Below are 54,265 nucleotides of genomic sequence, written 5' to 3' on the forward strand. Positions count from 1 at the left end.
AAGATGTAGATCGAGCCGGGTAATCACTTGCCCCGGTATATAGCCAAAGGTCTCGATCAGGCGGAAATCGGCATCGCCCTTGATGGCGTCAGCTGGGCAAAACGGGCTTTCCATAGGGCTTCCTCATATTCCGACTGCGCGGTGCTGTCCCAGACAACGCCGCCGCCAACATTCAATCTGGCGCGCCCTTCCTGGACCATCAAGGTGCGAATGGCCACGTTGAACTCAGACGCGCCATCCGGCGCCATCCAGCCGATGCTGCCACAATAGATGTCGCGCGCCCAGGGTTCCAACTCTGACAGGATCTCCATCGCGCGGATTTTTGGCGCCCCGGTGATGGACCCGCAGGGAAACAGCGCCTGCAGGATCTGTCCCAGCCCCACACCCGGGCGCAGCTGCGCCTGTACCGTCGAGACCATCTGATGCACCGTAGCGTAGCTCTCTACCGCAAAGAGCTCTGGCACCTTGACCGAGCCAAGTTCGGCGATGCGTGAGATGTCATTGCGCAGCAGGTCGACGATCATCAGGTTCTCGGCGCGGTTCTTTTCATCCTGACGCAGGAAATCCCGCGCTTTGGCATCCGCAACCGGATCGGCACTGCGCGGCTGCGTACCCTTCATCGGCCGCGTCTCAATCCGCCCCCCCGCATCGGTGCGGAAAAACAGCTCGGGCGAGCGTGACAACAGATCCGGCAGATCCTCCTGCAGGACTAAGGCGCCATGACCGACCTGCTGGCGCGCCATCAGAGCGGCATAGAGCTCCTCTGAGCTCCCAGTGACCTGCGTATCAATCGGGAAGGTCAGATTGGCCTGGTAGATATCTCCGGCGCCGATACCCCTGTTCACCTCGGCAAAGGCCTCAGCGTAGCGTTCAAAACTCCAGCGCGGCTGTAGAGGACCCAAGCCACCACAGGCTGCGGGGTCCGGCCCATGTTTCGCGTGCGAAACAGTGAGAGGATGCGCATAGACACCAAAACACAGGAGCGGCAGATCGCGCTTGCCGGGCATACGCGCCGCAAGACTGGGCTCCAGCGCATATCCGAGCTCATAGCTGGCATAGCCGGCCAGCCAGTGACCCTCTTGCTGGACGGTCTCCAGATCCTCCAGCGCTCCCGGCACCTGCGCAGCAGTATCCGCACGGATCACACGCAGGGGATTGGCAAATTGCATCCCCTGCCCCGCCTGTCCCCACTGACCTGGCCCCTGATCAAAACGGATCTGCACGCAGCACCTCAAAACTTCTGCCATTTCCCTGCCCATGCTTATATCTGTACGCTATGCGAACAAAAGCCATAAAAGCGGCAATTCGAAGCGCGAGCCCGATCCCCCTTGCACCTTTTTGCGCTACCCCTATAACGCAGGACAATTTGGGCACTTGGGGGTGCCCGACTCGCCACTAGACCTAGACCGACCTGCCAACCTGCCCTGGCCTTGCCGCTCGCACAAATCGAAGGAAGCACACCCATGCCCAAAAGAACCGACATCCAGTCGATCATGATCATCGGTGCGGGGCCCATCATCATTGGGCAGGCCTGCGAATTCGACTACTCCGGTGCACAGGCTTGTAAGGCACTCAAGGAAGAGGGCTACCGGGTCATCCTGGTGAACTCGAACCCGGCCACCATCATGACCGACCCCGGTCTGGCCGATGCCACCTATATCGAGCCGATCACCCCAGAAGTGGTTGCCAAAATCATCGAGAAAGAGCGCCCCGACGCGCTACTGCCCACCATGGGCGGCCAGACTGGCCTGAACACCTCGCTCGCGCTGGAAGAGATGGGTGTACTGGAAGAATTTGGCGTCGAGATGATTGGCGCCACCCGCGACGCCATCGAGATGGCCGAAGATCGCAAACTGTTCCGCGATGCCATGGACCGTTTGGGCATTGAAAACCCCCGCGCCACCATCGTCACAGCGCCGACCTTTGACGACGGCAAGGCCGACCTCAACGAGGGTGTGCGTATCGCGCTGGAATCCCTGGAAGATATCGGCTTGCCCGCGATCATCCGCCCGGCCTTTACCATGGGTGGCACAGGTGGTGGTGTTGCCTATAACCGGGAAGACTACGAACACTTCTGCCGCACTGGCATGGATGCCTCGCCAGTAAACCAGATTCTGGTCGACGAGAGCCTGTTGGGTTGGAAAGAGTTCGAGATGGAAGTGGTCCGCGACAAAGCGGATAACGCCATCATCGTCTGCGCCATTGAAAACATCGACCCCATGGGCGTGCACACAGGCGATTCCATCACCGTGGCCCCGGCGCTGACGCTGACCGACAAAGAATACCAGATCATGCGGACCCATTCGATCAACGTCCTGCGTGAGATCGGTGTTGAGACCGGCGGCTCCAACGTTCAATGGGCGGTGAACCCCGCTGATGGCCGTATGGTGGTCATCGAGATGAACCCACGAGTGTCGCGCTCTTCGGCGCTGGCCTCCAAGGCCACCGGTTTCCCAATTGCCAAGATCGCCGCCAAGCTGGCGATCGGCTACACATTGGACGAGCTGGACAATGACATCACCAAGGTAACGCCTGCCTCCTTTGAACCCTCGATCGACTATGTTGTCACCAAGATCCCAAAATTCGCCTTTGAGAAATTCCCCGGCTCCGAGCCCTATCTGACCACCGCGATGAAATCCGTGGGCGAAGCCATGTCGATTGGCCGCACTATCCACGAATCGATGCAAAAGGCGCTGGCCTCGATGGAATCGGGCCTCACCGGTTTTGACGAAATCGAGATCCCCGGTCTGACCATCGGCACCTGGGAACTCGCCACCGACAAGGCCGCCGTGATCAAAGCGATTAGCAAACAGACCCCCGACCGTTTGCGCACCATCGCCCAAGCCATGCGCCACGGGCTCAGCAATGATGAGATCTTTGGTGTCTCCAAATTTGACCCCTGGTTCCTTGATCGTATCCGCGAAATCATCGATGCCGAAGCAGAGGTCCGCGCCAATGGCCTGCCAACGGATGAAAAGGCGCTACGCCACCTCAAGATGCTCGGCTTTACCGATGCGCGTCTGGCCAATCTGACCCAGGCTTCGGAAAAATCCGTGCGCGACGCGCGGATCGCCAAAGGCGTCACCGCCGTGTTCAAACGCATCGACACCTGTGCGGCTGAATTTGAAGCCCAGACCCCCTATATGTATTCCACCTATGAGGCCCCAATGATGGGAGACGTGGAATGCGAAGCGCGGCCTTCGGATCGCAAAAAGGTCGTCATCCTGGGCGGTGGTCCAAACCGGATCGGCCAGGGGATCGAGTTTGACTACTGCTGCTGCCACGCCTGCTATGCGCTGACAGATGCGGGTTATGAGACCATCATGGTCAACTGCAACCCCGAGACCGTGTCCACCGACTATGACACCTCGGATCGTCTGTATTTTGAGCCACTGACCTTTGAGCACGTGATGGAAATCCTGCGGGTTGAGCAGGAAAACGGCACCCTGCACGGCGTGATCGTACAGTTTGGCGGTCAGACTCCGCTGAAACTGGCCAATGCGCTGGAAGAGGAAGGCATTCCAATCCTCGGCACCTCGCCCGACGCCATTGATCTGGCCGAAGACCGCGAGCGTTTCCAGGAGCTGGTCAACAACCTTGGCCTCAAGCAGCCGCACAACGGCATTGCCTCCACTGACGAACAAGCGCTGGAAATCGCCGAGGAAATCGGCTTCCCACTGGTCATTCGCCCCTCCTACGTGTTGGGTGGTCGGGCGATGGAAATCGTCCGCGACATGGATCAGCTGCGCCGCTACATCGCCGAGGCTGTGGTGGTCTCTGGTGACAGCCCGGTACTGCTGGACAGCTACCTATCCGGCGCCGTTGAGCTGGACGTGGATGCGATCTGCGACGGCACTGATGTGCATGTGGCAGGTATCATGCAGCATATCGAGGAAGCCGGCGTTCACTCGGGCGACTCTGCCTGCTCATTGCCGCCCTACTCACTGTCTGATGAGGTGATCGAAGAGATCAAGACCCAGACCTTTGCCCTGGCCAAGGCGCTGAATGTGGTGGGCCTGATGAACATCCAGTTCGCCATCAAGGACGGGGTGATCTTCCTCATTGAGGTCAACCCCCGCGCCAGCCGTACCGTGCCCTTTGTCGCCAAGGCGACTGACAGTGCGATTGCCTCGATTGCCGCCCGTGTCATGGCGGGCGAAAAGCTCGCGGCCTTCCCGCATCGCGGCGCCTACAAGCCTGATGCAGGCTATGACGTGGACACGCCGATGGCGGATCCGATGACACTGGCCGACCCCAACATGCCCTGGTTCTCGGTCAAAGAAGCGGTGATGCCCTTTGCCCGCTTCCCTGGCGTTGACACCCTGCTGGGGCCAGAAATGCGCTCCACCGGTGAAGTCATGGGCTGGGACCGCGACTTCCCGCGCGCCTTCCTCAAGGCGCAGATGGGGGCGGGCATGGTGCTGCCTTCTGAGGGCCGTGCCTTTATGTCGATCAAGGATGCCGACAAGGGCGCGCCGATGCTGGAAGCGGCCAAGGTGCTGATCGAGCAAGGCTTTACCCTGGTGGCCACCGGTGGCACCCAGAGCTGGCTGGACGGCCACGGCGTTGCCTGTGAGCTGGTCAACAAGGTCTATGAAGGCCGCCCCCATGTGGTCGACCTGCTGAAAGACGGCCATGTGCAACTGTTGATGAACACCACCGAAGGCGCCCAGGCTGTGGAAGACAGCAAGGACATGCGCTCGGTGGCGCTCTATGACAAGATCCCCTATTTCACCACCGCCGCCGCCTCCAACGCGGCCGCCCTGGCGATCAAGGCCCAGGCCGAGGGTGATGTCGAGGTGAAAAGCCTGCAGGGGTAATCGGCACCAAAACCAAGCAGTACTCTAAAACCCCGGCTCTTTGAGCCGGGGTTTTGCTTTAGGAAATTGCCTGATCTGGGGCGTCATAGCTTCGTGTAAACCTCTTGCCGTTGAATGTATGTGTACAACAGGGGCACAAGGGCTTCATCTGTTCAACTGTCAGCTCTGGATCAACCACTGCGAGGCAATTGTCGTCACCCACATAAAGGCCGCTGAAATAGGTGCTTTCACCCGTGCGTACATAGGGTTTGCCCTCTTCCTGGCGGAGCGCAACGAGATTGAAAATCGGCTCCTTAGTATCGAGGCGCGCCAGTGCCGCGCTATAGACGGCATCCCAATCCTGCCCCACCTTTGACAACAGGAATTTGTACAACGGCGTATAGTCCAATCCGTGGCGATGTCTCTTATGCATTGCCCCCTGCGAAGAGCCATTGTTCTTGGCCTTTTTAGTATTGCGTTCCCAACGAGATTTGCCGCCATCACCGTGCCCAACCCCGTGGGTTTTGGTGTTCACCCGGCGATACAATGGCCTTTGTTGTGGCCTCATGGAGATGCTCCAGTCTTCCTGTGCAGTTCGGCCAAGGATACTAGCCCCCTAAAGTTGAGAAACAACAAGCCATTTCCCTGCCCTTGCAAATCAGAGCCCTGCGCCACCAAGGCGAAGGGGTTCAGCCCTCAAAAAAGGGGCCGCAGTCTGAACTGCGGCCCCCATGGAACGAATTGATTGAGCCAGCTGCCCTATGCCGCCAATGCCGCCTTCTGTTCCCGCCGCTCATCGCGGCCAAAGAAGATCAGGTAGAAGACCGGTGCCGCCACCAGGGTCAGCACGGTGGCAAAGGCCAGACCGCCCATGATGGTCACCGCCATGGAGACAAAGAAGGCGTCCCAGAGCAACGGGATCATCCCCAGAATGGTGGTCACTGCCGCCAGCATCACCGGGCGCAGACGCGACACGGATGCCTCGACGATGGCCTCGCGCAGGGGCTTGCCCGTCTCACGCACCAGGTCGATCTCTTCCACCAGAACAATGCCGTTTTTGATCAGCATACCCGAGAGGCTGAGCAGACCCAGAAGCGCGGTGAAGGTGAATGGCAAACCCGTGCCTAGCAGCCCCATGGCAACCCCATTCACCGACATCGGCACCAGCAGCCAGATGATGATCGGCTGACGCAGGGCGTTGAACAGGAAGACCGAGATCATCACCATGATCAGGATCGTCACTGGCAACTGCTTGCCCAGACTTGCATTGGCATCGCCTGCGCTCTCGTGATCACCGCCCCATTCCATCGTATAGCCAGGTGGCAGCTGCATCTCCTCAATCGTGGACTGGATTTCGGAAAACACAGAGGCCGGTGTCAAATCCACTGGGATATCAGCCCCGACGGTGAGCGTTGGAACCCGGTCACGGCGATGCAGCAGAGTGTCTTCCAGCTCCAGATCCACCCCGTCGATCATCTGCTCCATCGGCAGGAACTTTTGCGCTGTGCTGGAATAGACCACCTGGTCCATGATGTTGTAGCCATCCTCCTGTGAGCGTCGAATGACGATCGGGATCAGACGATCCTGTTCGCGGAAAACCCCAGCCTGCAGACCATCTGTCGAGAACAACAGCGTATCGGCAATGTCTTCACGCGCGATACCAGCGGTCTGCGCCCGGTCGGTGGCATAGCGCGGGGTCAGAACAAATTCGCGCTCTCGCCAGTCGTGCCGGGTGTTGAGGATGTTTGGCGATGCGGCCTCAAGGCGAGTCATCGCTTCTTCGCCCAGCTGTCGCAGCACGGTCGAATCCGGACCAGAGAAGCGCACCTGGATCGGGTCGCCGCCGCCTGGACCAAAGACCAGCCGTTTGGTGCGGAACTCACCCTCAGGCAGTACCTCATGACCAAAGGCTTCGAGTTCGGCCTGAAGCGGCGGGATAGCCGCCAGATCTGCGGTGCGAATGATCATGTGACCATAGCTGGGGTTCGGCTTTTGCGCATCATAGGTCAGCAGGAACCGCGAGGCGCCCTGCCCGACATAGGTGGAAAATTCTACGACGTCGTCACGCTGGGCAAGCCAGTCCTCAATCTGTTCCAGATGGGCCGAGGTTGTCTCGATCTTGGTACCCTGTGGCAGTTTGTAGTGCACAAAGAACAACGGCGTATTGGAGTCCGGAAAGAACTGCTGTTTGACGGTACCAAAGGCTGCAAAACAGGCCACCGTAAGGCCGATGAGCCCGGCCACAACCAACCAGCGCAGCTTGAGCGAGATCCGCAACAGGCCACCATAGGCGCGGAACAACAAGCTGCCATAGGCATCCGCCCCATCCGCATGGCCCTGCTTAAAGAAGTAGTGACCCAGGATCGGTGTCGCGGTCAGCGCCAGAACCCAGCTCAGCAACAGCGAGATCGCAATAACCGCGAAGAGCGAGAACAGGAATTCACCAGCGGAATCCGGGCTAAGGCCAATACCGGCAAAGGCCATGATACCAATCACGGTCGCCCCCAGCAGTGGGATCTGGGTCTTGGAGGCCGCATCATGCGCCGCCTCCCGCGAGGTTCGCCCACGTTGCATAGAGATTTGCATGCCTTCGGCGACAACAATGGCATTATCCACCAGCATCCCCATGGCAATGATCAGCGCGCCCAGCGAAATCCGTTCCATTTCAATGGAAAACAGGTTCATGAACAAGAGCGTGCCAACCACCGTCAGCAACAGCGTGGCACCAACAACGACAGCGGCGCGCCAGCCCATGAACAGGGCCAGAACCGCCACCACAATGGCAACCGAGGTTGCCAGATTGACCAGAAAGTCATTGGAGGCCTGATCCACCACCAGATGCTGCTGATAGATCGGCAAAAGTTCCACCCCAAACGGGATCTGCGTGTCCAGTTCAGCCAGACGGGCATCAACCCGTGCGCCAACCTCAACGATGTTTTCGCTGGCCAGCCCCGCAATGCCCATGGTGAAGGCTTCAACACCGTTGAAACGGATCATCAGATCAGGGTTGCTGGTGCGCCCACGATAAACCTCTGCCATGTCAACGACATTGATCACCTCACCCTGGGCACCAATCGACAGCCCGGCGATCTCGGACACGGTATCCGAGCCTTCCGGAGCGCTGATGCGGGTTTCTGCCGTGGTGTCATCCAGATAACCACCAGAGCGCACGGTGTTGGAGGTCGCGATCGAGTTTGCAATCGCTGCAATCGAGATGTTCTGGTTGACCGAAACCGCCATGTCGGGCTCGACAAAGACCGCCTCATCCGGCAGGCCGGAAATCTCGACATCCGCGACCCCGTCCACAGCCAGCAATTCACGGCGCAGGAAGGTGGCAAGCTCATGCTTCTCGGCATCGGTGTAACCCTCGGAAGTGACGGCATAAAACAGACCAAAAACATCGCCAAAGCTGTCATTCACAAAGGGCGACGAGACACCATCGGGCAGCCCCCGTGCGGCGTCGCGGATCTTGGCCCGCAGATCGGTCCAGATGGCGGGCAGCTCAGTGCCGTCATAGGTGTCATGCATCTCAACTTCGATCAAAGAACTGCCGGGGCGGTTGATCGAGGTAATGGTTTTGACCTCTCCCATCTTCTGAATGGCGGATTCCAGCGGCTCGGTCACCTCGCGGGCAACCTGTTCGGCGCTGGCGCCGGGATAGCCGGTGACGATCACCGCCTGTTTGATGGTAAAGGCCGGGTCTTCCAGACGTCCGAGGTTCAAAAACCCCCAGATGCCACCCAGAAGAGCCACCAGCATGATGATCCAAGTGTATAGCGGCCGGTCAATCGAGGCGCGTGCAATATCCATGCTCTCAGCCTCAGTTCGTGAAGCCGGCGAACCGGCGGACCTTTTGTCCGTCGATCAAGGCACTGCCACCAGTGGAGACAATCTCTTCACCACCTTGCAGCCCGGAAGAGATCGCAAAACCACCATGTTGGGTTGCTGCCAGCTCGACCTCGACCCAGGTTACCTCTCCGGTTTCGCCACCTTTGGGGGTAAAGACCATCACCCCAGTGGACCCTTCCGGTGTGGTCACGACTGCGGTGTTGGGCACGATAATACCATGCTCACCGGTATCGACCTTAACCCGCACAGTGGCCGAGGCTCCTGGCAGGACCTGGCGGCCTTCGGGCGGCAGCATGCTAAAGGTTACCCGGAAGGTCTGACCAATATTACTGGCTTCCGCGGTGAATTCGAGAATTTCCAACGGAAAACTCTCATCACTGCCCGGGAAGATTGCGAGGGTCGAAACATTGTCACCGTGACTGGCGCGTTGGAACAGAACCTCTGGAATATCGACTTCGATATGCAGCACCGACATGTCGTGCAGACGCACAATTGGGGCGCCCGCCGCCACGGTGGTGAAATTCTCCACTTCACGGGTTGAAACCAGGGCCTCAAACGGCGCGTTCAAGGTGGCATGGCGCAGCTCATATTCCGCATTGCGCAGCGCCACCCGGGTCAGCCCGGCCTGAGTTACCGCATCCTCAATGGAGACCGCGCTTACGGTTCCTTTGAGCCGCTCCAGTCGAGTCACCGTTCTGTCAGCCTGTTCCTTTTGCAGCCGTGCCTGTTCAAGCTTGAGCTCAAATGGCTCCAGGTCCAGCTCCGCAATCAGCTGTCCTTCGGGCACGATATAGCCTTCGGAAACCGGGAACCGCATCACCTGACCGGGAACCTGAAAGGCCAGGTCAACCGTTTGCTTGGCCGCCACTTGTCCGAAAAACTGACGTTCTAACAACAGGTTACCAGATTGTGTTGTCATCAGTTTCACCGGCTTGAGCGCGTCCTCAGCCTGGGCAGGCCCGGTTACGGCCACCCCTGCGGCCAGCAGCGCCGGTCCAGCCCATACCGGCATCATTGCCACGGCGATCTTTTGCAATAGGTGCATCTCTTACTTCTCCTTGCCGGGGCAGCGGTTGGCGAACCCTAGAAACTTCTTTTGTAGCTTATCGGACAGAACAGCAAATTGCTGAATATCATCTTCATTCAGACCGCAAATCTCGCGAAAAGCATGTTCTGCCCGTTTTTCCAGGGCGTCTCGCAGAACGCGCCCTTTTTCCGTCAGTTGCAACTGAAAGGCACGACGGTCCCCTGCGTCACGGACCCGTTGCGCCAGACCGTCCTGTTCCAACCTGTCAGCGGCCATGGTCACGCTCGAGGGAACCAGCAACAACCTCTTTGCCAACTCACCCATCCGGCGTGGGCAATCCAGCTGCAGCAAGAGATTGCACTCCACCCGCCCCAAGCCGGTAATGATATCCTGTTTGCACAGGGCTTCATCCATGCGCCAATACAGCGCAAACATTCCCAGCAGTACCCGCATTTCCGGGCTGGCCTGGTTTGGGTCCGTCATGGGGGGCGAGGTCTGTGGCATCTGAACCTGATCAATTCCTTGTGATTCCCCCGCTATACTTCACCTTACGAACCTTTCATGTGATGAACTTCACAGTTCAGTCGATGAATTCTCTCTGGCGTACCCGCCGTAAACCTTGACCTTTGGGCAACAAAAGCGTCACAAATACGGGGTTTCTTCCCCATAGGGTCTCTGACATGTACACAGCCGCAATCACCGGCACCGGGGTTTTTACCCCCACCCAAACCATCACCAATGCTGAGCTGGTCGTGGCCTATAACGCCTATGCCGACAAGATCAACGCCGAGAACGCCGAGGCCATTGCTGCAGGCAGTTTTGAAGCTTTGCCCCATTCCTCGGAAGAGTTCATCTTCAAGGCCTCCGGCATTGAGCAACGCTATGTGATGGATAAGGCCGGGGTTCTGAACCCGGACATCATGTATCCCCAGCTGCGCCAGCGCGACGATTCCGAGCCGGGCATCATGGCTGAAATGGCCCTGGATGCGGCCAAAAAGGCACTGGCCCAGGCCGGCAAGACAGCCAAAGACGTTGATCTGGTGATCTGTGCTGCCTCCAATATGGAACGCGCCTACCCCGCTGTCGCGATCGAAATTCAGGACCTTCTAGGCATCAAGGGCTTTGCCTTTGACATGAATGTCGCCTGCTCTTCCGCCACCTTCGGCATTCAGGCCGCCGCTGATATGATCCGCTCGGGCAGCATCCGCTCGGCGCTGGTTGTGAATCCTGAAATCTGCTCCGGCCACCTGGAGTGGCGCGATCGCGACTGCCATTTCATCTTTGGCGATGTGGCCACAGCGACCCTCTTGGAACGTATTGAGGACGCCAAGGGCGATCATTTTGAGGTGATTTCCACCCGCTGTGCCACCGATTTTTCCAACAATATCCGCAACAACAACGGCTACCTTCGGCGCTCACGCCCAGATGGGGTCGAAGATCGTCGCGATATGCAATTCATGCAGAACGGCCGCAAGGTGTTCAAAGAAGTGCTGCCCATGGTCAGCCAGCATATTGCCAATCATATGGCCGACGAGGGGATCCAGAGCGACGATATGAAACGGCTCTGGTTGCACCAGGCCAACAAGTCGATGAATGACTTTATCGGCAAAAAGGCCTTGGGGCGCACCCCGGCTGAAGGTGAACAGCCCAATATCCTGCAGGACTATGCCAATACCTCTTCGGCCGGCTCGATTATTGCCTTTTCAAAATATTCCGAAGACCTGAGCGACGGTGATCTGGGGCTCATCTGTTCTTTTGGTGCGGGCTATTCCGTAGGCTCGGTCATTTTGCGGCACCACAGGGCCTAAGAACCGGCCCAAATGCAGCCATATAAAACAAAACTGCGCGCCGGTGGCGCGCAGGATGGGCTTCAATCGGTGCTTTTCTTTGACACCCGCTCATGCACCGCTTCTACGCCCTCTACGCGTTCGGAATAGCGGTCCACCAAATAGTCTTTGCGCCCGCGTGTGAGCCAGGTGAACTTTACCAGTTCCTCCATCACATCATAGACCCGGCGGAAAAACGGACCGTCCGGCAGCCGCTCGCCTTCTGCAAATTCAAGCCAGGCTTTGGGGATCGAACTTTGGTTGGGGATGGTGATCATCCGCATCCAACGCCCCAGAATGCGCATCTGATTGACCGCATTAAAGCTCTGCGAGCCGCCCGAGACCTGCATCACAGCCAGCGTTTTGCCCTGAGTAGTCCGAATGCCGCCCTTCAACGACAGCGGCAGCCAATCGATCTGCAGCTTCATGACGGCCGTCATCGCACCGTGGCGTTCCGGGCTGGACCAGACCATGCCTTCGGACCAGACCACCAGATCGCGCAGCTCTTGGACCTTGGGGTGATCCGCAGCGGCACCATCATCAGGCAGTGGCAGCCCGGCGGGGTCAAAGATCCGTGTCTCGCAGCCCAAGGCCTGCAAGATACGTGCGCCTTCTTCGGCGACTTTGCGCGAATAGCTCACATCGCGCAGACTGCCATATAGCAACAGAATCCGTGGGGCGTGACGCGGATCACCGGGTTGCACCAGGCTCTCCACATCAATGGCAGCAGCAGCCCCCGCAGAGACCTGCGGCAGATCGTTCAGATCCATGGATTCAGGCGCTTTCTTCTTCGAGATGCAGCTTCATATCGAGCAACACATGCTGCAGCATAACGGTTTCACGCAGCAGCCGTTTGGCCTCATTCACCGTGATAATCCCATCCTCAATGGCGGTTTGATACTCGCTCATCAAAAAGGCAAATCGCTGGCTCAGCGCGATAACATCGGCGTTCACCCCGCCGCTGCGTGCGGTGGTGCTGGTGCCATCGCTGTTGCTGGCGTTTTTGGTGTCATAGGACAGCGTAATATTCTTCAGATCAGCCAGTGCCGATGTCACATGCGGATAGGAGGCTTCTTGCTCCAGCTTGGCGACCGCATCAACCGGCATGAACCGGTCGGTATGCTCTGAATTGTCGGAATAATATCGACCCAATGTCGCCTTGGACTTGCCAGTGATCTGGCAGGCTGCCTCGATCCCGACATCCTTTACCAAGGCCTCAGTATGCTTTTTTAGATAGGTACCGATCTCTGCCATAAACTCTCACCAGCCATGCCGTGCCAAAAGGGGAAGCTCGGGAATAATTTCCCATGCTGCCGTTGTAAAGTATTTGCTAATATTTCACCATCCCTAAGGTTTTCAGGGATTTAGCGAGTGACGGAGGGTATATTCTGGCTCTCCTTGGTGTTTCAGAACCTGCTTAGTGAGTGGGCGAGGTTTTGACACGGGGTCCATTTTCCCGTGCTTTTAGAGTGGGCAAAGGTTTTAGCCTAAGTACCTCTCCTGATGTGCCGGCAATATTCTCCGGACAGCCCTAGCAACGTTAGTTCTTGGGAGTCAGGGGGGGTATTATCGTGCCGCCCCACAGTGTTGCGATTCAAAAACCGCAACCGAAGCACCCCTTAAGCCCCTAAAATCACACTGATTTTCAACCTACCCCCTGATTGGTTCAGTTGCTGTTCCAAACATTGCTTCAGCCTACCAAAGCCTGCCCTTTCTACGCCTGCCTGCTGGCAGCAGCACTCTTTAGGTGACCTCCTTCCAGCCTCTTGCTCCCCCAGGCAGAGACAGGATAAAGGGAGGCCATGGCAAAGCTCTATTTCAACTACTCGACCATGAACGCCGGCAAGTCGGCTGTTCTTTTGCAGGCCTCGCACAACTACCGCGAAAACAACATGGATACCTATCTGCTGACCGCGCAGATCGACACCCGCGTCGGAGAGGGGAGAATCGCTTCGCGCATTGGCATCAGCGAGGCCGCCGATACCTTTGCTCCCGGCGAAGATCTCTTTGCCAAGATCCAGGCCCGGCTCGCCCAAGGAGAGGTCGCCAGCATCTTTGTCGATGAAGCCCAGTTTCTGACCGCAGACCAGGTCTGGCAGCTGGCCACAGTGGTGGATGACCTCAAGGTCCCGGTGCTGTGCTATGGGCTGCGGGTGGATTTCCAGGGGCAGCTGTTTCCGGGCTCTGCGGCGCTACTGGCGCTGGCAGATGAAATGCGTGAGGTGCGCACGATTTGCCATTGCGGCAAGAAGGCCACCATGGTGATCCGTCAGGACGCAGAGGGCCGCACCATCATCAAGGGCGATCAGGTGCAGATTGGTGGCAATGAGAGTTATGTCTCTCTGTGCCGCCGCCACTGGCGCGAGGCCATGGCAAGGGGCAGTTGATCTGCCTCTCCTGAGAGGGGTTCAGCCCGCTTGAGGCGGCCGGTTTGGGGGCTCTGCCCCCTCGCGCCGCGGGCGCTCTCCCCCGGAATATTTGTGGAAACGTGAAAACAGGGCAAAGCCCACAAGGCCGCGCTGTTTGTCACAAAGCCCAAGTCTTGGCACCGCCTCGCGTCGTTTCAGACCTGGTTTGGCAGCGGCTGCCCGGCAACAAAGGCCGCGATATTGTCCAGGGCCATATGTCCCATGGCGCTGCGCACCTCTTCGGTTGCGGTGCCCAGATGCGGCAGCAGTGTCACATTGGACAGCTCTCGCAGGGCCTGCGGCACCTCTGGCTCAAACTCATAGACATCCAGGCCCGCTCCGGCGATACGCTGGGCTTGCAAGGCGGTGATCAAAGCCTGCTGCTGTACCACTTCGCCCCGCGCGATATTGATCAAATGAGCATGTGGCTGCATTGCGGCCAAAACATCTGCATTCACCAGATGCCGCGTCTCTGTGCTGCCCGGAACCGCCACGACCAGGAAATCCACCTCGGCAGCCAAGTGTTGCAGATCAGGCAGACGAGTGGCGTCGAACCCGGGAGATTTGTCGCTGCGCGCAGTGTAGAACACCTGCATGCCAAAACCAAAATGGCAGCGCCGGGCAATGGCCGCACCGATGCGGCCCATGCCAATAACCCCCAGTTTCTTGCCGGTCACATGCTGACCCAGCATCTGGGTTGGGTGCCAACCCGGCCAATCCCCGCTGCGCACCAGGCGTTCGCCTTCGCCTGCGCGGCGCGCGGACATCAAAATAAGTGTCAGGGCAATATCCGCCGTCGCATCTGTGACCGCCCCCGGGGTATTGCTGACAGCCACCCCAGCGGCGGTTGCTGCGCCGACGTCAATATGATTGAACCCAACGCCAAAGTTGGCCAGGAGCTTGCAGCGCGGCTCTGCCACTTCGGCAAAAATTCCGGCGTCAAAACCATCCCCCAGCGTTGGCATCACCAAATCGAACCCCTGCAGCGCAGAAAGCATTTCCTGCCGGCTGAGCACGGAAGGCTGAGAGCGGATAACCACATCAAACTCGGCGCGTGCCCGGGCCTCAACCACTGCGGTCATGGGACGGGTGATCAGAAGTTTCATTGCCAATCCCTCCTCAGTGCAATCGACCACCAAGAGGCACTGGCCCGTCGGGACCAATAAGGCGGATTTCACCTGCCTCATCCGGCAGGCCCAGCACCAGAACCTCGGACATGAATTTACCGATCTGGCGCGGCGGAAAATTCACCACTGCCATGACCTGTTTGCCAACCAACATCTCGGGCGAGTAATGCGCCGTCACCTGGGCGGAGGTCTTTTTCTCGCCAATCTCAGAGCCAAAATCGATCCAGATCTTGATCGCCGGCCTGCGCGCTTCCGGGTAGGCTTCGGCCCGAATGACCTCGCCGACGCGAATATCCACCTTCATGAAGTCGTCAAATGTGATCTCACCCACGCGAAAGCTCCTTGGATCGATTGGTTGCCGCAGCCACGGCGCGGTTCAGCAGATCGGGAAAACCTGTGTCCTCCTGCATCAAGACCTCAAGCGCCGCCTGTGTGGTGCCATTGGGGCTGGTCACATTGACGCGCAATTGACTGGGGTTTTCTTCGGCCACATTTGCCAATGCCCCGGCGCCGGCAACCGTCGCCTTGGCCAGTTTCATCGCCAGATCCTCCGGCAGCCCCTGGGCCTCACCGGCGGCTGCCAGGGTTTCGATCAGGTGAAACACATAGGCCGGGCCAGAACCACTGACCCCGGTGACCGCGTCAATTTGCGCCTCATTCTCCAAACGCACCGTCTGGCCGATGGCCTTCAACAGCTCTTCCGCCATATCGAGATCAGCACCAGATGCATGGGCATTGCCAATCATCGCTGTGATCCCTTGGCCAATCGCGGCTGGCGTGTTGGGCATGGCCCGCACAATGGGGGTTTGAGCCCCAAGGATCGCTTCAAAACTGGCAATCGAGGTTCCCGCCGCAACCGAGACAAACAACGTCTCGCCATTGCCCAGCGCCTGGAGTTTCGGCAGGGCCGCTCCCATCATCTGTGGTTTGACCGCAATCAGTACCAAGGCAGGCGCGGCTGGCAGATCGACATTGATATGCACACCAGTGGCCCGCAGCCACTCTGATGGATGGGGATCCAACACCCAGACCGAAGAGGCAGGCAGCCCCCCCTCCAACCAGCCTGCCAGCATGGCGGATCCCATCTTTCCACAGCCCAACAGCACCAGCCCGCGTGTCTCAATACCGGTTGTCATCGTCCGATCGCCTCATATCAGGTAATTACTATTTCTTTGCAAAGACTTACGCTCGGCCATAGGCCTCTGCAATGGCGACCTGGATCGCCTCGTTCGGGGATTTGCCCGCCCAGGTGGTGAGCTGGATCGCCGGGTAATAGCGCTCACAGTTAGAAACCGCGGCATGGATCATGGCGTCAATCTGTTCCGGGCTGGCGAACTGCCCTCCCGCCAGAACCAAACCATAGCGATAGAGCATCACCTTGTGATCGGCCCAATAAGTAAAGCCCCCCGCCCAGCATTGGTCATTCATCAGATTGATCAACTCATAGAGCTGAGGGATCTTGGGCTCTGGTGGCTCCATCTCATAGCTGCAGACCAAGCGCAGCGTCTCTTCATAGGCCGACCAGGCCAGGGTCAACGAATAGGTCCGCCACTGGCCTTCGACAGCCATGGCAATCTGATCGTCGCCGATGCGGTCAAAATCCCAGTCATGATGGGCCGCCAGGGTTTCGACAATATCGATAGGGTGAATATCGTCATCCAGATGAAATTCGGAAAGGGCCATGTCTCACCTCTCAGGTCTCTAGCCATCAGGACCGGTACAGCCCCCTATAGCTAGGTTTCTGGTCAATGAACCGGGGAGCATCCCCGCCTCCATACTAGATATGGTGGCAAGGGGGGTAGACTCTGGCAACCCTTTATTTGGGGATATCTTCAATAAGTTGTGGATGAATAGCCATTCACCGCAAGATATCGGCATATTTCCGCGACATCTTGTCTATTTGGAAAAGCGCGCTGATCAAGCACCTGTACGCTGTCGCGACCACGAATGAAAAAGCGACCCGCAGCAACTGAGGGCTCTGCATCATCTTTCTACAAATATTCCCGCCGGAGGCTTCCTCATTCTCTGCACCCGCTAGCCGATGTACAGTCACCACGCGCCCCCAAAGGGGCCGCGCAGCAGATCACCAACGCGATGAGGTTGGGAACACTGCAGGTCCTTCAGTCCTTGGCGTCAAGCGCATCCAGACGAGCCTTCAGCGCCTCATTTTCTTCCCGCGCCTTTTGCGCCATGGCGCGCACCGCATCAAATTCTTCGCGGGTGACAAAATCGCGGTCCGCCAACCAGCGGTCCATCAGGCCCTTCATTGCGGTATCCGCCTCATCCTTTGCGCCCTGGGCCACGCCCATCGCATTGGTCATCAGCTGCGAAATGTCGTCCATGATCTTGTTTCGGCTCTGCATCATCTTCTCCGTATCACTCTTACCCCCTATATGGGGCCGCAAAGGGTCGCGGGCAAGCCGTTGACTTCCATTCGAGAGCAAAGGCATTCAGGACCACATGCGAGCCATGATCCCCTTCCCCGATATTTCGCCCGAGATTTTCTCGATTTCCCTGTTTGGCATGGAGTTTGCCCTGCGATGGTACGCTCTGGCCTATATTATCGGCATTGTCATCGCCTGGCGACTGGCTGTTGCCGCGTTGAAATCACCGGCGCTCTGGCCGGGCCAAAAGGCGCCGATGCACCCCGAACAGGTGGAAGATCTGCTCACCTGGATCATTTTGGGGGTGATTCTCGGTGGGCGGCTCGGCTTTGTGCTGTTCTACCAGCCCGGCTATTACCTGTCGCATCCCAGCGAGATCCTGCGGATCTGGCAGGGCGGCATGGCCTTTCACGGTGGATTGATCGGGGTGATCGTCGCCTCCTGGGCCTATGCCAGCCGCCACGGCATTTCCAAACTGCAGATGGCTGATCTGGTGGCCTATACGGTGCCCGCAGGGCTGATGCTGGGGCGCCTGGCCAATTACATCAACGCCGAGCTTTGGGGGCGCCCAACCGACCTGCCCTGGGGCGTAGCCTTTCCGGGGGCTGCGGCGCAGGACTGCGGACAGGCCCTGGGAGAGATCTGCGCCCGCCACCCCTCGCAGCTCTATGAGGCTGCCATGGAAGGTCTGATTCTAGGGCTTTTGCTGATCTGGCTGACCTGGCGCCGCCAAAGCTTCCAACGGCCGGGCCTAAACCTTGGGATTTTTCTGGGGGGATATGGGTTGGCACGGTTCACGGTCGAATTCTTCCGCCAACCCGACTCGCAATTTGTCACGCCGGGCAACCCGCTGGGCCTTGCCTGGGAGATTGCGGGATATGGGCTCACCATGGGGCAGATCCTGTCCCTGCCGATGATCGCGCTGGGGCTCTATTTTGCCCTGCGCCTCAAACCCCAACTGGATCCGGTGCCATGACCACATTGCAGGACCAGTTGATCGCCCGGATCACCGCTGAAGGCCCGATCAGCCTGGCGGATTACATGGCCGAATGCCTGCTGCATCCCGAATACGGCTATTACACCACGGCCACTCCCTTTGGTGCCCAGGGGGATTTCACCACTGCGCCGGAAATCAGCCAGATGTTTGGCGAACTTATAGGCCTGTCACTGGCCCAGTGCTGGCTGGATCAGGGCGCCCCTGCCCCCTTCACCCTTGCGGAGCTTGGTCCGGGACGCGGCACCCTGATGGCCGACCTGTTGCGCGCCACCCGCGGCGTTCCTGGCTTTCACGCCGCCCTGCAACTGCATCTGGTCGAGGCCTCTGCCAATCTGCAAAAACAACAGGCCGAGGCCCTGGCAGGCTATGATGTCACCTGGGTCGATAGCGTCGATGAGCTGCCCCGGCAGCCCCTGTTTCTGGTCGCAAACGAATTCTTTGACGCCCTGCCCATTCGCCAGTTTGTCAGAGACGGCGAAGGCTGGAGAGAAAAACGCCTGGGGCTGGCCGAGGGCGCGCTCTGTTTCGGTCTCGGCCCCGAGGCACCGCAGCCCGCGCTGGAACATCGGCTGCTGGACACCAAAGACGATGACCTGGTCGAGCTGAGCCCGGCGGCGGCCCCAATCAGTGCCAGCCTGGCCCAGTGCATAGCGCGCCATGGTGGGGCAGCACTGATCATCGACTACGGCGATTGGCGCTCTTTGGGCGACACCCTGCAGGCGCTCAAATCACACGAACCCGTAGATCCACTGACATCTCCCGGCAGTGCTGACCTGACAGCCCATGTGGATTTTGAAGTGCTCTGCTCGGTGGCAAAGGGCGCGGGCTGCGCCCATAGCAAGGTGACCCCCCAGGGCGTGTTTCTGGAACGGCTTGGCATTACCGATCGCGCCCGCACGCTGGCCGCCGGATTGGACGGCGAAGCCTTGGAAAATCTGATCGCCGCACATCGGCGGTTGACGCATCCAGAGGAAATGGGAAACCTGTTCAAAGTACTGGGTCTCACCCCGAGCACCATCGCCCCACCACCAGGATTGAATGAATGACGCTGGAAATACTCACCTCTGAGCTTTTGGACCCCGTGCATCACGGGTTTTTCACCCGCCGCGGCGGCGCCTCATCGGGGATTTTTCAGGGGCTGAACTGCGGTGTTGGTTCCAGCGACCAAAGAGAGGCGGTGACGCTCAACCGGGCCCGTGTAGCCGAGGCGATGAATGTTGCCCCCACAGCCCTTGTTGGGGTGCATCAGATCCATTCGCCAGATGTGGCGGTGATCACCGGCCCCACGGCTGAGCGGCCCCGCGCCGATGCCATGGTCACAAACACGCCGGGTGTGGCCCTCGGTATTCTGACTGCCGATTGCCAGCCGGTGCTTTTTGCCGATGTCGAGGCTGGCGTCATCGGCGCGGCCCATGCGGGCTGGCGCGGCGCGCTGGATGGCGTGCTGGAGGCCACCCTAAAAGCGATGGAAGATCTCGGCGCAGACCGTAGAAACATATCAGCAGTTATCGGTCCCTCCATCTCCCAACCAGCCTATGAGGTTGGCCCTGAGTTTTTTGACGACTTCCTGAGTAAGGACCCCGATCACAGTCGTTTTTTCACCAAGGGCCGCGAGGGGCGCTATCAGTTCGACCTGCCAGGCCTGGGGTTGCACCTTTTGCGACAAGCGGGCGTAGGTCAGGCCGAATGGACACGCCACTGCACCTATAGCGATGAAGAGCTGTTTTACTCCTACCGCCGCACCACCCACGCTGGGGAAGCGGATTACGGAAGGTTAATTTCCTGCATCGCCCTGTGAGGTACGGAACGGGGCAATGCCGTGCCCTTTTTGCCCAATTTCGCCTTCTTCATCGGCGAGCCGACCTCAAAAGTACCTAGTTTTTTACTAAAATACAGGCATTTAACACCTTCACAGCACGCCCTTAGCCCTACTCTCCCCTGGATTGATAACACTTAACTATTCCACCTACCGGTCACATTCAGGGCGCAATGATTACCGATAAAAGGGACCAACAGAGCTATGGGAACATCGCTCGCCCCAGGTAGGAGAGACATCATGAAAGCCAGAAATCGCTTTTTGAAATCGGTCATTTCGACTGCAAAATCAGAGGCAACGCAGATGCCCTGGAGCCGGGGCGTGGTCCGAGAGGCACATCTGGCCCAGCGCCGCGCACCTCAATCAACCCAGCCAGCCTCTGGGCATTTGACGGTGCGTTTGAAACGCGCCTAGCCCCGACTTCCTTTGGCCAAACAGCCGCGCCCCCCAGGCCGAACTGCCTCTGACAATTTGGCCAGAGCCCCCTGGATCAGCCGGTTCTCACTATGGCCGCCCATTTGCGGTGACCCTTTTTTAGTCAATGACCGCCACAGTCTTTACGGAAACAACCTCCAGATCGCCGCCGTGCTGTTTTTTCTGGGCCGTTGAGAGATAACAAGCAAAGCACCATTGTGCACATATTTACGATGCAAAACACTGATCTATCCCCTGGCCACTCAAAGGCCCATCTGCCTCCCGTTTTCTGCCAATGGGAGCGCGTACCGGTGACGCGTTTTGTAAGAAAGGTCTCGAGCCAATGACACTTCCGCACTCCCTCCAACAGGCCGCTGCCAAGGCTTCGGAAACCAGCGCGCTCCTGCAAGATCCGGCTGCGCTGCGCCAGGTTAACAAACCGCAACTGCGCCGCTATGAGGTGAGCAGCCTGCTGCCCAATGGCGGCATCGCAGAGACCCGGCACATCGCCCCTGCCCTGCCAATATTTGAGGATGCCTTCTGCGCCTTCACGCGGGGATCGCTGGTGGAAACCACCACAGGGCCAATTGCCGTCGAAGACCTGCTGCCCGGCGATGAGATCATGACCCAGGACGGCGGCAGTCAGCCACTGATCTGGAAAGGCTCTACCAGTCTGGTACCCTCACGCAGTGATGCCAAGGGGCGCGCCCATCGATTGACCAGCTTTATGCCCGACAGCCTGGGCCTGCAGAAACCGGCCTCCTGCGTTGTCGCCGGACCGGCAGCGCGCCTGTTGCGACTGCCACCGCATATGCGGGTTTCGGCTGACGCCTCGCAGTTGCTGACACTGGTTGAAGAATTTCAGGACGGGATGAATATTTTTGAAACCGCCCCCCCCACAGTCGTGGACTTGTTCCACCTCTGCCTGCCAGAACATGCGGTGATCAATGTTGGCGGCTTGGAGTTTGAAACCTACCACCCCGGACCAGAGGCGTTAAAGCTGGTGAGCTATGCTATCAAAACGCTCTACTTCAATCTCTTTAGTCACGTAGAATCGCTCAGCGGATTTGGCCCCCTGGCCTATGAGCGCGCCACGCCAATGGTGGACAGGTCGCTGCACGACTAGCAAAAACCCGCCAGAGCCCGAATCATCGGCTTTCATGGGAAAAAACAAAGGCGCATAGACCCACTGCGGTCTATCGCCCTCAGGCCTCGCGTTGCAGGCGCTCTTCCAGAACATCAAAGGGAACACCTGGCTCATCCTTGGCACCGCGAATGACCAGCGATGTCTTGACGCTGGCCACATTGGGGGTGGTCAGCAGCTCTGAGGTCAGAAAGCTCTGGAAGGTGCTGAGATCGGGCGAGACACATTTCAGAATGAAATCCACCTCCCCGTTCAACATGTGGCACTCGCGCACCAAAGGCCAGCTGCGGCACTGCTCTTCAAAGGCAGACAGCTCAGCCTCGGCCTGGCTTTCCAGCCCGACCATGGCAAAGACCTGCACCTCAAAGCCCAGCTCACGGGCGTTGACCTCGGCGTGGTAGCCGCCAATCAGACCCGCCTCTTCCAGCGCTCGCACCCGGCGCAGACAGGGCGGCGCCGAAATGCCGACCCGCTTGGCCAGCTCGACATTGGTCATGCGCCCATCGGCCTGCAACTCCGACAGTATCTTGCGATCAATCGGATCAAGTCGGGTTGTGACCATGGTTTAAGCTCCTGTCGATTTTCGTTTCTTATAGCACCGCCGCCGGGCCGCGCAATATTATTTCACGGATGCGAAATAATCTTTGCCACAGGCAGATACAAGCGCCAAAACAGACTGGCCTATTATCGCAAAAGTGTGACCCATCCCCCGCGCTTTCCCCTGACCCGGCTTCCTATCAGGGGTTTAAGAGGCGTAGCCCTAACGCTATATGCAGGGACTGACGGTGGCCACAGCCGCCATGTGCAACAAAATTTGCAGATTTGGGGATACGAGATGAGCGACACGCGCCACACCAAGGTTCTGATCATAGGCTCCGGCCCGGCTGGCTATACCGCCGGAGTCTATGCCGCCCGCGCCATGCTGGAACCGGTCCTGGTTCAGGGTATCGAGCCCGGCGGCCAGTTGACCACCACCACCGAAGTCGAAAACTACCCCGGCTTTACCGAGGTCCAGGGCCCCGATCTGATGATCAAGATGCAGGAACATGCCTCTGCCATGGGCTGTGATATCGTCGGCGACATCATCACCTCGCTTGACACCTCTAAACGCCCTTTTGTGGCCAAAGGCGACAGCGGCACCACCTATACGGCGGATGCGGTGATCCTGGCGACAGGCGCGCGGGCCAAATGGCTGGGGCTGGAGTCTGAAGAGAAATTCAAGGGCTTTGGCGTCTCGGCCTGCGCCACCTGCGACGGGTTCTTCTACCGGGGCCAGGAAATTGTGGTCATCGGCGGCGGCAACACCGCTGTGGAAGAAGCCCTGTTCCTGACCAATTTTGCCTCCAAGGTCACCCTGGTGCACCGCCGCGACGAGCTGCGCTCGGAGAAAATCCTGCAGGATCGCCTGTTCAAGAACCCCAAGATTGAAACTCTGTGGTTCCACGAATTGGAAGAGGTCTATGGCACCGACAGCCCGCTGGGCGTTGAAGGCATCAAGGTCAAACATGTAAAAACCGGTGAAATCACCGACATTCCCGCCAAGGGCGTTTTTGTTGCCATCGGCCACGCGCCCGCCAATGAGCTGGTCAAAGACACTCTGGAGCTACACAACGGCGGCTATGTCTCGGTCAAACCCGGCACCACCGAGACCTCAATCCCCGGTGTGTTTGCGGCAGGGGATCTGACCGATCACAAATATCGTCAAGCCGTGACGTCGGCAGGCATGGGCTGCATGGCTGCACTGGACGCAGAGCGCTTCCTGGCCGAACAGGACGACTAATTCGCATCTACCTTGCGCCGCGATCAGCGCCACAAAAACAGCGGTCGACCAGGGTCATTCTGGTCGACCAAAGCCATAGATCCTTACCTTTCCCCTCCTTTGACATTGCGAAACACTCTTGACCCGCATGGTCACATCCAACACCCTGATGCAGCGCAACCGGAGGGGACATTCGCGTGACCAATGCACTCTGGCGAGGGGACTTAATCCAACGCAGCCGCACGGTCAGTGGTGTCTTTCTGCTCACCTATGCCTTCCTGCATTTTCTGAACATCGCCGCCGGCCTTGTCTCCCCTGACTTCATGTTTCAGGTGCAAGAGTTCCGCCGTCTGCTCACCGGCCATCTGCCCGGTCAAATCCTGCTGTTCTCAGCGCTCTTGGTGCATATGGCCCTGGCCCTGTGGCAGGTGGCCAGTCGCCGGACGCTGCGGATGAGCCTGGCGCAGGCCCTGCAACTGGTGCTGGGGCTTCTGATCCCCCTTCAACTGATCCAACATCTCATCTTCACCAGCTATGCCTCCAACGCCTATGGGCTCGACGATGAGATGACCTCGATCATCTTGCTGATGTGGAATTCCCCCGAGGTCTGGCAGCAATATATTTTGCTGTTGGTTGTCTGGGTGCATGGCTGCATTGGGCTGCATATGTGGCTGCGGATCACCAGATGGTGGCCCTTGGTACTGCCCTATATGACTGGGCTGGCTGCCCTGGTGCCGACGCTTGCCCTGGCTGGGCTGCTGACCGAAGGGCGCCGCATCTGGTCGATCTATATCCGCCCCGGCAACGCACAGGTCATTCGCGATAACTTCAATTGGCCCAATAGCACTGGCTTTGCCCGGCTTTACGAGATCTACGACATCGGCTTTTGGATCTTTCTGTTCCTGCTCGGCGGCGCAGTTGCCACTTTCTATCTGCGCCGTTTCATCCGCAAAAGAAAATCTCTGCAGATCCGCTATGAGAATGGGACTCAGATCACCATCGAGCACGGGCTGACCTTGCTGGAAATCTCCCAGCTCAACGGTATCCCCCATACCTCACTTTGTGGCGGCAAGGGCCGCTGTACCACCTGCCGTATCGAAGTCACTAAGGGGTTGGAAAACCTACCGCCCCCAAGCAGTGCAGAGGCGCGCACTCTCAAAGCGATCAAAGCCCGCGACAACGTACGTCTGGCTTGTCAAATCCGGCCAACTGCCTCGCTGTCCATTCAACGGGTCTACCAACCAAAAGGGCGCCGCCAGGTCCATTCAGCACAAGGAGTGGAAAAGACCATTGCCGTGCTTTTTTTGGACATTCGCGGCTTCACTTCTCGCTCTGCCGGGCTGCTGCCCTATGATATCGTCTTTCTGCTGAACCGGTTCTTTGACGCCATCGTCCCCGAGATCACCAAGGCCGGCGGCAGCGTGGACAAGTATTTGGGCGATGGATTGCTGGCCCTTTTTGAAATGGACGACCCGGAGCATTCAGCCCTGGCCGGGATCACAGCTGCCAGCAATATTGGGGTCGCATTGGCGCGCTTTAACATGATGCTTGCCTCGGAAGGCGAAGACCCGGTGCGGATTGGCATGGGGCTGCATACTGGCACTGTTGTACTGGGTGAAATTGGCACCACAGACAATGCACCCCGTACCCTGATCGGCTCTGCGGTGAATGCCGCCAGTCGCCTTGAGGCCAAGACCAAGGAGCTGGGTGTCGAGCTGTTGATCTCTGAACATGTCGTCAAGGCGGCAGGCCTGGCAGCACCAGCAGATATGCTGCAGGATTTTGCCCTGCGCGGCGTTGATCATCCGGTGCGCGCCCTGCCGGTGCCCCAGGCCTCGACCCTAGAAAACCTGCTCACTTCCCAGGCAGATCCAGAAACAACCACCTTTGCGCCAGCAGCAAAAGGCTCGGTGAGCTGAGAGCACCACTGTCAAAGCGCACTGTTCCTAAATTTTACCGGGTTCTGGTCCATAGTTCTGCGCCATTGGGACAGGCTGGAACCCGATCACCACACGGCAGCCCAAATTGGACCAACCAGCGTTGCAGCCCGGCAACGCCACTCTGTCACAGGCTTTTGAGACGTTTTTGGACTTTGCCCCTGTATCATTTTGTGAGATGTGTTCATGCGTGAACATACATCAACTGAATCACCATGACCCTGCCCGAGACCAAGCCCAACCCAGACGAGGAAGATCTACTCTTCCGCCTCCTGCGTCAGTTCGATCTGGCACCGGAAGCCTCGCAGCGTGCTACCGCCGCTGCTCTGGGCATCTCTTTGGGCGGGCTCAACACCCAACTGCGCGCCGCCACCGATGCCGGGCTAATCACAATTAGCGACCGCCCCGGCCCGGACAAACGGCAACGCTACACCTACACTTTGACCCGCCGTGGCGCCTCCGAGAAACGACGCCTCGCCGATCAATTCCTTTCCCGCAAGCTCGCGGAATATAATGCGCTCCATGCGGAACTTACCGGCACAGCCAGCGGCTTGCCCCACATTAAACACAGGACTCATCCAATGCAGAACAATCTGGCTCCCATCCCTGAGCTCTATGTCTCCTATGACTCCGCTCAAAAGCTGAAAGTCGACGCAGGCGAGCTGAAAAGCCACGATCTGACCCCTCGCCAGATCTGCGACCTTGAGCTCCTGATGAACGGTGGCTTCAACCCGCTCAAAGGCTTCCTGACCGAAGAAGACTATAACGGTGTTGTGGAAAACATGCGCCTGGCCGATGGCGCACTCTGGCCCATGCCAATCAACCTGGACGTCTCGGAAGAATTCGCCGCAACCCTGGAAGTGGGCGAAGACATTGCCCTGCGTGACCAGGAAGGCGTGATCCTGGCCACCATGACCGTGACCGATAGCTGGACCCCCAACAAGTCCCGCGAGGCCGAAATGGTCTTTGGCGCCGACGACGACGCACATCCTGCCGTAAACTACCTGCACAATCAGGCCGGCAAGATCTATCTGGGCGGCCCTGTGACCGGCATTCAGCAGCCGGTGCATTATGATTTCCGTGGCCGTCGCGACACCCCCAACGAGCTGCGCGCCTATTTCCGCAAGCTGGGCTGGCGCAAGGTTGTGGCCTTCCAGACCCGTAACCCGCTGCACCGTGCCCACCAGGAGCTGACCTTCCGCGCCGCCCGTGAAGCCCAGGCCAACCTGCTGATCCATCCGGTTGTTGGCATGACCAAGCCCGGTGACGTGGATCACTTCACCCGCGTGCGCTGCTACGAGGCGGTTCTGGACAAATACCCGGCCTCCACCACCGCGATGAGCCTGCTGAACCTGGCCATGCGTATGGCTGGCCCGCGTGAGGCCGTTTGGCACGGTCTGATCCGCAAAAACCACGGCTGCACCCATTTCATCGTTGGTCGTGACCACGCCGGCCCCGGCAAGAACTCCGCCGGTGACGATTTCTACGGCCCCTATGATGCGCAGGATCTGTTCCGCACCCATCAGGAAGAAATGGGCATCGAAATGGTCGACTTCAAACATATGGTTTGGGTGTCGGAGCGCGCACAGTACGAGGCCATCGACGAGATCGAAGACAAAGATAACGTCACCATCCTCAACATCTCGGGCACCGAGCTGCGCCGCCGCCTGTCCGAAGGTCTGGAAATCCCCGAGTGGTTCTCCTTCCCCGAGGTGGTCAAAGAGCTGCGCCGCACCAAGCCGCCACGTTCAAAGCAGGGTTTCACCGTGTTCCTGACCGGCCTTTCCGGGTCTGGCAAATCCACCATCGCCAACGCGTTGATGGTCAAGCTGATGGAAATGGGCGGCCGCCCCGTGACCCTGCTGGATGGTGACATTGTGCGTAAGAACCTCAGCTCCGAGCTGGGATTCAGCAAAGAGCACCGCGACCTCAACATCCGCCGCATCGGCTATGTGGCCTCTGAGATCACCAAAAACGGCGGCATCGCCATCTGTGCCCCAATCGCGCCATATGCCACCACCCGTCGCGCCGTGCGTGAAGACGTGGAAGCCTTTGGCGCCTTTGTCGAAGTGCATGTCGCCACCTCGCTGGAAGAGTGTGAACGCCGCGATCGCAAGGGGCTGTATAAACTGGCCCGTGAAGGCAAGATCAAAGAGTTCACCGGGATTTCTGACCCCTACGACGTCCCGGCCTCCCCAGAGCTGTCAGTCGAGACTGAAAACGTCGAAGTCGACAACTGCGCCCATCAGGTGCTGCTCAAGCTGGAAAACATGGGTTTGATCGCAGGCTAATCTGCTCACGGTGGCACATGCCCCAGAAAACCAATGGCCCGCTCCTTTCAACGGGCGGGCCATTTTGATTTCCTGCTAGATTTGCAAATCAAGCTGGCCCAGATCTTGTCGCTGCTTAGAATCCTCCAACCGGGTAAGCCTAAAGACTGTCGCGCAGCGCCTGTGCCGCACGCAAAGACAGATCCCCAAATTCCGCAGCCGCCTGTTTCAACTTTCGCAGAGCCGGCAATCGACGAGCATAGTCCTCTGGACCGATATTTTGGACTGCCGCCTCAAATTCCTCCTGATTGCGGCACAGGATCAGCCCCTCACCTTCAAAGAAATCGGTGATATTCGGGCAACCCCAATACAGCGGCACGGTTTCACACAGGATCGCATCAATCAGCTTTTCGGTGAAATAATTTGGCTCGCGCACATTTTCGATCACCACGGAATAGCGGTAAGGGGCCAGCCCCTCCGATTTCTCCTCAAAGGGCTTGTAGCCGCGCCCCAAAATATCCGCCTCCGGCATCTGTGCTTGCAGATAGGCCACAATCTGGTGACGCAGTTTATGGCCAGGATGATCATTCTTGGCCGAGGCAATCAAGGACAGCTCTTTGGATTTTCTGATTTGCAATCCCTGCCAGCCTGGCACCCAGGTGGTGCCAAAAATCAGCATCCGCGCATTTGGCAGTCGCGGCAAAAGCTGCGGATCATAGGTGAAGATCCGAAAGAACCGACCCGCGCTCAACCGCAGCAGGCGATGGTGATCAGCAGACATGATCTTGGGTTCTGCCAGGATCATCGAAATCCGTGCCGGGCAGCTCCGGTGAGACTGAAAATGCATCGCCCGTTTGGCAAAGACGATCAGATGATCATCCGAAGCCATATCCTTGACCTGCTTGCCAAGCAGCCGGTCCGGGCAACCCAGAGGCCATTCCATTTCGCTCAACGGCCGCTCTGACAGAGCTTTACCCAGTTTTCCACCATAGGGCATAACTGCAATTGCGTGCTCTGTCTGGGCTGCGGTCTCGGTGGGTCTCATGGGCAATGGCTTCCGTTTTTTGGTGCAGAGATCAGCTTTGATCTGGCAGGTCAACCGAGCCGCGCATCAAGACAAAGCCCCTTCCAGCAACCTTGATGCCCTTCAGGTCGTCACAGCTGCCAAGGCGGCTGACCCGCGCCATTCCTGGCCGTCCCATGCCATGACCTTGCTCAGCAACAAAACTGTCTTTTTGCATCAGCCCATTGCGCCAGAGATAGGCGGCCATTGCCCCGGTGGCCGACCCGGTAAAGGGATCCTCTGGCGGGCTGGGCGGTGCCATCAGTAGCCGGGAATAGGTGTCACCTAATTCCGTCGCCCCCTGCAGGGTCACCAGAAAGGGCTCCATCATATCAATGCCGTCCGCCCCCATCGACTGCCCGAGCTTGGCCAAGGCCGACAGGTCAAGACGTGCCTGTGCTAATGCGGTCTGATCTTTCAGCACGGTTATGCAAAAGGGCAATCCGGTTGAAACTCTTTGCGGCGCCCCCAGGATGCTCTCGACCGGTAGGGAAATCGCTGCCGCCACCAGCGCGGGATCGGGCTTGGGGCCAAACTCCGGCGCGATCTGGGTCATTTCGATCTGGTCGCCGGAAATTCGAACCGGCACGATGCCCGCGCCGGTCTCCAGGCTGATCTCCCCCTCCTCGATCAACCCACGATCCCGCATTGCGGCCACGGTGGCGATGGTGGGGTGACCGGCAAAGGGGATCTCGCGGCTGGCCAGGAAATAGCGCACCTGAATATCGGCACGCTCAGAGGGGCCGGTAAAGGTGCATTCGACCAAGGAGGTTTCACGCACATAGGCAGTGCAGGTTTCAACCGGTAAATGCGCGCCACCATGGACCACTGCGCAGCCATTGCCGCCAAAGGCCCGATCCGAGAATGCATCCACCCAGTCGAAATCAAATCTGCTCATTCTCTGTACCCAGCCCCATTGGTTTCAGTGCTGAAAGCCTATCCAAGAGTGAGCGAGAGTTAAACCACCTGCAGGCACCAAACCCAAGGCTAAGCCTGAACCGTCAGGCTGACCCTCTTTGGGGAATGAGCCGCAGGGCCGGTGGGTCAAGTCGGCCTGGTCAGTGCACTGCAACCGGTGAGAAATCGTTCTGCCGCGCCAGAACAAAGGCCAGCTTACGATCCGTCACAACGGCGAGCTGCTCGCCCTCGGCGTCATGCACCGCATAGAGATGGTCCCGGCCTTCGGCGCTGGCCTGCATGTCTTTGGGCAAATCCCCAACAGCCACTGTTTTCACATAGACGATACGCGGGCCAGAGCTGGCAGAAGTGGGTGTGTCAATTGGTGTATGCATGTCTCTTAACCCTTCTTGATATTGATGGTCTGAACCACGGTTTCCGGGCGTGACCGGGTGAGGTCCACGTGCAAGAGCCCGTTCTCCATCACCGCTTCGCCCACATCAACGCCATCGGCCAGCACAAACATGCGCTGAAATTGGCGGGCAGCGATTCCTCGGTGCAGGAAGACACGCCCGTCGCTATCTTCGCCCTGACGCCCGCGGATCACCAGTTGGCGATCCTCCACCGTGATGGCCAGATCCGCCTCAGCGAAACCTGCAACGGCAAGGGTGATGCGGTAAGAGAAATCGGAGGTTTGTTCAATGTTATAGGGCGGATAGCCTTCATTGCCGGATTTGGCCGAACGTTCCAGAAGGCGTTCCAGCTGCTCAAACCCCAGCATATGTGGGTATGACCCCAGAGTGAGTTTCGACACGTATATCGTCCTTTTGCTGCAAAGCGACGTTGATCAGCAGTCCCGTAGCGGCAACTGCCTGGCTAGAATATGGTAACTTTCCTCGAATTCTCAAGACTATGGCTGCAAGGTCTAGCGGAAAAGGCGTTAAAGAAGTATCTTAGCCCCTACCCGAACCCTTCTGATTTTTGAGTCGCCCATGAATGCTTCTGTCGATATTTCCATGAAAACCGATGAGGTTCTTAAGGTCGAGCTGGAAGTATTTCGCAGGCAACACCGCGATCTGGACGAGGCGATCATTGCCCTGCAAGAGCGCGGCACCAGCGATCAGCTGACAATACGACGGCTGAAAAAACAGAAACTAGGGCTCAAGGATCGAATTTCCCTGATAGAAGACAGGTTGACGCCCGATATCATTGCCTGAGGCCGCGCCTCTGACTTTAACGCAATTATCGAAATCGTAGTTTCCTGCCCCCGCAACAGTATCAGGCAAGCGCCGCTGTGATCCCAGGCAAAGCGAGCTCTCCCGCGCGGCTGCAGCAGTGGCAAGCCACCGCAGGCGCCCCTTGGGCCCGGCAGCGCGCCTCTAGGCGCGCTGCTTTGGCGCGACACGTCGCGCCGCACCGCGCTTAAGCGCGGTGCCATGCCCAACCAAGCATTTGGCAGCTCGCTGCCATTTTGCCTGGGCGGGAGCCCCCCTTTCCCTTCACACGGCGGCCAGATGGACAGCCTCCACCTCGTTGCATTGTCGCATTGCGCCACGGGCCAGTTTGACTATAGTGCGCCACTCCTTCCACCCCAGCAGCTCTCCTGAGTGGGATCTGCGGCATGACAGGACAGATCACATGCCAAACACCCCCAGCGACATCAAAGTGGGCATCATCATGGGCAGCCAGTCCGATTGGCCAACCATGAAAGAGGCCGCCACGCTCCTGGATGAGCTCGGCGTTCCCTATGAGGCCAAGATTGTCTCGGCCCACCGCACGCCGGACCGGCTGTGGTCTTATGGAAAATCAGCGGCAGAACGCGGCCTGCAAGTGATTATTGCAGGCGCTGGCGGGGCGGCACATCTGCCAGGCATGGTGGCTTCCAAAACCCGGGTTCCTGTGGTTGGTGTGCCGGTTCAGACCCGCGCCCTTTCCGGCGTCGACTCGCTCTATTCCATCGTCCAGATGCCCAAGGGCTTTCCGGTTGCAACCATGGCCATTGGGGCTGCGGGTGCCGCCAATGCCGGGCTGATGGCTGCCGGAATTCTGGCGCTGCAAGACCCGGCGCTGGCCGAACGTCTGGACGCCTGGCGCGCAGCACTCTCGGCCTCAATCCCAGAGGAGCCTGTTGATGACTGATGCTCTCAAACCCGGTGCCACCATTGGCATCCTGGGCGGTGGTCAGCTGGGCCGTATGCTCTCGGTCGCGGCCTCCCGCCTTGGCTTCAAGACCCATATCTTTGAGCCAGGCGCCAACCCGCCTGCAGGCCAGGTCGCCGATCAGGTGACCACCGCAGGCTATGAGGACAGCGAAGCTCTGCTGGCTTTTGCCAATGCGGTGGATGTAATCACCTATGAGTTTGAGAACATCCCCACAGCCGCCCTGGACATCATCGAGGCCCATGGCCCGATCCGTCCGGGACGCGAGGCGCTGCGGATCAGCCAAGATCGTCTGACCGAGAAGACCTTCCTGCAGGGGCTTGATCTAAAAATCGCGCCCTTTGCCGATATCACCGATGCCGCCAGCCTTGAGGCGGCTTTGGCGGAAATCGGTGCGCCTGCGATCCTCAAAACCCGGCGCTTTGGCTATGATGGCAAAGGCCAGGCCCGCATTATGGCACCCGATCAGGCAGATGAAGCGCTGGAAGCCATGGCAGGAGCCCCCTCGGTACTCGAGGGTTTTGTGAGTTTCAGCCATGAGGTCTCTGTGATTGCCGCCCGTGGCATCACTGGCGAGGTCGCCTGTTATGACCCCGGTGAAAACGTGCATCGCGACGGTATCCTGCACACCACCACCGTGCCTGCCCGGCTAAGCGCGAGCCAGCGCATGGATGCGGTCCTGCTCGCAGCCAAAGTCCTGAATGCCCTGGATTATGTTGGGGTTCTGGGGGTCGAGCTTTTTGTTACCCCACAGGGGCTGGTGGTGAACGAGATCGCACCGCGCGTGCACAACTCCGGCCACTGGACGCAAAACGGCTGCGCTGTCGATCAGTTCGAGCAGCACATTCGCGCTGTAGCAGGCTGGCCCCTGGGTGACGGTCAGCGTCATTCGGATGTGGTGATGGAGAACCTGATCGGCGACGACATGGATCGCTTGCCCGATCTCGCCAAAGAGCCCGACTGCGCCCTGCATCTTTATGGCAAGGCCGAAGCCAAGCCCGGCCGTAAGATGGCCCATGTGAACCGGATTACACGGCCTCAGAAGTAGCCCTGACGACCCTCTCTATCAATCTTCAAGCGCGCGCCTTCGGATGAGAGCGCGCGCTTTGGGTGGCAAGTGATACGGTTTAATCAGAACCTTCCCACGTTCCCTGAGATACTCGCCACTCGCGCCATAGATAGTAGACGATGACCCAAGCAATCGCACTGAACGCAGTCCCCATAGAAACCACATCCAACGTTGTCTCAAACCAATAGCGTAAAGCACTCGTTTCCACCCAAGTTGCAGGCTCTCGTCCGACCCTGAGGTGCAGAAGGTATTGCCCCGCGTCTGCTTTAGTTTTCAGTACATATCCTTGTGAAACTAGCGCCGCGAGAATGGATGCCCCCCAGCAAAAGACCGCAGAGAAAGCTATACATCCTAGTACTGTCCTCAGAGCTTGCTTCATTCCTCACCCCATAAACCGCGTCGCAATCTCACCAGACAAATAGCTCACCCGCCCGCCGGACAGGGTCGCGGCAACCCGTTCGCTTGCCCTGTCTAGGATCACCATATCGGCGCGTTTATCGGGGGTGAAATCGCCACGATCGTCCAGCCCCAACAGATCTGCCGGACCGGTGGACACCAACCCCCAGGCAGCTGCCAGATCCAAGACGCCAGTTCGCGCCAGCATCAGCGCCGCCCGGCGCGGGCTGGGATAGTGATAATCCGAGGCCAGCGCATCACATAGCCCCATGGCAATCAGATCCAGCGCCGAAGCATTGCCCTTGTGTGAACCGCCGCGCACCACATTGGGCGCGCCCAGAATGATGTGGTCGCCACCTGCCCGTGCAGCCTCTGCCGCCTCCTGGGTTTCCGGAAACTCGCTGATCTCAGCCCCACGGGCACGCCAAGTGGCGCGATCTGCTGCTGTTTGATCGTCATGGCTGCCAATGCGCAGGCCTGCGGCGCGCAGCTGCGCACAAAGCGTCTCTAGCGCGGCGGGCACCTCAGCGCTGCGGCGATGCATCTCCACGAGCATCTCTAAATGCTTCTCCGGATTGCGCCCGGCCTTCAGCGCCTGCCCGGTCAACCGTGGTGGCTTTTTGCCCTGGGCGAGACGGTCATGCGGCAGATGATCATTAAAGACCACATAGGACAGGCCCCATTTTGCGATCCGCTCTGGCAACCCCGCATAGTCATCCAGCATATGGGTCTCAAACCTGAGCTGCGGCAGCAGATCCGTCACCAGATCGCCCTGCACCTGCGCCACCGCGTCAAACACCTGCCCAGCATAGTCGGGACCGCGCAGTCCCCCTTCCCAGCTGAAGAACTGCGCCAAAACCGCCGTGGTCATACCATTGGCTGCCAACTCTGCCTCAGTGGCCACAACGCCTTCGGCCATCTGCTTCATGGCGCCACGCCGGGGCGCCAGATGCCGCTCAAACCCGTCGCCATGTGGGTCAATAATGCCAGGCAAAACCAGATAGCCCGTGAGATCCACAGCCCGCCCCTGCGGCTGGGCCAGGATCACCCCATCTCCAATGGCGATCTCGCCCCCGTGGTGGAGCCCAGCTGGTGTCAGCACATCCGCCCCCTGCAGGGTCAATTCAAGCGAGGTCATTTGCGCAGAATCTCCTGCTGCTTTTCTGTTGTTAAACCATAGCCGCAATCGGCCCCGATACAGCTGCCCGCGATGGCATCGTTCAGCGCATCCAGCCAGGTGATTTGCGGGTCAAACCTGCCCTCATCCAGAAAGGCCTTCACCTGGGCAATGACCAGCGGGTCATTCATCATGAATGTATGGGTGACAGGCAACACCAGGTGATCCTGCATGCCTGTGACGCGGGTGCTTTCGACCGAGACCTTGCCGTCATCCTCTCCGGGGATAAGGGCGGAAAACACCGGGCTGATGGATTGATTGCCCGCAATGATACCAAGCGGAAAATCCGCAGGCGGCAGCCTCATGGGCAGGCTCGCTGCATCCGTGCCCAGGCTCTGCCCGGCCGGGCCATTGATCATGCCAAAGACTTCCCAATCGCCCAGCTCATCCACAACTTCACTGCCCTGGTTGGGCGGCCCCAACATCACGGTACGACCCAGAGTTGACGGGCGATGTGCCGGTTCCTGAAAATAGTGGCGCAGCAGGATCCCCCCCATGGAATGGGTGACAAAGTGGATCTTCTGCTCCCCGCAGGCAGAGATTGCCTCGGGCAGGACCTGTTCCGCCAGCTGAGCCACCGGGTACTGGGTCGAGTCATAACCCGGGCGCACCACCTGATAGCCCTGCTTTTCCAGTACCTGCTCCATCACCACAAAAGAGGTCTCAGAGCGCGCCAACCCATGCAGCAGCACCACGCAGTCGGCTTGTGCCAGATTGGGGATCAGCGCCAAAGCGGCATAAATCAGAGGTTTGGATAGGTTCTTCATGCCCTTCAGATAGGGGCTGCGGCAACGCGAGAAAACCCCTTTTACCGCCGGTTTGGCGCCCAGATCACCAAAGCAATCCCCGCCAGAACGCCCAAGGTTCCCAGCACCAGCCGCAGGCCCACAGGCTCCGCAAGGAAGATCACCCCACCAAGGATCGCCAGAACCGGTACGCTCAGCTGAATGGTGGCGGCCACCGCCGGCTGCAGCCGGGGCAAAACCCTATACCAGAGCGCATAGCCCAGACCCGAGGTCACCGCGCCTGACAGCACCGCCAGCCCGATCCCTGGCCCAGTGATCAGACCGCCGCCCTGTAATCCCCAGACAAAAGGCACCATCATCGCAGTGGCCCAAAGGAAATTCGCCGCACTCGCCGCCAGAGGGTCGCGCACACCGCGGCCGATCAGACTATAGGCCGCCCAGCCCAGCCCACTCAACCCCATCAGGGTCGCATCCCAGATCGAGACCTGCAGGCTTTCATCCGGCCAGATTACATAGGCCAGTCCAGCAAAGGCCACACCGGCCCCGGCCAGCTGCCCGACACTGGGATGACTGCCCCTGAGCGCGCCCCAGCCAAACATGGCAATCTGCACAACCCCAAACAAGATCAGCGCCCCAAGCCCCGCATCCAGCCCCTGATAGGCCAGACAGAACCCGATCATATAGAGCGTCAGCGCCGCGCCGCCTTTCAGGCTCGGGATCAGCGGTTGGCGCAGGCTGCGCCCGCGCAGACTGCACAGCAGCACCAGCATGGCAGCCCCCGCAGCCAGGCGCAAAAGCCCAAAGCCAAGCGCATCCATATAGCCCCAGCTGATCGCCATCCGCCCCAGCACCGAATTGGCGGCAAAGGCGATCAAAACAAGAAGAACAAGCGCCAATAGCTGCATTGCCACGCCTCGGTCAGGCCGGGTGTCCCGACACAATAGGAGAATTCAACCGACCGCTACCGGAAGCCCACAGGTAGAGCAACCAGCCCATCTCTTGTTGGAGAGCTTTGGCAGACAAAGAGGCATCACAATGATGCGAAGGCCGCCGGGTAGACCAGTTTTTCCTCCGGCAGGTCCACGCCGCACTTCAAGATCAGCGTATGAGACAGTGGATAGGGGCTAGTGAGGTTTTGCGCCCGCGCTTGGCTAAATCCATAGCGGCCATAAAAGGAGGGCTCCCCAAGCACCACAATCGCCTCCGGCAGATGCGATACCGGCTCTCCAGCAGCTCCCTCATATTGATCAGCAAGCTCCCGTAGCATACGGCTACCAAACCGCCAAGACCCGCGATAGAGCTCGTCGCGGGGACCACCAACTTCCATATTCGGGTTATCCTCAGCCAGTTTCCCGCCCTGCCATTCAGGTCGCACAGCCATCGGTGCCAGACAGGCCCAACCTTTAGGACCCTGCATCCGGCTCAGCGCAAAATAGCCGCCGATCTTTCCCTCCCAGGGTTTTTGAAACTCACCCAGCATATCCCCATCCGCCCGCAACCGTCGCACCAACCGCGCCTCAGCATCCGTTGGGAAGGCCGCTTTCAGCAGCGCCTCAACCTCATCAAACTGCGCCTCCTCTACATTTGTTGTAAAATCCGGACCTACAACCATCTGCCGCCCTCCCCATCATCTTTCCCAAAATAATCCCGCCGGAGGCAGGTCCGCACAGCGGACCACTCTTCTTACCATAAAAAAAGGGGCCGCCCGAAGGCGACCCCTAATTCATCCAGTAGGATGGCGTGATTTACATCATGCCGCCCATGCCGCCCATGCCGCCCATGTCGGGCATGCCGCCGCCTGCTGCGCCGCCATCTTTCGAAGGCTTGTCGGCAACCATGGCTTCGGTGGTGATCAGCAGGCCTGCAATCGAGGCCGCATCTTCCAGCGCGGTACGGGTTACTTTGGCAGGGTCGATCACACCAAAGGAGAACATGTCGCCATATTCTTCGGTCTGAGCGTTGAAACCAAAGGTGGTGTCGTCGGATTCACGGACCTTGCCGGCAACAACCGCACCGTCAACACCCGCGTTCTCAGCGATCTGACGCAGAGGCGCTTCGATGGCTTTCTTGACGATCACGATACCAGCGTTCTGGTCAGCATTTGCGCCTTCCAGACCGGCCAGAGCTTTACCAGCCTGGACCAGAGCAACACCACCACCAACGATAACGCCTTCCTGTACGGCCGCGCGGGTCGCGTTCAGTGCATCGTCAACGCGGTCTTTGCGCTCTTTCACTTCGACTTCGGTCATGCCGCCAACGCGGATAACAGCAACACCGCCGGCCAGTTTGGCAACGCGCTCTTGCAGCTTTTCACGGTCGTAGTCGGATGTGGTTTCTTCGATCTGAGCGCGGATCTGGCCAACGCGGGCTTCGATCTCTGCTTTGGAACCGGCACCGTCAACGATGGTGGTTTCGTCTTTGGTGATTTCGACCTTCTTGGCGGTGCCCAGCATGTCCATGGTGACGGACTCGAGCTTCATGCCCAGATCTTCAGAGATCACCTGGCCACCGGTCAGGATCGCGATGTCCTGCAGCATGGCTTTGCGGCGATCGCCGAAACCAGGGGCTTTGACAGCAGCAATTTTCAGACCGCCACGCAGTTTGTTCACAACCAGAGTTGCCAGGGCTTCGCCTTCAACATCTTCGGCAATGATCAGCAGAGGCTTCTGCGACTGGATCACCTGCTCGAGCAGTGGAACCATGGACTGCAGCGAGGAGAGTTTCTTTTCGTGCAGCAGGATCATGCAGTCGTCGAGATCTGCAATCATCTTGTCAGCATTGGTCACGAAGTAAGGCGACAGGTAGCCGCGGTCGAACTGCATGCCTTCGACAACATCGGTCTCTGTTTCCAGACCTTTGTTTTCTTCGACGGTGATAACACCTTCGTTGCCGACTTTCTGCATCGCGTCAGCGATCTGGCTGCCGATGGCTTCTTCGCCGTTGGCGGAGATGGTGCCGACCTGGGCAACTTCAGCAGAGTCTTTTACGTCACGGGCAGAGGCTTTGATGCCTTCGACGACTTTGGCAGTTGCCAGGTCGATGCCGCGCTTCAGATCCATTGGGTTCAGGCCAGCAGCAACCTGCTTCAGACCTTCTTTGACGATCGCCTGAGCCAGAACGGTGGCAGTGGTGGTGCCGTCGCCTGCTTCGTCGTTGGTACGGGAAGCAACTTCCTTCACCATCTGGGCGCCCATGTTTTCGAACTTGTCTTCCAGCTCGATCTCTTTGGCAACGGAAACACCATCTTTGGTAATGCGTGGCGCACCAAAAGATTTGTCCAGAACCACGTTACGGCCTTTGGGGCCCAGGGTCACTTTAACCGCGTCAGCCAGTACGTTTACGCCGGCGAGCATACGGTTGCGGGCATCGGTGTCGAATTTGACGTCCTTAGCAGCCATGTTTTATTCTCCTCGAGAAAATCAGTATTTTTAGCGATAAGTTATGGGATCAGAGAAGCCAGTTGGGAAAACCCGGTGGCTTACTCGATGATGCCCATGATGTCGCTTTCTTTCATCATCAGCAGCTCTTCGCCGTCGACGGTGACTTCAGTGCCGGACCATTTGCCGAACAGGATGTTGTCGCCGGCGGAAACCGCCATTGCGATCAGCTCACCGTTGTCTTTGCGGGCGCCTTCGCCGGTTGCGACGACCTGGCCTTCGCTGGGCTTTTCCTTGGCGGATTCAGGAATGATCAGACCGCCAGCAGTTTTTTCTTCGCTTTCGGTACGACGAACCAGCACGCGATCGTGGAGTGGTTTCAATGCCATCTTTGCAGCTCCTTATAAGGCTCAAAGGTTGTTATCTCTATCCCCCCTGCTCCCCGCAGAGGGCATTATCACTCACATCGGGTGAGTGCTAACGGAGGAATAGCTAGGCAGCCCCTGCGCCTGAGTCAACCAAAATGGACAAGAAAATTTTAGCATTTGTGAAAGCCCACTTTATGCGGCAGGTCTTTCCAAGGCTCTCGCCCCCACTAATAACCGAAAATGCCTACCCAATTCCGGTACCGACGGACCGTTGGACCGAAAGTTTCAAAGGGCCAAGAGGGACGAGGCTGCAAATGGGAAACCCGCAGCCTCGCGATTTTTATGATGTCTACTGACACTGCTCCGGAGTTACCCCGGTGCCTTCATAAAGCGCACATTCCGCAGCAATCAAATTCGCGCGCGCCGCTTCAATTTCGGCCTGTTCCGCAGGGCTCGGCGTTTTTTGCGACTCCACTGTTGTTGTTTGACAGGCTGACAGCGCAAGAACAAAGCCCAAAGGCAGCAGTACTTTTAGGTTTTTCATTTCCATTTTCTCTTTCAAGGCAATCGTAACGGGCAAGAAACATAAACATTTTCAACGCACAAGCCCTACCCTCAAACCAATCCTCTACAGGTCGGTCCCCCCTGGCCTTGGGAAGGTTACCTCTCCTCCCAACTATAGGCCCAGTGTTTCAGCCCCTCGCTGCCTGCCTCGGTCAGTTGATATATGCCCTTTTCGACCCGTTCAAACCAGCCATAGTGATTGGAGGCCATGAGCGTGGTGGCGCGGCCAACCCCGGTGGCCTTGGCGACCTCTGACCCCTTTGTGGCGCCCGCTTCGGCCAGATGCGCGGCACAGCGCAGCGCATCCTGACGATAGGCGGTAACAATGCCATGGCGGGTGGCGCCCCCGGCATTGGGATCACCCTGCAGCTTTTCAAACTCACGCAGCAGTCTTTGCTGGCGCTTTTTGGATTTGCGCGGCGCATAGGGGCCAGGGTCGCACTGCACCTCGCAACGCCCATCTGGCAGCACAGTAATCAGCCCGAGCGCTAACCTCCGGCACAGGGCCAGGTTTTCCTTAAGCATCCGCTTGGCCTGCCGCCCCTTGGGCCGTGGCACCGCAATATAGACCAGATCCGTGACCGATTGGCGGGCGATAGCCTGATGAAACAGCGACAGTGAAAACCGCAGCTTCAATTCAACAATGACCGGATCCTCATCGCCGCGCCGTGCCATCACATCGGCGGCCCCGATCTCGCCCTTGACCTCATAGCCCTGGGCCTGCAGCAGAGCCTTTACAGGCGGATAGAGTTGATCTTCGCGGTCCATCTGCGATGCTTGGCAGGTTGCAGAGCGCATTTCAAGCGGCGCAGCCCTGTGATCTGACAACCACCTTCACCTCTAGGATGAGTTACCTCCTTGCAATTTAACGGCGCAGCCACCTAGCTTTCTGCAACGAATCTAATGAGAACAACCCCATGATCCGCATCTTTGCTTTTCTATTCGCAGTTCTCGTGAGCGGACATTCTGCCAATGCAGCCTGTCGTGGCACAGATTTGCGCGATCACCTGCCGCCCTCTGAAAAAGCGTGGCTTGCGCAACAGATGGCCGCAACACCCTATTCTGTTGGCAACCACTGGGTTGCACGCAAAGGCAGCCAGACGCTGCATATCATCGGCACCATGCACAATGGCGACAGCCGTATGGCGCGGGTCATGCGCCGTCTTCGCCCCATCATTGCCCAGGCCGATGCGGTGTATTTTGAAGTCACCCGCACCGAGATGGGCAAGGTCAAGGATCAGATCCAGCAAAGACCCGAAGCCTTTTTGCTACCTCCGGGGCGCAGGCTGCAACAGCTGATGTCGCCGCAAGGCTGGGAGCAGTTCGAGCTGTTTGCCGCGATGTCCAACGCCGATATGGAGACCATTCAAAAGATGCAGCCCTGGGCCCTGAGCCTGTTTCTGATCCCTGGTGGCTGCCGCCCCTTTGGATTTGGCCTCAAACGCGGCTTGGATGATCGGATCGAACGCTACGCCGCCCGCAAAGGCATTCCCATTGGTGGGTTGGAAACAGCTGGCACCGGGTTTTCCGCCCTGGCACGTATGCCCCTGCGTGATCAGGTGCGCATGCTTGAAAACGAGGTGGCCTTTGTGCTGTCCGACGCCCCCGAAAACGCAACAGCCGTTGAGGCCTATTTTGACGAAAGCGTCTGGCAAGCCTTCCTTTTGGAACCCCGCCTCGCGGGTCAGTTTATCGACGTTTCAACCAAAGAACTCACCCGGCTGGACCGGGCCTTCTATAGCAACATGTTGGGCTGGCGGAACAAACTCTGGATGAAGACCATCCGGCAGATCAAAGGTGAGCGCGTGGTGATCGCCGTGGGCGCGGCGCATCTGCCCGGCAATGACGGCGTGATGAACCTGTTGAAGCGACAGGGCTACAGCCTGGAGCGCGCCGCCTTTCAATAGGCCTATCGCGCAGCTTCCTAACCACCAACTTGCCCATCCTGCGACATGTGACGGCGACATCAGAGGTCGCATAATTGATTTTTACGGAGAGACCATGCGGCTGATTTTTTCAATTCTTTTTCTGTTGCTGCCCGTCTGGGCGCAAGCCGCCTGCACCGGCACCGACCTGCGCAAGGCTCTGACACCCCAGGACCAAAGCTGGATTGAGGCCAGAATTGCCGACGCCCCCTTTGTCGAGGGCAATCACTGAATCGCCCAGCGCGGAGACCGCAGGATTCATGTGATTGGCACCATGCATTTTAATGATCCACGCATGGAAGCTGTAGCGGCGCGTCTGGAGCCATTGGTCTCAGGTGCCGACCAGCTTCTGCTGGAGATCACCCCCGAGGACGAGAAAGAGCTTCAAACAAAGCTTGGAACTTCACCTGAGCTGACCTTCATCACCGAAGGCCCTTCGCTCATTGATCGACTTCCAGCCGAGGAATGGGCAATGATCTCTACCTTGGCGCAGAAACACGGCCTACCCTCTTGGATGGCAGCCAAGATGCGCCCCTGGTTTTTGGGGCTGTCCATGTCTGCCCCGCCCTGTCTGAAATCCACCGAGGCCAGGGAGCTCGGCCTCGACAAACGCCTGCAAAAGGCCGCCACGGCCGCCGGGATCCCGATGCGGTCTCTGGAGGATCCGATGACCATCATCCAGGCGATGAACGCGGATTCCTTGGAAGAGCAAATTCGCCAGATGCGGCTCACACTCAGTATGGCCGGACAGGGAACGGATGAATTTGTCACCCTGACCCACAGCTATTTCGACGAGCAGGCCTGGCGCGCCCTAGCCCGGATCGAGCGCAGCTTCTACCAAAGCAGTGCCTTTGCACAAAACGAGGCAGAACAGCTCTGGCAGCGTGGGATGGATCTTGTGTTGGTACGCCGCAACAAAGCCTGGATCCCGGTGATCGAGGGCACAGAGGGCGACAATCTGGTGGTGGCCGTTGGCGCCCTGCATCTGCCCGGGGAAACCGGTGTTCTCAACCTGCTGCAACGGCAGGGATATCGCCTGTCCCGCGCGCCCTTTTAGTCACCGGCGTCGGGATTGGCTTGCAAAAGGCCAAACCCACCAAAGCGCAGCACTGCGTAGACTACATTGCCGCATTGCAGCTCTGGTGGGGTGACAAGTGGTTTCTCCCTGCTATAAGGCGCGCAAACTCCCATTTGTTCATAGGATAGCATCATGACCGTCCAAGTTTTTGGCCACAAATCCCCTGACACCGATTCCACCGGCTCCCCAATCATCTGGGCCTGGTACCTGAATGAGATCAAAGGTGTCGCTGCCGAAGCCAAACTGCTGGGCGAACCCAACACCGAAGCGGCCTTCCTGCTGGAGCGCTGGAACCTGGACAAGCCTGAGATCATTGCCGATGTAACCGACGATCAAGCTGTTGTCATCGTTGACACCAACAACCCCGCCGAGCTGCCCGCCAATATCAATGGCGCCGATGTTCAGGCCATCATCGACCACCACAAACTGGTTGGCGGGTTGGAAACCAAAGGCCCTATCGACATCACCATCCGTCCGCTCGCCTGCACTGCCACCATCATGTATGATCTGATCGGTGACGACATGGCCAAGATGCCCGAAGCCATCAAAGGCGCCGCCCTGACCTGCATCCTGTCGGACACGCTTGAGTTCCGCTCCCCCACCACCACCGATCACGACCGTGCCGTTGCAGAAAAGCTGGCCGCAGATCTGGGCATCGACATTGCCGCTTATGCTGCTGAGATGTTTGCAGCCAAATCCGATGTCTCCTCCTTCTCGGATGCTGAACTGCTGCGCATGGATAGCAAGGAATACGCTGTTGAGGGCACCAAGTTCCGCGTCTCGGTTCTGGAAACCACCGCCCCTGCCGTGGTGCTGGACCGCCAGGCCAGCCTGATGGAAACCATGACCACCGTCGCCTCTGAGGACGGCGTTGATCAGGTTCTCTTGTTCGTGGTGGATATCCTCAACGAAGAAGCCACTTTGATGGTGCCCAACGATCTGGTCAAAGCCGTCGCCGAAAAAAGCTTTGGCGTCACTGTCGAGGGCGACGCCGTTGTCCTGCCCGGCATTATGAGCCGCAAAAAGCAGATCATCCCCAACCTCAAGGTCTGAGCCGCAGCGCGCTGAGCTTCCTCAGTAACAGCTTGGAAACAACAAAGGGCGCCCTCGGGCGCCCTCCTTTTTGCTCAATCAGCAGGCGGTCACTCTACCCGCTGCAAGCCGACATTTGCTTCGATTTGATCCGCTGTGGCCAGAACAGTTGCCAGCCGTTTGGCATCCGGCGGATGTGTGCCCCAAAAGGACAGCTTCCCGGCGGTGGTGCGTGCGTCCTCGGGCTTGGCAAAGTATTTGGCGCCTTCCACCGCATCATAGCCAGCGGCATCGGCAATACGGGTGCCCAATGTGTCGCTTTCCAGCTCAAAGCTCTGGGAATAGGCATAGGTGCCGACGGCAGCACCGATCCCGACCCCAGCTTCCACAATCCCACTGTCAAAAACACCGGAATCAGCGGTCACTGCCCCAGCAATCACCCCAACGATAAGCGCGCCAGCAATGGCCTGTTGCTTTTGTTTTTCCGTGTGTTTGCCAATCAGATGGCCATACTCATGTCCCAAGACAAAGGCTAGCTCATCGTCGCTTCTGGTGTCTTTGACCAGAGGCAAGGAGACCCGGATGATTGGCTGCCCTTCGCGATAAGTGAAATAGGCGTTGCGGTCTTCCATCTGGCGATCAATGGCAATGTCGACCGCGCAGTTGCTGCCCGCTGTGTCCTTGGTCAGGGTTTCACAATAGCTGCGCCCAACCGGTTCTATCCGTGCTGCCACACGCCGAAACCGTCGTTCGGCGGCCGCGTTCGACAGGTTTGCCCTGGCCGGTTCTGCTGCAGCTTGTGCAAAGATCTGCGACGCCTGAGCCGTCTGATCTGGGCTAATCTCGGGCAACTGGTAGGTGGTACCACAGGCGGTCAAGCCAAAACACAGCCCCAGAGTGGCGATCTTTAAAGTCATGTTTTTCATCAATTTACCTCTTGAGAATCTCGGAATTGATGACCCGTTCACGGTACAGCGTCAAGTTTTTCCCTGCGGCAGTCCACAACCCTAGATCGGCATTTGGGCCTTGCCGCCACAGCTCAGCAAGAGAGACTGGTCAAATCCCCCTCAGTTTGGCATAGCAGCAGGTAACTCGCTTCCCGTCTCAAAGGTCAGCCCATGTCCCAGATCATCCAATCCCTGTCCGAGGTCTCCGACCGGTATCGCGCGCTGTTTGTCGATCTGTGGGGCTGCGTCCACAACGGGATCACCGCCTACCCCGAGGCCGTTGCTGCGCTACAGGCCTACCGCCAGCGCGGTGGCATCGTGGTGCTGGTCACCAACTCGCCAAAGCCACGCGCTGGCGTCGCCGCTCAACTGGCACAGTTTGGGGTGCCCGATGACGCCTATGACACCATCGCCACCTCGGGCGATTCTGCGCGCTCGGCCATGTTTACCGGCGCCGTCGGCAACAAGGTCTATTTTATGGGCGAATGGCAACGCGATGCCGACTTCTTTGAGCCGCTTCACGTCATTCACAACCCGGTTGAAATCACCCGTGTTCCCCTGGCCGAGGCCGAGGGCATCGTCTGCTGCGGTCCCTTTGACACCATGGCCGACCCCGATGTGAACCGGGCGGATTTCCTGTACGCCAAGCAAAAGGGCATGAAACTGCTCTGTGCCAATCCCGATATCATCGTGGATCGTGGCGAAAAACGGGAATGGTGCGCCGGTGCCCTGGCGCGTCTTTACACCGAAATGGGCGGCGAGAGCCTTTACTTTGGCAAACCGCACCCGCCGATCTACGATCTGGCCCGCCGCCGCCTGGCCGAATTGGGGACCGACATCGCCGATGGCGATATTCTGGCAATCGGCGATGGCCCTCATACCGATATCGCCGGCGCCATGGGAGAGAGCATCGATTCCCTCTTCATCACCGGTGGACTGGCAGCCAGTGAGACAAAAACATCGGTCCAGCCAGACGCAGAGGCGCTTGCCGCATACCTTGCCCAAGAAGGTTCGGCCCCAACCTATAGCATCGGCTTCCTGCGCTAGGGTGAAAACACGACTAATTTCAATATATTAAAAGAACTCTCAACACCGGCACCAGATCTACCTGTGCCGGTGTTTTTGTGCCCAAGGCCAGGGAGTGCGTGAATTTCAATCTCAGAATTCTCTTTAGAAATCTCTTGATTTTCTGCACCTGCAAAGTAATAAAGTTGCCAGAACTCGAACGTCAGCGCTCGAAAATTTCTTGCCAGCCTCGAAAGGGGAGATCTCATGGAGGATCAAATGTTGGACAACATGCCACGCGGAACCATCTGCATCGAAGACATCGAAATGGGTATGACGCGCTATGTCCGCAAGGTGATCACCGATGAGGATATCGAGATGTTCAGCCAGGTCTCCACCGACCGCAACCCGGTGCATCTGGATGACGATTACGCCCAGGATACCATTTTTCAGGGCCGCATCGCCCATGGCATGCTGACCGCTGGCCTGATCTCTGCCGTTATTGGCGAGCAGCTGCCCGGTCACGGCACCATCTACATGAGCCAGTCGCTGCGCTTCCTCGCGCCCGTGCGCCCAGGCGATCTGGTTCTGGCCGAGGTCGAGGTGACGGATATCGTCATCGACAAACGCCGGGTGAAACTGGATTGCCGCTGCATGGTCGACGGTAAAAAAGTCCTGGTCGGCGAAGCCATGGTCATGGCTCCCTCGCGCAAGTTCGACTAGCGCCGCGCCCTGTGCAGCAGGCGACCAAAATCCCCTGCTGCAAAGTTCCGTAACGCCGAGACTTGCAAGCCCCAGTGCGGAGCGCTAGGCAGAGCCCATGCGCATCATCCGAGACTATCAATTTGTAGAAGAGCAAGACCGTGGCGCCAGCGTCGCGATCGGCAATTTTGACGGCGTCCACCGGGGCCATCAATCCGTCATTGACCTGGCCCGTGCCGCCGCACCCGATGCGCCGCTCGGGGTGATGACCTTTGAGCCGCACCCGCGCGCCTTCTTTGCCCCTGACGCCCCCCCTTTTCGCCTGATGTCACCCGAGGCCCGCGCCTCTCGATTGGAAAAGCTGGGGGTTGAACGGCTCTATCAGCTGAACTTCAACGCTGCCCTCTCGGGCCTGCCCCCCGAAGAATTTGCTCGCAAAGTCATATCAGAGGGTCTCGGACTGACTCATGTAGTGGTTGGCGCCGACTTCTGCTTTGGCAAGGGGCGCAGCGGCACAGCTGAGGATCTCCAACGTTTTGGCGCAGAGATGGGCTTTGGCGTCACCATTGCGCCCCTGATGGAACATTCCGACGATACGGTTTCCTCCACGGCGATCCGCACAGCGCTCAGCGAGGGGCGCCCCCGTGATGCCGCCGCCATGCTCAGCCATTGGCACCGGATAGAAGGCGAGGTCATCGGCGGCGAGCAACGCGGCCGTGATCTGGGCTTTCCCACCGCCAATATGTCCATCGACGGGCTGCACCCACCGGCCTTTGGGGTCTATGCGGTGCTGGTGGACGTGCTGGATGGACCGCATCAAGGCAGCTATCAGGGCGCGGCCTCCGTTGGTGTGCGGCCAATGTTTGACGGCTCTCACCCCAATATCGAGACCTTCCTGTTCGACTTTACCGGCAATCTCTATGGCGCCACCCTGTCCGTCGCGCTGGTGGACTATCTGCGCCCCGAGATGAAATTCGACGGGCTGGAGGCGCTCATCGCCCAGATGGATGCCGATTGCGCCCGTGCCCGCGAGATCCTGGATGCCGAAGCACAAGCGGCAGAACGGACCCGGACATGAGCGACGGCATCGACCGCAAGGGCCTGTCCGCTCGGTTCTGGGAAAAGAAACCCCTCGACAAGCTCAACCAACAGGAATGGGAAGCGCTCTGTGACGGCTGCGGCAAATGTTGCCTCAACAAACTCGAGGACGAGGACAGCGGCGAAGTCGCCCTGACCCGCGTGGCCTGCCGCCTGCTGGACGACCAGACCTGCCACTGCGCCCACTATGAAAACCGCCACCAGTTCATCCCCGAATGCATCGTGCTCAAGCCCGATAATCTGGACAGCCACGCCTATTGGATGCCGCAAACCTGCGCCTATCGGCTGCTTTGGGAGGGTAAACCGCTTCCCCAGTGGCATCCCCTGCTGACTGGCGATCCCAACAGCCCCCATACCGCCGGCGTCACCGTGCGTGGCTGGACGGTTTCCGAATTCGACACCCCCGAAGAAGACTGGGAAGACCATATCATCGAGGAGCCTATCTGATGTTTTTTGCCTCTGACAATTCCGGCCCGGTGCCGCCCCAGGTTCTGGCCGCCCTGACAGAGGCCAATACAGGCTACGCCATGGGCTATGGGGCTGATGCCGAAATGGTCGAAGTGACAAAACGCGTCCGCGAGATTTTCGAGGCCCCCGAGGCCGCCGTCCATCTGGTGGCCACGGGGACAGCCGCCAATGTGCTGGCACTTGCAACCCTGTGCCAGCCCTTTGAGACCATCTTCTGCACCCCCACGGCCCATATCCACGAAGATGAGTGTAACGCGCCCGAATTCTACACCGGCGGCGCCAAGCTCACCCTGGTGCCTGGCCTCCCCGGTTTTGATGACAAGATGACCGCTGCCAACCTTCGCGCCACCATCGCGAAGGAAGAGACGCGCGGCGTCCATGGCCCCCAGCGCGGGCCGGTCTCGATCACCCAGGTCACCGAACGCGGCACCATCTACAGCCTGGCCGAACTGCAGGAACTCACCACCGTGGCCAAGGAATTTAACCTGCCCGTCCACATGGATGGGGCCCGCTTTGCCAATGCCCTGGTGGCGCTGGAGTGCAGCCCGGCAGAAATGACCTGGAAAAGCGGCATTGATGCTCTCTCCTTTGGCGGCACCAAGAACGGCCTGATGGGGGTTGAAGCGGTGATCTTCTTTGACCCCAAGAAAGCCTGGGAGTTTGAGCTGCGCCGCAAGCGCGGCGGCCATCTCTTCTCCAAGCACCGCTATCTTTCGGCCCAGATGCTGGCCTATCTCACCGATGATCTGTGGCGCGACAACGCCCGAAAGGCCAATGAAAACTGCGCCTATCTCGCTGAAGGCCTGCGCCGCGCCGATGCCCCCTTCCTGCATGAGCCCCAGGCAAATATGATCTTTGCCGCCCTGCCCCGCGCCACTCACCAGCGCCTGTTTGAGGCGGGTGCCGCCTACCACCTCTGGGACGGTCCGTTAGATGGCGACCCCAATGAGAAAATCGCCGCGCGTTTTGTCTGTGACTGGGCAATAAGTCGCGACCAGATGGATCACTTCCTGGCTCTGATTGCCTAAACCGCCGAGCCCCTCTGCACCTCTCCCCCGGCTTTCACCTTTCCCAAAATATTCCGGGGGACTGGGCCCGATAGGGCGCAGGGGGGCAGCGCCCCCTATTGCTTTCCACGCCAGAACTGGTCCAGAATTTCTGCGGTCACCCCAGCATGGGTAATCGGCAACATATGTCCTGCCTCCGGCACCACCTGCGTGATCGCCTGCGGCATTCTTCGCGCCAACCCTTCGTTGATCAGCGGCATGACCGACTGGCTGCTTCCTCCACTCAGTAACAAAACAGGCATAGCCACCGGATCCAGCGCGCCGGGCAACAACAGGCCTTTGTCATCCAGATAGAGCGCCTCAAAACTCTCCGGCACAGCCTTCATGCCGCGCACCATGGTGGCCCGTGCCTGCTCCGGCATATCCGCCCATTTTGGCTTGCCTGTGCCCCACATGCGATTGAACAACCGGGTGGCCTGTTCAACATCTCCTGCCCTCAACAGATCATTAAAAGGCGCTTCTTTTGCTTCCAGTGCCGCCTGTAGCTCCGGCGCCTCCAAACGCGTGACCGCAAACAAAACCGGCTCTATCAGCACCAAACTCCTGATCTTGTCGGGGCGGGCCTGGGCCATACGCAGCGCCACAGTGGCACCAAAAGAATGGCCAATCAGATCAACCTGTCCCGACTCCCTGTCCAACAGCGCCAACCCAGCCTCGACATTGGCGGTCTGGAAATCTCCCACCCCGTCCCAATCCGGGCTGCGCCCATGGGAAAACATGTCAAAGGCGGTGAGGGTCACCTCATCCTTCAGGACATCACCAAGGCCACGCCAGGCACCGGAATGGGCCAGTGAGCAATGTACCGCCAGAACCCGGCGTGGCCCCGCTCCAAATGTACGGGAATAAATGTCACCCAAACTGCCGTCCTTCATCAATTGCTCTCCTACTTCCCCAGGCCGATCTACTGGCCTGGGCTGACGAATTAGAGGGGCTGGCTCACCCCGCCAGATGTCGTTCCAGGTCTTCGATCCGATCCTGCCCCCAGAACCGCGCCCCATCCTCGGTCACATAAAAAGGCGCACCAAAAACACCGGCCTTGACCGCATCCTCGAGGTTTTGCGCATATCTCTCCGCGCCGGCCAAGAGCCCGCTATCCGCCAGTGCCGGGTCAAAGCCGGCGCTCTGCAGACAGGACTTGATCACATCGTCCTGAGCGATATCGCGTTCCTCAGCCCAGACAGCACGCATCAGCCCATGCACCAAAGCGCCCATATCTCCACCGTCAGCCGATTGCGCCGCGATGATGGCATAAGACGAGGGCGCGGCATTGGTTGGCCAATGCGCCGGTTTCAGATTGATCGCCAGCCCATTGTTTTTCGCCTGCCGCTCCAGTTCGATCAACCTGTACTCCTGCCGCGAGACGTGACGTTCCTTGGGCGGGGTGCCTCCGGTGCGCCCAAACAGCGCCATGATATCCATCGGCTTGTAATTGATCTGGGCATTCTGTCGCGCCGCGACCTGCTCCAACCGTGTTCCGGCCAAGTATGCATAGGGCGACAGGGTCGAGAAGTAGAAATCTATGGTGGCCATTTTTGGTTTTCTCCCGCTTAGAACTAGGCTGAAAGCTACGCACATGTTAAGCGGTGAGCAAGATCACGAATCTGTCACATAGCCATTGCTGCCGGGGATATCAGCCAATGCCGACTTTGAACGAACCCAAGCTCATCGCTGGGAACGCAAACCTCCCACTCGCCAACTCCATTGCCCGCCGTATGAGCATGCACCGTGGTGTCGACCAAGGTCTGGTTGATGCGCGCGTTGAACGCTTCAACGACGGCGAGATCTTCGTTGAGGTCTACGAGAACGTGCGCGGCGAGGATATGTTTATCATTCAGCCGACCTCCAATCCGGCCAATGACAACCTGATGGAGCTGCTGATCATCTCAGATGCGCTGCGTCGCTCCTCTGCCCAGCGGATCACTGCAGTGATCCCCTATTTCGGCTACGCCCGCCAGGACCGCCGCACCAAGGCGCGCACGCCGATCTCATCCAAACTGGTCGCCAATATGCTGACTGGTGCAGGAATCGAACGCGTGTTGACCATGGATCTGCATGCCGCGCAGATCCAGGGCTTCTTTGATATTCCGGTGGACAACCTCTATGCCTCGCCGATCTTTGCACTGGATGTGAAAAACCAGTTCAAGGGCCAGATGGATGAGCTGATGGTGGTCTCCCCCGATGTGGGCGGTGTTGCCCGCGCCCGGGAACTGGCCAAACGCATCAACGCACCGCTGTCGATCGTCGACAAGCGCCGTGAAAAAGCCGGTGAAGTGGCTGAGATGACCGTCATCGGCAATGTTCAGGACAAGATCTGCCTGATCATCGACGATATGTGCGACACCGCCGGCACCCTGTGCAAGGCGGCGCAGGTGCTGCTGGACAATGGCGCCAAAGAGGTCCACGCCTATATCACCCACGGCGTGATGAGCGGCCCTGCGGTCGAGCGTGTGTCGAACTCGGTGATGAAGTCGCTGGTGCTGACAGATTCCATTCAGCCCACCGAAGAGATCCTCAACACACCCAATATCCGTGTTCTGCCAACAGCACCGCTGTTCACCCAGGCGATCCTGAATATCTGGCACGGCACCTCTGTCTCCTCGCTGTTTGAGGACAAGACCTTGGTGCCAATCTACGAGTCGCTCTACTCAAACGGCGTCTGAGCTGGTCTCACGCCTATCACAAAGGCCCCGCGCAGAATTCTGCCGGGGCCTTTTTCTGTGCGCGGCAGATGTGATGTTATGCCTGCGAAGACGCGACAGCGCGCTGGTAGAGATGCCATGTGGTATGGCCAAGCACCGGCAGGGTAAAGATCAACCCCAAAAACCACGGGATTAGCGACAGGATCATGGTGATTGAGATAATCCCCCCCCAGCCGAGCATGACGGCGGGGTTCTGCGCCACCACCCGGACCGAGGTCAGCATGGCAGTGACAAAATCAACCTCCCGGTCCAGCAACATCGGCATAGAGACAACCGTCACCGAAAACAAAACGGTCGACAAAAAGGCCCCGGCACAGGTGCCAATGGCGAGGAAGGTCCAGCCCTCGGGGGTGAAAAACACGGTCTGCAAGAACCCATCCAGATCCGAAAAAGAGGCATCCTGCAGGATCACCGCCAACCAGAGCCGCACCTGATACATCCAGACCCAGAAGACAAAGAGCGTGACAAAGGCCATCCAACCCATCTCTCGTTTGCGCTGAGCCGCCATGACCATCAGGATCTCGCCCCAGCCAAACACCTCGCCCCTTTGGCGTCGCCGCGACATCTCATAGAGCCCGGCAGCGGCAAAAGGCGCCACCAGCGGAAAGCCCACCATGGCCGGAATGATCATCCAGATCTTGCCCAGCCAGATCAGGCACCAGACAAAGAGAATGCCAAAGACCGCATAGAACAGCCCAAAGAAACTGCTCATCACCGGATAGGCGAAATAGTCCGAGAGCCCAGCCCTAAGCGAGGCCGTGATATCACCCGGCTTCAAGGTCTGAACCTGCGGCTGCGGTCGACGCTGGGAGTTTGAGCCTTTAGATGGCGTGGGTTTGGTGGTCTCTAAGGTCATGACAGCCCCCTCCCAAAGCGAAACACCACGCGGGCCTCGTGCAAGACCCAGCGGCAAAACACGCGCACTTCCTGTGTCACTCAGCTTGCAACAGCTTAGGCATCCGAACAAGTGGTGAGAATTTGGTCCCACGACGTGAATTGGCGAAGCGTTTCCGGAATCGTGTACCTAAGGCCAGCTTTCACCTCAAAGTCAGGATTGAGCCAATTCCAACGCTTTGAAACCTCTCCCTTGCACACATTCGCAATTGGTGAGAAGAAGAAGAACATGATCAATCGCAAGCAAATGTTCGAACCCATTATCGTTGCCTATCCTAACTTCTATGGTAAGTGGCAAGAATTTTTAGATAATTGGGCTGGCGATCTCGACGGGCTTCCTTACTACCTACTTATCTCCGATTTGGTTTGTGAGTGTTCGGAATTATTGTCATCTGGCCGAACTGAGGAATTGGGCAAGATTTTCGAAGTTGTTGAAAGGTGGCTGATGGAGGGGGAGCCCTATGTAAAGGAGGCGGCGATCGTCGGCTTTATTGAAGACCTCCAAAACGAAAACTTGCATACTGGGACCGAACCGAAAGACTTCGCTCAATATCTGCAATCAGAAACCGCATTCTGGTGGGGAAAGGTGGAGGACTTTTGGCAGCATGGCACTGTTTTAGTTGATGACCGCCATCAACAAAGAAAAGGCGTCAATATCCGCTCCGTCCCGGATTGAGAGCCTTCAGGGAGTGACACAACAAGCCTGCGTAAGTTGCCAAAGCTCTGCTTTGGCAGCGCCCGAACCGCCCCCACGGGGCGGGCGCTTCGCTTCCCCCCTCGGTTCGGACGCGGTGGCGGTGAAACAGAGCTCTAACGTGTCAAACCCCGAGGGGTTCAATCCACATCGTCCCAATCGTCGTCAAAGGGCAGCTCTCCAATCGCAATCCAAGCAGCGCGCAGGCGGGCGATGCGGCTGTCGCCCCAGGTGCGGAACACCACTTCAAAATCCGTTGTGGTGATATTCTCCGCCACCAGCTCGGCGCGGATAGCGGCATTGGTATCCATATCCCAGAGCGATATCGAGACCTGCACGGCTGGTGGGCGACGGTAGGTCTCTTTAAAACGCACCAGTTTGCGGCGCTCCCGGGCGCCCTCCCCGGTCCACATGCTGCCACCACTGTCGAACTCGGAAAACAACACCAGGTCGCCCTGGTCAATTCCGGTGCGTGGATTGCGAAGTCTTTGCATGTCTTACCGTTCCAATTTCAATCTATCCGCAGGCAAAACCGCAGTCCGACCATTAAAGACCAAATAATTCTAAGATTCAAAAAACAAAACCGGCCCATCACGATGACGGGCCGGTTTCTAAGTCTGGTGAACACACTGAGCGTGATCCTACGGGCCGTTACAGGCTCATATGGGTGCCCAGGGCCTCCATGTCCGACAGGAGCTTTGCGGCCTCTTCCACGATGTCGTGGGGCTGCTCCGCTTCCTGCGCGGTTTTGTACATGTTACGAGCCTCTTCGATCAGCTCGTCCAGATGGGCGCGGGTCATCTCATCCATTGGGATTGCCTTTTCAGCGAGGACCGAAAGGGCCTCAGCGCTGATTTCGGCAAAACCGCCAGTGACCACGAACTCCGAGTTGCCTTGCGAGCTTTCAACCCGCAGGACACCCGGACGCAGGGTGGTGATGGTGGGTGCATGCATCGGCATCGCCGTCATGTCACCCTCCGCGCCAGGGATCTGCACCGCGTTCACCTGGAGCGAAGCAAGGCTACGCTCCGGGCTTACGAGGTCAAATTGCATGGTATCAGCCATCAGGGCCCTCCTTAGGC

At 58.6% G+C, this 54,265-nt stretch carries 57 protein-coding genes (1 of these 57 running past the window's edge); 25 read left to right on the top strand and 32 right to left on the bottom strand.

The window, feature by feature from the left end:
• Window positions 1-114 carry the start of an aminotransferase class IV family protein gene (locus ED661_RS11530; RefSeq protein ID WP_122074013.1) on the bottom strand. 570 nt of this gene lie to the left of the window's left edge, so the window shows 114 of its 684 coding nt (coding positions 1-114); the start codon lies at window positions 112-114; the stop codon falls past the left edge of the window.
• The gene (locus ED661_RS11535) at window positions 57-1,223 is read right to left on the bottom strand and encodes an aminodeoxychorismate synthase component I (RefSeq protein WP_122074014.1); all 1,167 of its coding nucleotides are present in this window, start codon (window positions 1,221-1,223) and stop codon (window positions 57-59) included. Before ED661_RS11535 ends, ED661_RS11530 begins: the two co-directional genes overlap by 58 nt.
• Window positions 1,224-1,463: 240 nt before the next feature.
• On the opposite strand from ED661_RS11535, the gene carB reads away from it, so the two are divergent.
• Complete coding sequence (gene carB / locus ED661_RS11540; RefSeq protein ID WP_122074015.1) at window positions 1,464-4,820, top strand: carbamoyl-phosphate synthase large subunit; 3,357 nt, start codon at window positions 1,464-1,466, stop codon at window positions 4,818-4,820.
• Window positions 4,821-4,878: 58 nt separating this feature from the next.
• Here the strand turns inward: carB and ED661_RS11545 are convergent, their stop codons facing one another.
• The 4 genes from ED661_RS11545 to ED661_RS11560 form a co-directional block, all read right to left on the bottom strand.
• Window positions 4,879-5,367, bottom strand: a complete 489-nt coding sequence (locus tag ED661_RS11545; protein WP_122074016.1) for a hypothetical protein — start codon at window positions 5,365-5,367, stop codon at window positions 4,879-4,881.
• 191 nt (window positions 5,368-5,558) lie between these two features.
• Window positions 5,559-8,609: an efflux RND transporter permease subunit gene (locus ED661_RS11550; protein ID WP_122074017.1), complete on the bottom strand. Its 3,051-nt coding sequence runs from the start codon at window positions 8,607-8,609 to the stop codon at window positions 5,559-5,561.
• A 10-nt stretch (window positions 8,610-8,619) separates the two neighbouring features.
• Entirely contained in the window at window positions 8,620-9,663 is a 1,044-nt protein-coding gene (locus ED661_RS11555; RefSeq protein WP_371412438.1) for an efflux RND transporter periplasmic adaptor subunit, read from the bottom strand.
• A gap of 33 nt (window positions 9,664-9,696) precedes the next feature.
• Window positions 9,697-10,179 (bottom strand): MarR family winged helix-turn-helix transcriptional regulator, encoded by a 483-nt coding sequence (locus tag ED661_RS11560; protein ID WP_254054821.1) that lies wholly within the window; start codon window positions 10,177-10,179, stop codon window positions 9,697-9,699.
• Window positions 10,180-10,355: 176 nt separating this feature from the next.
• Here ED661_RS11560 and ED661_RS11565 point away from each other — a divergent pair, with 176 nt between their 5' ends.
• Entirely contained in the window at window positions 10,356-11,483 is a 1,128-nt protein-coding gene (locus ED661_RS11565) for a beta-ketoacyl-ACP synthase III (protein WP_122074019.1), read from the top strand.
• A gap of 62 nt (window positions 11,484-11,545) precedes the next feature.
• On the opposite strand, the gene arsH is transcribed toward ED661_RS11565, so the two are convergent.
• A complete protein-coding gene (gene arsH / locus ED661_RS11570) occupies window positions 11,546-12,271 on the bottom strand; it encodes an arsenical resistance protein ArsH (RefSeq protein WP_122074020.1) in 726 nt (241 codons plus the stop codon).
• A gap of 4 nt (window positions 12,272-12,275) precedes the next feature.
• Entirely contained in the window at window positions 12,276-12,755 is a 480-nt protein-coding gene (locus ED661_RS11575) for a hypothetical protein (RefSeq protein WP_122074021.1), read from the bottom strand.
• A 548-nt stretch (window positions 12,756-13,303) separates the two neighbouring features.
• Here ED661_RS11575 and ED661_RS11580 point away from each other — a divergent pair.
• Window positions 13,304-13,888, top strand: a complete 585-nt coding sequence (locus ED661_RS11580; RefSeq protein ID WP_122074022.1) for a thymidine kinase — start codon at window positions 13,304-13,306, stop codon at window positions 13,886-13,888.
• Window positions 13,889-14,064: 176 nt separating this feature from the next.
• Here the strand turns inward: ED661_RS11580 and ED661_RS11585 are convergent, their stop codons facing one another.
• From ED661_RS11585 to ED661_RS11605, 5 genes are all read right to left on the bottom strand, one after another.
• A complete protein-coding gene (locus tag ED661_RS11585) occupies window positions 14,065-15,015 on the bottom strand; it encodes a D-glycerate dehydrogenase (protein WP_122074023.1) in 951 nt (316 codons plus the stop codon).
• A 13-nt stretch (window positions 15,016-15,028) separates the two neighbouring features.
• Window positions 15,029-15,367, bottom strand: coding sequence for a tRNA-binding protein (locus ED661_RS11590; protein WP_122074024.1), 339 nt, complete (start codon window positions 15,365-15,367; stop codon window positions 15,029-15,031).
• A complete protein-coding gene (proC, locus tag ED661_RS11595) occupies window positions 15,360-16,172 on the bottom strand; it encodes a pyrroline-5-carboxylate reductase (protein WP_122074025.1) in 813 nt (270 codons plus the stop codon). Before proC ends, ED661_RS11590 begins: the two co-directional genes overlap by 8 nt.
• Before the next feature lie 46 nt (window positions 16,173-16,218).
• Window positions 16,219-16,719, bottom strand: a complete 501-nt coding sequence (locus tag ED661_RS11600) for a YbjN domain-containing protein (protein ID WP_122074026.1) — start codon at window positions 16,717-16,719, stop codon at window positions 16,219-16,221.
• 437 nt (window positions 16,720-17,156) lie between these two features.
• Window positions 17,157-17,399 (bottom strand): accessory factor UbiK family protein, encoded by a 243-nt coding sequence (locus tag ED661_RS11605; RefSeq protein WP_122074027.1) that lies wholly within the window; start codon window positions 17,397-17,399, stop codon window positions 17,157-17,159.
• Window positions 17,400-17,496: 97 nt separating this feature from the next.
• Here ED661_RS11605 and lgt point away from each other — a divergent pair, with 97 nt between their 5' ends.
• The 5 genes from lgt to ED661_RS11625 all read left to right on the top strand — a co-directional run bounded on the left by lgt (window position 17,497) and on the right by ED661_RS11625 (window position 21,773).
• A complete protein-coding gene (gene lgt / locus ED661_RS11610) occupies window positions 17,497-18,396 on the top strand; it encodes a prolipoprotein diacylglyceryl transferase (protein ID WP_122074028.1) in 900 nt (299 codons plus the stop codon).
• On the top strand, window positions 18,393-19,463 hold the full coding sequence (locus tag ED661_RS11615) for a class I SAM-dependent methyltransferase (RefSeq protein WP_122074029.1): 1,071 nt from the start codon (window positions 18,393-18,395) through the stop codon (window positions 19,461-19,463). Before lgt ends, ED661_RS11615 begins: the two co-directional genes overlap by 4 nt.
• Window positions 19,460-20,215, top strand: coding sequence for a peptidoglycan editing factor PgeF (gene pgeF / locus ED661_RS11620; RefSeq protein WP_122074030.1), 756 nt, complete (start codon window positions 19,460-19,462; stop codon window positions 20,213-20,215). Before ED661_RS11615 ends, pgeF begins: the two co-directional genes overlap by 4 nt.
• A 258-nt stretch (window positions 20,216-20,473) precedes the next feature.
• Window positions 20,474-20,647, top strand: coding sequence for a hypothetical protein (locus ED661_RS21940; protein WP_162930082.1), 174 nt, complete (start codon window positions 20,474-20,476; stop codon window positions 20,645-20,647).
• Between the two features lie 343 nt (window positions 20,648-20,990).
• A complete protein-coding gene (locus tag ED661_RS11625; protein WP_122074031.1) occupies window positions 20,991-21,773 on the top strand; it encodes a Hint domain-containing protein in 783 nt (260 codons plus the stop codon).
• A gap of 79 nt (window positions 21,774-21,852) precedes the next feature.
• Here ED661_RS11625 and ED661_RS11630 read toward each other — a convergent pair whose 3' ends face one another.
• Complete coding sequence (locus ED661_RS11630; protein ID WP_122074032.1) at window positions 21,853-22,353, bottom strand: Lrp/AsnC family transcriptional regulator; 501 nt, start codon at window positions 22,351-22,353, stop codon at window positions 21,853-21,855.
• 273 nt (window positions 22,354-22,626) lie between these two features.
• On the opposite strand from ED661_RS11630, the gene trxB reads away from it, so the two are divergent.
• From trxB to ED661_RS11645, 3 genes are all read left to right on the top strand, one after another.
• Window positions 22,627-23,571, top strand: a complete 945-nt coding sequence (gene trxB, locus ED661_RS11635; RefSeq protein WP_122074033.1) for a thioredoxin-disulfide reductase — start codon at window positions 22,627-22,629, stop codon at window positions 23,569-23,571.
• 176 nt (window positions 23,572-23,747) lie between these two features.
• A complete protein-coding gene (locus tag ED661_RS11640; protein WP_122074034.1) occupies window positions 23,748-25,469 on the top strand; it encodes an adenylate/guanylate cyclase domain-containing protein in 1,722 nt (573 codons plus the stop codon).
• 233 nt (window positions 25,470-25,702) lie between these two features.
• A complete protein-coding gene (locus ED661_RS11645) occupies window positions 25,703-27,778 on the top strand; it encodes a bifunctional sulfate adenylyltransferase/adenylylsulfate kinase (protein WP_122074035.1) in 2,076 nt (691 codons plus the stop codon).
• Window positions 27,779-27,917: 139 nt separating this feature from the next.
• On the opposite strand, the gene ED661_RS11650 is transcribed toward ED661_RS11645, so the two are convergent.
• The 4 genes from ED661_RS11650 to ED661_RS11665 form a co-directional block, all read right to left on the bottom strand.
• Window positions 27,918-28,802 carry a glycosyltransferase family 10 domain-containing protein gene (locus ED661_RS11650; RefSeq protein ID WP_122074130.1) on the bottom strand — a complete coding sequence of 295 codons (885 nt, stop codon included), beginning with the start codon at window positions 28,800-28,802 and terminating at the stop codon, window positions 27,918-27,920.
• 31 nt (window positions 28,803-28,833) lie between these two features.
• Window positions 28,834-29,718, bottom strand: a complete 885-nt coding sequence (locus tag ED661_RS11655) for a PhzF family phenazine biosynthesis protein (protein WP_122074036.1) — start codon at window positions 29,716-29,718, stop codon at window positions 28,834-28,836.
• A gap of 160 nt (window positions 29,719-29,878) precedes the next feature.
• Window positions 29,879-30,112 carry a DUF1150 family protein gene (locus ED661_RS11660; protein ID WP_122074037.1) on the bottom strand — a complete coding sequence of 78 codons (234 nt, stop codon included), beginning with the start codon at window positions 30,110-30,112 and terminating at the stop codon, window positions 29,879-29,881.
• A gap of 5 nt (window positions 30,113-30,117) precedes the next feature.
• Entirely contained in the window at window positions 30,118-30,531 is a 414-nt protein-coding gene (locus tag ED661_RS11665) for an Hsp20 family protein (protein ID WP_174214176.1), read from the bottom strand.
• 178 nt (window positions 30,532-30,709) lie between these two features.
• Here ED661_RS11665 and ED661_RS11670 point away from each other — a divergent pair, with 178 nt between their 5' ends.
• The 3 genes from ED661_RS11670 to ED661_RS11680 all read left to right on the top strand — a co-directional run bounded on the left by ED661_RS11670 (window position 30,710) and on the right by ED661_RS11680 (window position 32,925).
• Window positions 30,710-30,934, top strand: coding sequence for a YdcH family protein (locus ED661_RS11670; protein ID WP_122074039.1), 225 nt, complete (start codon window positions 30,710-30,712; stop codon window positions 30,932-30,934).
• Between the two features lie 421 nt (window positions 30,935-31,355).
• Complete coding sequence (gene purE, locus ED661_RS11675) at window positions 31,356-31,856, top strand: 5-(carboxyamino)imidazole ribonucleotide mutase (protein ID WP_122074040.1); 501 nt, start codon at window positions 31,356-31,358, stop codon at window positions 31,854-31,856.
• Window positions 31,849-32,925, top strand: coding sequence for a 5-(carboxyamino)imidazole ribonucleotide synthase (locus ED661_RS11680; RefSeq protein ID WP_122074041.1), 1,077 nt, complete (start codon window positions 31,849-31,851; stop codon window positions 32,923-32,925). Before purE ends, ED661_RS11680 begins: the two co-directional genes overlap by 8 nt.
• 403 nt (window positions 32,926-33,328) lie before the next feature.
• Here the strand turns inward: ED661_RS11680 and ED661_RS11685 are convergent, their stop codons facing one another.
• From ED661_RS11685 to ED661_RS11720, 8 genes are all read right to left on the bottom strand, one after another.
• Complete coding sequence (locus tag ED661_RS11685; RefSeq protein WP_122074042.1) at window positions 33,329-34,480, bottom strand: alpha-D-ribose 1-methylphosphonate 5-triphosphate diphosphatase; 1,152 nt, start codon at window positions 34,478-34,480, stop codon at window positions 33,329-33,331.
• Entirely contained in the window at window positions 34,477-35,286 is an 810-nt protein-coding gene (locus tag ED661_RS11690) for an alpha/beta fold hydrolase (protein WP_122074043.1), read from the bottom strand. The genes ED661_RS11685 and ED661_RS11690 overlap by 4 nt, the downstream gene beginning before the upstream one ends.
• A 41-nt stretch (window positions 35,287-35,327) precedes the next feature.
• A complete protein-coding gene (locus ED661_RS11695) occupies window positions 35,328-36,170 on the bottom strand; it encodes a DMT family transporter (protein ID WP_122074044.1) in 843 nt (280 codons plus the stop codon).
• Window positions 36,171-36,295: 125 nt separating this feature from the next.
• Entirely contained in the window at window positions 36,296-36,877 is a 582-nt protein-coding gene (locus ED661_RS11700) for a GNAT family N-acetyltransferase (protein ID WP_122074045.1), read from the bottom strand.
• A gap of 133 nt (window positions 36,878-37,010) precedes the next feature.
• Window positions 37,011-38,663 carry a chaperonin GroEL gene (gene groL, locus ED661_RS11705; RefSeq protein WP_122074046.1) on the bottom strand — a complete coding sequence of 551 codons (1,653 nt, stop codon included), beginning with the start codon at window positions 38,661-38,663 and terminating at the stop codon, window positions 37,011-37,013.
• Window positions 38,664-38,743: 80 nt separating this feature from the next.
• Entirely contained in the window at window positions 38,744-39,031 is a 288-nt protein-coding gene (groES, locus tag ED661_RS11710; protein ID WP_008207832.1) for a co-chaperone GroES, read from the bottom strand.
• Between the two features lie 328 nt (window positions 39,032-39,359).
• Window positions 39,360-39,560, bottom strand: a complete 201-nt coding sequence (locus ED661_RS11715; protein ID WP_122074047.1) for a hypothetical protein — start codon at window positions 39,558-39,560, stop codon at window positions 39,360-39,362.
• Between the two features lie 110 nt (window positions 39,561-39,670).
• A complete protein-coding gene (locus ED661_RS11720) occupies window positions 39,671-40,342 on the bottom strand; it encodes a DUF2161 domain-containing phosphodiesterase (RefSeq protein ID WP_122074131.1) in 672 nt (223 codons plus the stop codon).
• Window positions 40,343-40,491: 149 nt separating this feature from the next.
• Here ED661_RS11720 and ED661_RS11725 point away from each other — a divergent pair, with 149 nt between their 5' ends.
• The 4 genes from ED661_RS11725 (at window position 40,492) to ED661_RS11735 (ending at window position 43,630) form a co-directional block, all read left to right on the top strand.
• Window positions 40,492-41,481 (top strand): TraB/GumN family protein, encoded by a 990-nt coding sequence (locus ED661_RS11725; protein WP_122074048.1) that lies wholly within the window; start codon window positions 40,492-40,494, stop codon window positions 41,479-41,481.
• 94 nt (window positions 41,482-41,575) lie between these two features.
• On the top strand, window positions 41,576-41,731 hold the full coding sequence (locus ED661_RS22245; RefSeq protein WP_254054822.1) for a hypothetical protein: 156 nt from the start codon (window positions 41,576-41,578) through the stop codon (window positions 41,729-41,731).
• The gene (locus tag ED661_RS11730; RefSeq protein ID WP_256385559.1) at window positions 41,732-42,556 is read left to right on the top strand and encodes a TraB/GumN family protein; all 825 of its coding nucleotides are present in this window, start codon (window positions 41,732-41,734) and stop codon (window positions 42,554-42,556) included.
• A gap of 153 nt (window positions 42,557-42,709) precedes the next feature.
• Complete coding sequence (locus ED661_RS11735) at window positions 42,710-43,630, top strand: manganese-dependent inorganic pyrophosphatase (RefSeq protein WP_122074049.1); 921 nt, start codon at window positions 42,710-42,712, stop codon at window positions 43,628-43,630.
• Between the two features lie 89 nt (window positions 43,631-43,719).
• Here the strand turns inward: ED661_RS11735 and ED661_RS11740 are convergent, their stop codons facing one another.
• A complete protein-coding gene (locus ED661_RS11740; RefSeq protein ID WP_122074050.1) occupies window positions 43,720-44,535 on the bottom strand; it encodes a M48 family metallopeptidase in 816 nt (271 codons plus the stop codon).
• Between the two features lie 192 nt (window positions 44,536-44,727).
• On the opposite strand from ED661_RS11740, the gene ED661_RS11745 reads away from it, so the two are divergent.
• From ED661_RS11745 to ED661_RS11765, 5 genes are all read left to right on the top strand, one after another.
• Complete coding sequence (locus tag ED661_RS11745) at window positions 44,728-45,603, top strand: TIGR01459 family HAD-type hydrolase (RefSeq protein WP_122074051.1); 876 nt, start codon at window positions 44,728-44,730, stop codon at window positions 45,601-45,603.
• Window positions 45,604-45,840: 237 nt separating this feature from the next.
• Complete coding sequence (locus tag ED661_RS11750; RefSeq protein WP_122074132.1) at window positions 45,841-46,284, top strand: MaoC family dehydratase; 444 nt, start codon at window positions 45,841-45,843, stop codon at window positions 46,282-46,284.
• A gap of 97 nt (window positions 46,285-46,381) precedes the next feature.
• Window positions 46,382-47,341: a bifunctional riboflavin kinase/FAD synthetase gene (locus ED661_RS11755; RefSeq protein ID WP_122074052.1), complete on the top strand. Its 960-nt coding sequence runs from the start codon at window positions 46,382-46,384 to the stop codon at window positions 47,339-47,341.
• Window positions 47,338-47,808, top strand: a complete 471-nt coding sequence (locus ED661_RS11760) for a YcgN family cysteine cluster protein (protein ID WP_122074053.1) — start codon at window positions 47,338-47,340, stop codon at window positions 47,806-47,808. The genes ED661_RS11755 and ED661_RS11760 overlap by 4 nt, the downstream gene beginning before the upstream one ends.
• Window positions 47,808-48,857 (top strand): low specificity L-threonine aldolase, encoded by a 1,050-nt coding sequence (locus tag ED661_RS11765; protein WP_122074054.1) that lies wholly within the window; start codon window positions 47,808-47,810, stop codon window positions 48,855-48,857. The genes ED661_RS11760 and ED661_RS11765 overlap by 1 nt, the downstream gene beginning before the upstream one ends.
• 95 nt (window positions 48,858-48,952) lie before the next feature.
• Here the strand turns inward: ED661_RS11765 and ED661_RS11770 are convergent, their stop codons facing one another.
• Window positions 48,953-49,768 (bottom strand): alpha/beta fold hydrolase, encoded by an 816-nt coding sequence (locus ED661_RS11770; RefSeq protein ID WP_122074055.1) that lies wholly within the window; start codon window positions 49,766-49,768, stop codon window positions 48,953-48,955.
• A gap of 64 nt (window positions 49,769-49,832) precedes the next feature.
• A complete protein-coding gene (locus tag ED661_RS11775; protein WP_122074056.1) occupies window positions 49,833-50,426 on the bottom strand; it encodes a 2-hydroxychromene-2-carboxylate isomerase in 594 nt (197 codons plus the stop codon).
• Window positions 50,427-50,533: 107 nt separating this feature from the next.
• Between ED661_RS11775 and ED661_RS11780 the strand changes: the two genes are divergently transcribed.
• Window positions 50,534-51,556 carry a ribose-phosphate pyrophosphokinase gene (locus ED661_RS11780; RefSeq protein ID WP_054459664.1) on the top strand — a complete coding sequence of 341 codons (1,023 nt, stop codon included), beginning with the start codon at window positions 50,534-50,536 and terminating at the stop codon, window positions 51,554-51,556.
• 76 nt (window positions 51,557-51,632) lie between these two features.
• Here the strand turns inward: ED661_RS11780 and ED661_RS11785 are convergent, their stop codons facing one another.
• On the bottom strand, window positions 51,633-52,451 hold the full coding sequence (locus ED661_RS11785) for a DUF2189 domain-containing protein (RefSeq protein ID WP_122074057.1): 819 nt from the start codon (window positions 52,449-52,451) through the stop codon (window positions 51,633-51,635).
• A 267-nt stretch (window positions 52,452-52,718) separates the two neighbouring features.
• Here ED661_RS11785 and ED661_RS11790 point away from each other — a divergent pair, with 267 nt between their 5' ends.
• Window positions 52,719-53,165: a hypothetical protein gene (locus tag ED661_RS11790; RefSeq protein WP_162930117.1), complete on the top strand. Its 447-nt coding sequence runs from the start codon at window positions 52,719-52,721 to the stop codon at window positions 53,163-53,165.
• Window positions 53,166-53,323: 158 nt separating this feature from the next.
• Here the strand turns inward: ED661_RS11790 and ED661_RS11795 are convergent, their stop codons facing one another.
• Together ED661_RS11795 and ED661_RS11800 are read right to left on the bottom strand one after the other, a co-directional pair.
• Window positions 53,324-53,677, bottom strand: a complete 354-nt coding sequence (locus tag ED661_RS11795; protein WP_122074059.1) for an H-type lectin domain-containing protein — start codon at window positions 53,675-53,677, stop codon at window positions 53,324-53,326.
• 157 nt (window positions 53,678-53,834) lie between these two features.
• Window positions 53,835-54,248 carry a F0F1 ATP synthase subunit epsilon gene (locus tag ED661_RS11800; RefSeq protein ID WP_122074060.1) on the bottom strand — a complete coding sequence of 138 codons (414 nt, stop codon included), beginning with the start codon at window positions 54,246-54,248 and terminating at the stop codon, window positions 53,835-53,837.
• Window positions 54,249-54,265 lie beyond the last annotated feature (17 nt).

The organism is Pseudophaeobacter sp. EL27 (assembly GCF_900313025.1).
GTDB lineage: Bacteria > Pseudomonadota > Alphaproteobacteria > Rhodobacterales > Rhodobacteraceae > Pseudophaeobacter.

Excerpts from the sequence above, each read along its gene's own strand:
- carB (WP_122074015.1), top strand. The coding sequence starts at position 1,464 with ATGCCCAAAAGAACCGACATCCAGTCGATCATGATCATCGGTGCGGGG.
- ED661_RS11545 (WP_122074016.1), bottom strand. The coding sequence starts at position 5,367 with ATGAGGCCACAACAAAGGCCATTGTATCGCCGGGTGAACACCAAAACC.
- ED661_RS11550 (WP_122074017.1), bottom strand. The coding sequence starts at position 8,609 with ATGGATATTGCACGCGCCTCGATTGACCGGCCGCTATACACTTGGATC.
- ED661_RS11555 (WP_371412438.1), bottom strand. The coding sequence starts at position 9,663 with ATGATGCCGGTATGGGCTGGACCGGCGCTGCTGGCCGCAGGGGTGGCC.
- ED661_RS11560 (WP_254054821.1), bottom strand. The coding sequence starts at position 10,179 with ATGCCACAGACCTCGCCCCCCATGACGGACCCAAACCAGGCCAGCCCG.
- ED661_RS11565 (WP_122074019.1), top strand. The coding sequence starts at position 10,356 with ATGTACACAGCCGCAATCACCGGCACCGGGGTTTTTACCCCCACCCAA.
- arsH (WP_122074020.1), bottom strand. The coding sequence starts at position 12,271 with ATGGATCTGAACGATCTGCCGCAGGTCTCTGCGGGGGCTGCTGCTGCC.
- ED661_RS11575 (WP_122074021.1), bottom strand. The coding sequence starts at position 12,755 with ATGGCAGAGATCGGTACCTATCTAAAAAAGCATACTGAGGCCTTGGTA.
- ED661_RS11580 (WP_122074022.1), top strand. The coding sequence starts at position 13,304 with ATGGCAAAGCTCTATTTCAACTACTCGACCATGAACGCCGGCAAGTCG.
- ED661_RS11585 (WP_122074023.1), bottom strand. The coding sequence starts at position 15,015 with ATGAAACTTCTGATCACCCGTCCCATGACCGCAGTGGTTGAGGCCCGG.
- proC (WP_122074025.1), bottom strand. The coding sequence starts at position 16,172 with ATGACAACCGGTATTGAGACACGCGGGCTGGTGCTGTTGGGCTGTGGA.
- ED661_RS11600 (WP_122074026.1), bottom strand. The coding sequence starts at position 16,719 with ATGGCCCTTTCCGAATTTCATCTGGATGACGATATTCACCCTATCGAT.
- ED661_RS11605 (WP_122074027.1), bottom strand. The coding sequence starts at position 17,399 with ATGCAGAGCCGAAACAAGATCATGGACGACATTTCGCAGCTGATGACC.
- lgt (WP_122074028.1), top strand. The coding sequence starts at position 17,497 with ATGCGAGCCATGATCCCCTTCCCCGATATTTCGCCCGAGATTTTCTCG.
- ED661_RS11615 (WP_122074029.1), top strand. The coding sequence starts at position 18,393 with ATGACCACATTGCAGGACCAGTTGATCGCCCGGATCACCGCTGAAGGC.
- pgeF (WP_122074030.1), top strand. The coding sequence starts at position 19,460 with ATGACGCTGGAAATACTCACCTCTGAGCTTTTGGACCCCGTGCATCAC.
- ED661_RS21940 (WP_162930082.1), top strand. The coding sequence starts at position 20,474 with ATGAAAGCCAGAAATCGCTTTTTGAAATCGGTCATTTCGACTGCAAAA.
- ED661_RS11625 (WP_122074031.1), top strand. The coding sequence starts at position 20,991 with ATGACACTTCCGCACTCCCTCCAACAGGCCGCTGCCAAGGCTTCGGAA.
- ED661_RS11630 (WP_122074032.1), bottom strand. The coding sequence starts at position 22,353 with ATGGTCACAACCCGACTTGATCCGATTGATCGCAAGATACTGTCGGAG.
- trxB (WP_122074033.1), top strand. The coding sequence starts at position 22,627 with ATGAGCGACACGCGCCACACCAAGGTTCTGATCATAGGCTCCGGCCCG.
- ED661_RS11645 (WP_122074035.1), top strand. The coding sequence starts at position 25,703 with ATGACCCTGCCCGAGACCAAGCCCAACCCAGACGAGGAAGATCTACTC.
- ED661_RS11650 (WP_122074130.1), bottom strand. The coding sequence starts at position 28,802 with ATGAGACCCACCGAGACCGCAGCCCAGACAGAGCACGCAATTGCAGTT.
- ED661_RS11655 (WP_122074036.1), bottom strand. The coding sequence starts at position 29,718 with ATGAGCAGATTTGATTTCGACTGGGTGGATGCATTCTCGGATCGGGCC.
- ED661_RS11660 (WP_122074037.1), bottom strand. The coding sequence starts at position 30,112 with ATGCATACACCAATTGACACACCCACTTCTGCCAGCTCTGGCCCGCGT.
- ED661_RS11670 (WP_122074039.1), top strand. The coding sequence starts at position 30,710 with ATGAATGCTTCTGTCGATATTTCCATGAAAACCGATGAGGTTCTTAAG.
- purE (WP_122074040.1), top strand. The coding sequence starts at position 31,356 with ATGCCAAACACCCCCAGCGACATCAAAGTGGGCATCATCATGGGCAGC.
- ED661_RS11680 (WP_122074041.1), top strand. The coding sequence starts at position 31,849 with ATGACTGATGCTCTCAAACCCGGTGCCACCATTGGCATCCTGGGCGGT.
- ED661_RS11685 (WP_122074042.1), bottom strand. The coding sequence starts at position 34,480 with ATGACCTCGCTTGAATTGACCCTGCAGGGGGCGGATGTGCTGACACCA.
- ED661_RS11690 (WP_122074043.1), bottom strand. The coding sequence starts at position 35,286 with ATGAAGAACCTATCCAAACCTCTGATTTATGCCGCTTTGGCGCTGATC.
- ED661_RS11695 (WP_122074044.1), bottom strand. The coding sequence starts at position 36,170 with ATGCAGCTATTGGCGCTTGTTCTTCTTGTTTTGATCGCCTTTGCCGCC.
- ED661_RS11700 (WP_122074045.1), bottom strand. The coding sequence starts at position 36,877 with ATGGTTGTAGGTCCGGATTTTACAACAAATGTAGAGGAGGCGCAGTTT.
- groL (WP_122074046.1), bottom strand. The coding sequence starts at position 38,663 with ATGGCTGCTAAGGACGTCAAATTCGACACCGATGCCCGCAACCGTATG.
- groES (WP_008207832.1), bottom strand. The coding sequence starts at position 39,031 with ATGGCATTGAAACCACTCCACGATCGCGTGCTGGTTCGTCGTACCGAA.
- ED661_RS11715 (WP_122074047.1), bottom strand. The coding sequence starts at position 39,560 with ATGGAAATGAAAAACCTAAAAGTACTGCTGCCTTTGGGCTTTGTTCTT.
- ED661_RS11720 (WP_122074131.1), bottom strand. The coding sequence starts at position 40,342 with ATGGACCGCGAAGATCAACTCTATCCGCCTGTAAAGGCTCTGCTGCAG.
- ED661_RS11725 (WP_122074048.1), top strand. The coding sequence starts at position 40,492 with ATGATCCGCATCTTTGCTTTTCTATTCGCAGTTCTCGTGAGCGGACAT.
- ED661_RS22245 (WP_254054822.1), top strand. The coding sequence starts at position 41,576 with ATGCGGCTGATTTTTTCAATTCTTTTTCTGTTGCTGCCCGTCTGGGCG.
- ED661_RS11735 (WP_122074049.1), top strand. The coding sequence starts at position 42,710 with ATGACCGTCCAAGTTTTTGGCCACAAATCCCCTGACACCGATTCCACC.
- ED661_RS11740 (WP_122074050.1), bottom strand. The coding sequence starts at position 44,535 with ATGAAAAACATGACTTTAAAGATCGCCACTCTGGGGCTGTGTTTTGGC.
- ED661_RS11745 (WP_122074051.1), top strand. The coding sequence starts at position 44,728 with ATGTCCCAGATCATCCAATCCCTGTCCGAGGTCTCCGACCGGTATCGC.
- ED661_RS11750 (WP_122074132.1), top strand. The coding sequence starts at position 45,841 with ATGTTGGACAACATGCCACGCGGAACCATCTGCATCGAAGACATCGAA.
- ED661_RS11755 (WP_122074052.1), top strand. The coding sequence starts at position 46,382 with ATGCGCATCATCCGAGACTATCAATTTGTAGAAGAGCAAGACCGTGGC.
- ED661_RS11760 (WP_122074053.1), top strand. The coding sequence starts at position 47,338 with ATGAGCGACGGCATCGACCGCAAGGGCCTGTCCGCTCGGTTCTGGGAA.
- ED661_RS11765 (WP_122074054.1), top strand. The coding sequence starts at position 47,808 with ATGTTTTTTGCCTCTGACAATTCCGGCCCGGTGCCGCCCCAGGTTCTG.
- ED661_RS11770 (WP_122074055.1), bottom strand. The coding sequence starts at position 49,768 with ATGAAGGACGGCAGTTTGGGTGACATTTATTCCCGTACATTTGGAGCG.
- ED661_RS11775 (WP_122074056.1), bottom strand. The coding sequence starts at position 50,426 with ATGGCCACCATAGATTTCTACTTCTCGACCCTGTCGCCCTATGCATAC.
- ED661_RS11780 (WP_054459664.1), top strand. The coding sequence starts at position 50,534 with ATGCCGACTTTGAACGAACCCAAGCTCATCGCTGGGAACGCAAACCTC.
- ED661_RS11785 (WP_122074057.1), bottom strand. The coding sequence starts at position 52,451 with ATGACCTTAGAGACCACCAAACCCACGCCATCTAAAGGCTCAAACTCC.
- ED661_RS11790 (WP_162930117.1), top strand. The coding sequence starts at position 52,719 with ATGATCAATCGCAAGCAAATGTTCGAACCCATTATCGTTGCCTATCCT.
- ED661_RS11795 (WP_122074059.1), bottom strand. The coding sequence starts at position 53,677 with ATGCAAAGACTTCGCAATCCACGCACCGGAATTGACCAGGGCGACCTG.
- ED661_RS11800 (WP_122074060.1), bottom strand. The coding sequence starts at position 54,248 with ATGGCTGATACCATGCAATTTGACCTCGTAAGCCCGGAGCGTAGCCTT.